Origin of the sequence: Dactylosporangium sucinum (genome assembly GCF_014647515.1) — a bacterium.
In the GTDB taxonomy this organism is placed as follows: Bacteria; Actinomycetota; Actinomycetes; order Mycobacteriales; family Micromonosporaceae; genus Dactylosporangium; species Dactylosporangium sucinum.
Genome location: NZ_BMPI01000027.1, coordinates 1 through 41,179 on the forward strand (window position 1 = coordinate 1; position 41,179 = coordinate 41,179).

43 protein-coding genes are annotated in these 41,179 nt (G+C 74.0%); 10 read left to right on the forward strand and 33 right to left on the reverse strand.

Annotation, left to right across the window (positions count from 1 at the left end; genetic code table 11):
• A partial coding sequence (locus tag IEZ31_RS26050; protein WP_190252606.1) for an acyl-CoA dehydrogenase family protein occupies nucleotides 1–119 on the forward strand: 119 nt, incomplete at its 5' end.
• A 161-nt stretch (nucleotides 120–280) separates the two neighbouring features.
• Here IEZ31_RS26050 and IEZ31_RS26055 read toward each other — a convergent pair.
• On the reverse strand, nucleotides 281–919 hold the full coding sequence (locus IEZ31_RS26055) for a TetR/AcrR family transcriptional regulator (protein ID WP_190252607.1): 639 nt from the start codon (nucleotides 917–919) through the stop codon (nucleotides 281–283).
• Nucleotides 920–1,172: 253 nt separating this feature from the next.
• Entirely contained in the window at nucleotides 1,173–1,688 is a 516-nt protein-coding gene (locus tag IEZ31_RS26060) for a PadR family transcriptional regulator (RefSeq protein WP_190252608.1), read from the reverse strand.
• 59 nt (nucleotides 1,689–1,747) lie between these two features.
• On the opposite strand from IEZ31_RS26060, the gene IEZ31_RS26065 reads away from it, so the two are divergent.
• Nucleotides 1,748–2,779 (forward strand): alpha/beta fold hydrolase, encoded by a 1,032-nt coding sequence (locus tag IEZ31_RS26065; RefSeq protein ID WP_190252609.1) that lies wholly within the window; start codon nucleotides 1,748–1,750, stop codon nucleotides 2,777–2,779.
• Nucleotides 2,780–2,783: 4 nt separating this feature from the next.
• On the opposite strand, the gene IEZ31_RS26070 is transcribed toward IEZ31_RS26065, so the two are convergent.
• The 18 genes from IEZ31_RS26070 to IEZ31_RS26150 form a co-directional block, all read right to left on the reverse strand.
• Nucleotides 2,784–5,252: an FtsX-like permease family protein gene (locus IEZ31_RS26070; protein WP_190252610.1), complete on the reverse strand. Its 2,469-nt coding sequence runs from the start codon at nucleotides 5,250–5,252 to the stop codon at nucleotides 2,784–2,786.
• Nucleotides 5,249–5,974: an ABC transporter ATP-binding protein gene (locus IEZ31_RS26075; RefSeq protein WP_190252611.1), complete on the reverse strand. Its 726-nt coding sequence runs from the start codon at nucleotides 5,972–5,974 to the stop codon at nucleotides 5,249–5,251. The genes IEZ31_RS26070 and IEZ31_RS26075 overlap by 4 nt, the downstream gene beginning before the upstream one ends.
• A complete protein-coding gene (locus IEZ31_RS26080; RefSeq protein WP_190252612.1) occupies nucleotides 5,971–6,555 on the reverse strand; it encodes a PadR family transcriptional regulator in 585 nt (194 codons plus the stop codon). Before IEZ31_RS26080 ends, IEZ31_RS26075 begins: the two co-directional genes overlap by 4 nt.
• Nucleotides 6,556–6,635: 80 nt before the next feature.
• Nucleotides 6,636–7,421 (reverse strand): FAD:protein FMN transferase, encoded by a 786-nt coding sequence (locus tag IEZ31_RS26085; RefSeq protein ID WP_190252613.1) that lies wholly within the window; start codon nucleotides 7,419–7,421, stop codon nucleotides 6,636–6,638.
• Nucleotides 7,418–7,837 carry an FMN-binding protein gene (locus IEZ31_RS26090; protein WP_190252614.1) on the reverse strand — a complete coding sequence of 140 codons (420 nt, stop codon included), beginning with the start codon at nucleotides 7,835–7,837 and terminating at the stop codon, nucleotides 7,418–7,420. The genes IEZ31_RS26085 and IEZ31_RS26090 overlap by 4 nt, the downstream gene beginning before the upstream one ends.
• A gap of 10 nt (nucleotides 7,838–7,847) precedes the next feature.
• Entirely contained in the window at nucleotides 7,848–9,242 is a 1,395-nt protein-coding gene (locus tag IEZ31_RS26095; protein ID WP_190252615.1) for a ferredoxin reductase family protein, read from the reverse strand.
• A gap of 140 nt (nucleotides 9,243–9,382) precedes the next feature.
• Entirely contained in the window at nucleotides 9,383–9,709 is a 327-nt protein-coding gene (locus IEZ31_RS56805; RefSeq protein ID WP_229835851.1) for a gas vesicle protein K, read from the reverse strand.
• Complete coding sequence (locus IEZ31_RS56810) at nucleotides 9,706–9,906, reverse strand: gas vesicle protein (RefSeq protein ID WP_229835852.1); 201 nt, start codon at nucleotides 9,904–9,906, stop codon at nucleotides 9,706–9,708. Before IEZ31_RS56810 ends, IEZ31_RS56805 begins: the two co-directional genes overlap by 4 nt.
• Nucleotides 9,903–10,679 (reverse strand): GvpL/GvpF family gas vesicle protein, encoded by a 777-nt coding sequence (locus IEZ31_RS26105; RefSeq protein ID WP_190252617.1) that lies wholly within the window; start codon nucleotides 10,677–10,679, stop codon nucleotides 9,903–9,905. Before IEZ31_RS26105 ends, IEZ31_RS56810 begins: the two co-directional genes overlap by 4 nt.
• The gene (locus IEZ31_RS60010; protein ID WP_190252618.1) at nucleotides 10,672–11,022 is read right to left on the reverse strand and encodes a gas vesicle protein; all 351 of its coding nucleotides are present in this window, start codon (nucleotides 11,020–11,022) and stop codon (nucleotides 10,672–10,674) included. Before IEZ31_RS60010 ends, IEZ31_RS26105 begins: the two co-directional genes overlap by 8 nt.
• 1 nt (nucleotide 11,023) lies before the next feature.
• Nucleotides 11,024–11,323, reverse strand: coding sequence for a gas vesicle protein GvpO (gvpO, locus tag IEZ31_RS26115; protein WP_190252619.1), 300 nt, complete (start codon nucleotides 11,321–11,323; stop codon nucleotides 11,024–11,026).
• 3 nt (nucleotides 11,324–11,326) lie between these two features.
• Nucleotides 11,327–11,575 (reverse strand): gas vesicle protein GvpG, encoded by a 249-nt coding sequence (locus IEZ31_RS26120; protein ID WP_190252620.1) that lies wholly within the window; start codon nucleotides 11,573–11,575, stop codon nucleotides 11,327–11,329.
• On the reverse strand, nucleotides 11,551–12,336 hold the full coding sequence (locus IEZ31_RS26125) for a GvpL/GvpF family gas vesicle protein (RefSeq protein WP_190252621.1): 786 nt from the start codon (nucleotides 12,334–12,336) through the stop codon (nucleotides 11,551–11,553). Before IEZ31_RS26125 ends, IEZ31_RS26120 begins: the two co-directional genes overlap by 25 nt.
• Nucleotide 12,337: 1 nt before the next feature.
• Nucleotides 12,338–12,739 carry a gas vesicle protein GvpJ gene (gvpJ, locus tag IEZ31_RS26130; protein ID WP_190252622.1) on the reverse strand — a complete coding sequence of 134 codons (402 nt, stop codon included), beginning with the start codon at nucleotides 12,737–12,739 and terminating at the stop codon, nucleotides 12,338–12,340.
• Nucleotides 12,736–13,848 (reverse strand): SRPBCC family protein, encoded by a 1,113-nt coding sequence (locus IEZ31_RS26135; RefSeq protein WP_190252623.1) that lies wholly within the window; start codon nucleotides 13,846–13,848, stop codon nucleotides 12,736–12,738. Before IEZ31_RS26135 ends, gvpJ begins: the two co-directional genes overlap by 4 nt.
• The gene (locus IEZ31_RS26140) at nucleotides 13,845–14,354 is read right to left on the reverse strand and encodes a hypothetical protein (RefSeq protein WP_190252624.1); all 510 of its coding nucleotides are present in this window, start codon (nucleotides 14,352–14,354) and stop codon (nucleotides 13,845–13,847) included. The genes IEZ31_RS26135 and IEZ31_RS26140 overlap by 4 nt, the downstream gene beginning before the upstream one ends.
• 179 nt (nucleotides 14,355–14,533) lie before the next feature.
• Nucleotides 14,534–14,812: a GlsB/YeaQ/YmgE family stress response membrane protein gene (locus IEZ31_RS26145; RefSeq protein ID WP_190252625.1), complete on the reverse strand. Its 279-nt coding sequence runs from the start codon at nucleotides 14,810–14,812 to the stop codon at nucleotides 14,534–14,536.
• A gap of 48 nt (nucleotides 14,813–14,860) precedes the next feature.
• A complete protein-coding gene (locus IEZ31_RS26150; RefSeq protein ID WP_190252626.1) occupies nucleotides 14,861–17,692 on the reverse strand; it encodes an FAD-binding and (Fe-S)-binding domain-containing protein in 2,832 nt (943 codons plus the stop codon).
• A gap of 7 nt (nucleotides 17,693–17,699) precedes the next feature.
• On the opposite strand from IEZ31_RS26150, the gene IEZ31_RS26155 reads away from it, so the two are divergent.
• A complete protein-coding gene (locus tag IEZ31_RS26155; RefSeq protein ID WP_190252627.1) occupies nucleotides 17,700–18,374 on the forward strand; it encodes a GntR family transcriptional regulator in 675 nt (224 codons plus the stop codon).
• A 97-nt stretch (nucleotides 18,375–18,471) separates the two neighbouring features.
• Here the strand turns inward: IEZ31_RS26155 and IEZ31_RS26160 are convergent, their stop codons facing one another.
• The 7 genes from IEZ31_RS26160 to eda form a co-directional block, all read right to left on the reverse strand.
• Nucleotides 18,472–19,347 carry a PfkB family carbohydrate kinase gene (locus tag IEZ31_RS26160; protein ID WP_190252628.1) on the reverse strand — a complete coding sequence of 292 codons (876 nt, stop codon included), beginning with the start codon at nucleotides 19,345–19,347 and terminating at the stop codon, nucleotides 18,472–18,474.
• Nucleotides 19,344–19,505, reverse strand: a complete 162-nt coding sequence (locus IEZ31_RS26165) for a hypothetical protein (protein WP_190252629.1) — start codon at nucleotides 19,503–19,505, stop codon at nucleotides 19,344–19,346. The genes IEZ31_RS26160 and IEZ31_RS26165 overlap by 4 nt, the downstream gene beginning before the upstream one ends.
• 34 nt (nucleotides 19,506–19,539) lie before the next feature.
• Nucleotides 19,540–20,223 (reverse strand): hypothetical protein, encoded by a 684-nt coding sequence (locus IEZ31_RS26170; RefSeq protein ID WP_190252630.1) that lies wholly within the window; start codon nucleotides 20,221–20,223, stop codon nucleotides 19,540–19,542.
• 56 nt (nucleotides 20,224–20,279) lie between these two features.
• Nucleotides 20,280–22,511: a catalase/peroxidase HPI gene (gene katG, locus IEZ31_RS26175; RefSeq protein WP_190252631.1), complete on the reverse strand. Its 2,232-nt coding sequence runs from the start codon at nucleotides 22,509–22,511 to the stop codon at nucleotides 20,280–20,282.
• On the reverse strand, nucleotides 22,508–22,945 hold the full coding sequence (locus IEZ31_RS26180; RefSeq protein WP_190252632.1) for a Fur family transcriptional regulator: 438 nt from the start codon (nucleotides 22,943–22,945) through the stop codon (nucleotides 22,508–22,510). The genes katG and IEZ31_RS26180 overlap by 4 nt, the downstream gene beginning before the upstream one ends.
• A 174-nt stretch (nucleotides 22,946–23,119) precedes the next feature.
• A complete protein-coding gene (locus IEZ31_RS26185) occupies nucleotides 23,120–24,214 on the reverse strand; it encodes a sugar kinase (protein ID WP_190252633.1) in 1,095 nt (364 codons plus the stop codon).
• Nucleotides 24,214–24,864 (reverse strand): bifunctional 4-hydroxy-2-oxoglutarate aldolase/2-dehydro-3-deoxy-phosphogluconate aldolase, encoded by a 651-nt coding sequence (eda, locus tag IEZ31_RS26190; protein ID WP_229835853.1) that lies wholly within the window; start codon nucleotides 24,862–24,864, stop codon nucleotides 24,214–24,216. Before eda ends, IEZ31_RS26185 begins: the two co-directional genes overlap by 1 nt.
• Nucleotides 24,865–24,883: 19 nt before the next feature.
• On the opposite strand from eda, the gene IEZ31_RS26195 reads away from it, so the two are divergent.
• The 3 genes from IEZ31_RS26195 to IEZ31_RS26205 all read left to right on the forward strand — a co-directional run bounded on the left by IEZ31_RS26195 (nucleotide 24,884) and on the right by IEZ31_RS26205 (nucleotide 28,328).
• Nucleotides 24,884–25,636: an IclR family transcriptional regulator gene (locus IEZ31_RS26195; protein WP_190252635.1), complete on the forward strand. Its 753-nt coding sequence runs from the start codon at nucleotides 24,884–24,886 to the stop codon at nucleotides 25,634–25,636.
• 51 nt (nucleotides 25,637–25,687) lie between these two features.
• Nucleotides 25,688–26,401 carry a DivIVA domain-containing protein gene (locus IEZ31_RS26200; RefSeq protein WP_190252636.1) on the forward strand — a complete coding sequence of 238 codons (714 nt, stop codon included), beginning with the start codon at nucleotides 25,688–25,690 and terminating at the stop codon, nucleotides 26,399–26,401.
• Nucleotides 26,402–26,546: 145 nt separating this feature from the next.
• Nucleotides 26,547–28,328, forward strand: coding sequence for a hypothetical protein (locus tag IEZ31_RS26205; protein ID WP_190252637.1), 1,782 nt, complete (start codon nucleotides 26,547–26,549; stop codon nucleotides 28,326–28,328).
• A gap of 15 nt (nucleotides 28,329–28,343) precedes the next feature.
• Here the strand turns inward: IEZ31_RS26205 and IEZ31_RS26210 are convergent, their stop codons facing one another.
• Both IEZ31_RS26210 and pdxR read right to left on the reverse strand, forming a co-directional pair.
• Nucleotides 28,344–29,633, reverse strand: a complete 1,290-nt coding sequence (locus tag IEZ31_RS26210) for a condensation domain-containing protein (protein WP_190252638.1) — start codon at nucleotides 29,631–29,633, stop codon at nucleotides 28,344–28,346.
• A 507-nt stretch (nucleotides 29,634–30,140) separates the two neighbouring features.
• Nucleotides 30,141–31,514 (reverse strand): MocR-like pyridoxine biosynthesis transcription factor PdxR, encoded by a 1,374-nt coding sequence (gene pdxR, locus IEZ31_RS26215; RefSeq protein ID WP_190252639.1) that lies wholly within the window; start codon nucleotides 31,512–31,514, stop codon nucleotides 30,141–30,143.
• A 47-nt stretch (nucleotides 31,515–31,561) separates the two neighbouring features.
• On the opposite strand from pdxR, the gene IEZ31_RS26220 reads away from it, so the two are divergent.
• Nucleotides 31,562–32,695: an MFS transporter gene (locus IEZ31_RS26220; protein WP_190252640.1), complete on the forward strand. Its 1,134-nt coding sequence runs from the start codon at nucleotides 31,562–31,564 to the stop codon at nucleotides 32,693–32,695.
• Between the two features lie 102 nt (nucleotides 32,696–32,797).
• Here the strand turns inward: IEZ31_RS26220 and IEZ31_RS26225 are convergent, their stop codons facing one another.
• From IEZ31_RS26225 to IEZ31_RS26240, 4 genes are read right to left on the reverse strand one after another with little or no spacing between them, the layout of a single operon-like run.
• Nucleotides 32,798–33,766, reverse strand: coding sequence for an ABC transporter substrate-binding protein (locus IEZ31_RS26225; RefSeq protein WP_190252641.1), 969 nt, complete (start codon nucleotides 33,764–33,766; stop codon nucleotides 32,798–32,800).
• Between the two features lie 39 nt (nucleotides 33,767–33,805).
• The gene (locus IEZ31_RS26230) at nucleotides 33,806–34,786 is read right to left on the reverse strand and encodes an ABC transporter permease (RefSeq protein WP_229835854.1); all 981 of its coding nucleotides are present in this window, start codon (nucleotides 34,784–34,786) and stop codon (nucleotides 33,806–33,808) included.
• The gene (locus IEZ31_RS26235; RefSeq protein WP_190252642.1) at nucleotides 34,783–36,306 is read right to left on the reverse strand and encodes a sugar ABC transporter ATP-binding protein; all 1,524 of its coding nucleotides are present in this window, start codon (nucleotides 36,304–36,306) and stop codon (nucleotides 34,783–34,785) included. The genes IEZ31_RS26230 and IEZ31_RS26235 overlap by 4 nt, the downstream gene beginning before the upstream one ends.
• A 1-nt stretch (nucleotide 36,307) precedes the next feature.
• Entirely contained in the window at nucleotides 36,308–37,627 is a 1,320-nt protein-coding gene (locus IEZ31_RS26240) for an L-fuconate dehydratase (RefSeq protein ID WP_190252643.1), read from the reverse strand.
• A gap of 283 nt (nucleotides 37,628–37,910) precedes the next feature.
• Here IEZ31_RS26240 and IEZ31_RS26245 point away from each other — a divergent pair, with 283 nt between their 5' ends.
• From IEZ31_RS26245 to IEZ31_RS26255, 3 genes are read left to right on the forward strand one after another with little or no spacing between them, the layout of a single operon-like run.
• Entirely contained in the window at nucleotides 37,911–39,236 is a 1,326-nt protein-coding gene (locus tag IEZ31_RS26245; protein WP_190252644.1) for an ABC transporter substrate-binding protein, read from the forward strand.
• 43 nt (nucleotides 39,237–39,279) lie between these two features.
• Nucleotides 39,280–40,293 (forward strand): carbohydrate ABC transporter permease, encoded by a 1,014-nt coding sequence (locus IEZ31_RS26250; RefSeq protein WP_190252645.1) that lies wholly within the window; start codon nucleotides 39,280–39,282, stop codon nucleotides 40,291–40,293.
• Nucleotides 40,294–40,298: 5 nt separating this feature from the next.
• Nucleotides 40,299–41,156: a carbohydrate ABC transporter permease gene (locus IEZ31_RS26255; protein ID WP_190252646.1), complete on the forward strand. Its 858-nt coding sequence runs from the start codon at nucleotides 40,299–40,301 to the stop codon at nucleotides 41,154–41,156.
• The last annotated feature ends 23 nt before the right edge of the window (nucleotides 41,157–41,179 follow it).

Consider the following 41,179-nt stretch of genomic DNA (forward strand, 5'->3'; position numbering starts at 1 on the left):
GCTACACGAAGGACTTCCCGCTGGAGCGCATGATGCGCGACGCGAAGATCACCCAGATCTACGAGGGCACCAACCAGATCCAGCGCATCGTGATGGCGAGGCAGCTCCTCGGCCGCTAAGGCCTGTTTCATAGCTGGGGCCGGGCTGCGGCGGGCCCAGATTCCGCCTGGCGCCACCCCGCGAAAGCCGGGTTACAACACCGGTAGCCAGACTTCCGCGGGGCGACGCCAGACGAAAATCTGGACTCCGCCTCGCTCCGACCCCAGCTATGAAACAGGCCTTAGGCGGACAGGCCCTCCAGGACCATCGCGCTGAACTGGCGGGCCACCTCCTCCACGCTCAGCGGGCCGGCGGCGTTGAGCCACTGATACGCCCAGGCGCACATCCCGACCAGGCCGAACGTGGCGATCCGCGCGTCGACGTCGGGCCGCAACGCGCCCCGCGCCACCCCGTCCTGGATCATGCCGGCGAAGGCCGCCTCGACCAGGTCGCGCTTGCGGGTCACCTCGGCGAACAGCTCGCCGGTGAGATACCGGCGCTCCTGGTAGAAGATCGTCACGTGCGCCCGGTATTCGGCGACGCTCCGGAGGCTGAACCGGATGAGCTCGGCGACGCGGACCTTCGGGTCGTCGCTGCCCGCCTCGATCTCCTTGATGGCCGCCAGCTGCGCCTCAAGGTACTCCTCCTGGATGTGGCGCAGGAGGTCGTCCTTGCTCTCGAAGTGGTGGTAGAACGCGCCCTTCGTCAGGTGCGCCTGGTCGGCGATCTCCTGCACCGAGGTCCGGTCGAAGCCGCTGCGCTCGAACAGCTCGAGCGCGCTGGTGATGAGCGAGCGGCGGGTGTTCTCCGGGTCGTAGCCGTCGGGCCAGCGCTGCCGGCGCCGGGTCGACTCGCCCCGGGCGGACGTCGCACGAGCCATCTGCGGCCTCCCTCTTGCATTCCTCGATTCGCCGACAGCCTACCGTCCGGTCGGAAGGATAGCTCCCGCGGTACCGCTTTCGGACAGATTACGGGGCGGGGCCACGGTTCGCTGCCCCGCCCGCGTTCGTCTCCGTCGATCGGTCCATCGACGCTCGTGGGCCGCCGCCTACTGCGGCAGCGAGTCGGTCCACTCGGCGGTCAGCGTGATGGCGCCGCCGTCGCGGGCCGAGTACAGCGCCCCGTGTGCCGAGCTACTCCGAGTCCAGGCGCTGCAGGGCCCAGCGCGCCCACTCGTGGAGGGTCAGGAAGTAGCGGGCGCCCAGCTCGGCCGCGAACAGCTCGACCGGCGGCCGGCCGCCCCGGTCGGCCTCGGTGATCGCGGCGCGGAGGCGCTCGTACTCCTGCAGGCTCCCCTCGGCCTGCTGCCGCAGCATCTTCCGGGCGTCCTCGACGTCCAACGTGGAGAGCAGGAAGAGCTTGAGCGTGTGCTCGTTGCGCACCACCGGGTCGTCGTCCGGGTCGAGCACCCAGCGGCGCAGCTCGTCCCGCCCGGCGTCGGTGATCGCGAAGGTGCGCCGGCCCCGCGGGCCCTCCTCCACGACCGCCGCGAGGCCGTCGGCGGCGAGCCGGTTCAGCTCCGGGTAGATCTGGCTGTGCTGGGCGTGCCAGGCATACCGGCGCAGGTTCCGCTCGAACTTGCGGGCCAGGTCGTACCCGCTCGCCGGAGCCTCGGCGAGCAGCCCGAGCAGGGCGTAGCGCAGCGACATGGGGACACCCTACACACCTAGATATTGACAGGTAGATTTTGTCATGTCAGTTTCTAACTATGACATGGATCCTGCTCACTGCGGCCGTCGTGATCGCCACCCCGCTCGGGTTCGTCGCGCTGCGCCGCCGGGCGGCCGCGCGCAAGCTCGCCCTGCCGTCATCAGGAATCGATGAACACGGGTTCGTGCGGATCGGCGGGGTGGACCAGTGGGTGCAGGTCCGCGGCGCCGACCGGGCCAACCCGGTGCTGCTGTGGCTGCACCCGCACGGCGCCTCGATGATCCCGCTCACGCCGCTGTACACCGCGCTGGAGCGGCACTTCACCGTGGTGCAGTGGGACCGCCGCTCGGTCGGGCGGACCCGCCGCGCGGCACGCGGCCGCGGCGACGCGGACTGGACGTTCGACCGCTTCGTCGCCGACGGCATCGAGCTCGTCGAGCACCTGCGGCAGCGGCTGGGCCAGGACCGCGTGGTGCTGGCGGCGCACTCCCAGGGCACGGTGATCGGCGTCGGCATGGCCCGCCGCCGGCCCGACCTCTTCCACGCCTACGTCGGGATGGGTCAGATGGTGGACATGGCGCGCAACGAGTCGCTGGCGTACGAGCGGCTGCTCGCCCGGACCCGGGCGGAGGGCCGGCACCGCGTGGTGGCGCGGCTCGTCAAGCTCGGCCCGCCGCCGTACGCCGACCGGACGGCCTGGATGCGCCGGCTGCAGTACGCCATGACCGTCGACCCCGAGGGGCGCGCCTGGCGCACCGTGGCGATCACCCGGGTGCTGCTCATGCCGGGGTACTCGCCGCGCGACATCCTCGGCTGGTTCGGCGACGTCATGGCCTTCCCGCAGCACCTGTACGAGGAGACGATGGCGGTCACGCCGCAGACCCTCGGCACCGACTTCGAGGTGCCGGTGCTGCTCCTGCACGGCGCGGACGAGACCTGGGCCCTGCCGGAACTGGCCCAGGAGTACGCCGAGGCGATCCGGGCGCCCGCCAAGGCGTACGTGCCACTGGCGGGCCTGGGTCACCTGGCGCCGTTCCTCGCCCCCGACCGGATCCTCGACGAACTCCGGGCCCGGATCCCCGCGCGCTAGCCGGTCAGTCGAGCGGCTGACGCGCGATCGCCCGGGCCTCCCGTCCCGCCAGTACCCAGCCGCCGAGGTACGCGACGACCGGCAGGCCGACGAGGATCGCCGCCAGGTTGGCGAGCGGCGGCCGGGCCATCCAGTGCAGCTCGCGGTGGTACCAGGCGAGCAGCGCCAGGTAGGCGCAGGCGGTGCCGATGACCGCTCCGCACGCGGCGAGCGCGGCCGCGGTCGCGGCGGTGAGCGAGCGGCGGGTGCCGCGGCGCGCGCCGGCCGCGGTCAGCGTGCGCAGGTCCCGCGCCGTCTCGCTGCGGATCAGCCCGACGGTCATGGCCAGCACGCCGAGCGCGACCGCGATGCCGGCGGCCGTGAACTGCGCGGCCAGCCGGGCCTGGTCGACCCCGGTCGGGCGGGACTCGACGTTGAGCCCGGCGGCGACCGCCGCCAGCTGGATCGTGTCGACCTGCGCCGCCGTCACCGCCGCGGGCGCGTCGATCAGCCAGCCGACGGGCATCGTGGTCAGGTGCAGCCCGTCCATGCCGTGCGGGGTGATCAGCACGTTGGGCAGCGAGCTGTAGGCGGGCAGCGTCGCGTGCTGCAGCTTCGGCTGCCAGTTGCGGTTCCGGCCCGGGATCAGGTCGTACTCGTCGACGCCGGCCCGGGGGGTGAGCAGGTCGGTGTCGGCGGCGACGGTCGCCGGGTCGATGCCGTAGTGCGCGAGCAGCTCGGGCGTGGCGACGAAGAGCGGGATCGAGTCGGTGCTGCTGTACATGACCGAGCCCGGTTCGCCGGGGCCGGCGGGGCGCGGCCGGCCGAGCACGGCGGGGGCCTTGCCGCCGCGTTCCATCGGCTGGTTCGGGTCGACCGCGCCGGTGAGCGCCAGGACCGACGTGGCGTGCAGGTCGGCGGCGATCGCGTCGACCTGCTTGCGCGCGACCTCGGCCTGGCCGGGCGTGAGCAGCGGCACCGGCCCGTTCGTCGCCTCCGGGGACAGCCAGAGGACGATCTGGTCGGCGGGCAGGTTGCCGCCGGTCGGGGCGGCCGCCTTCGCCGCGGTGACGGCGGTGCTCAGGGCGACGACGGCGGCGATGCCGATGGCCAGGCCGATCGCGGCGAGCGCGGCACTGGAGCGGGACCGGTGCCGGGCCAGGTCGCGCATGGCCAGCCGGGAGGCCAGCGGCGCGTGCCGCGCGAGCCGCCCGACGGCGGCGACCCCGGCCGGCGCGAGCAGCAGCAGCGCGACCGCGGTGGCGAGGACGCCGCCGAGGACATACGGGATCCTCGTCTGGTCGGCCAGGTACAGCGACACCACGCCCGCGGCGAGCAGCAGGCCGCCGAGGGCGGCGAACCGGTGCGCCGGGCGGGGCTGGGCCGGCCGGGCGGACAGGGCGGCGACGACCGGCATCCGGGCCACCGCGCGGGCCGGCCACCAGGCCGCGACGACGGACGTCACGGCGGCCAGCAGGACGGCGACGAGCAGCGGCGTCCACGGCAGGTGGAACCGGTCGATGCGGTGCCCGAGCGACGACTCCAGCCGCGGGCTGAGCCCGACCCACACGGCGACCCCGGCGACGGCGCCGCCGAACGCGCCGACCAGGCCGACGACGAGGCCGTTGGCCAGCATGACCAGCCGGACGTGGCGGTGGCTCGCGCCGATCGCGCCGAGCATGCCGAGCGCCCGCAGGCGGCGCTGGGCCATCACCGTGAACCCGGCGACCGCCATCAGGCCGACGAAGACCAGCCCGATCACGGCCAGCACCAGCACGACGACGCTGGTCGTGTCGCCCTCGTCGGACCGGATCTGGATCGACATGCCGTCGGGCCGGGGCTTCGACGTGACCTCGGCCCGGGACGCCTGGATGAGCACGTCGACGTGGTCGGGCGCGGCGATCTGGCCCGGCGCGACGAGCGCGAACGCGTCGTGCAGGTTGAGCGGGTTCTCCACCAGCCCGACCACGGTGCGTCGCTGACCGCCCTGTTCCCAGGTGCCGCCGAGGCTCAGGTGGAAGAGCGTCGCCACGCGCCCGGTGACGGCGACCTCGTCCGGGCCCTGCGGCCAGCGCCCCTGGTTGAGGCGCAGCAGCGCCCGCCCGTAGGGCCCGGCGGGGTCCTGGGCCCGCAGGTCGACGCCGTTCGCCGACCCCGACACCGGGATCTTCTTGCCGTGCGCGATCACGTCGACGGTGCCGAAGGAGCCGCGCAACTCCGCGAGGTCGGCGTCGAGCTGGGTGCCGGTGCTGGCGAGCGTCGCCAGGTGGTTGGCGGTGCCGAACACCGCCGCATCCGACGGGGCGTTGACGCCGATCCCGAGCCCGACGGTGGTGCCCACCATGGCGAGCAGCAGCAGCGCCGGCACGATCACCTGCTGGCGCCACTCGCGCCGGAACATCCGCCAGGCCCAGCGGATCACGGCCCGCCGCGCCGGCATCCCGCCGTGGCCGGTGCCGAGCTCCAGCGGCGGGTCCTGCACGGCGACGCTCACCGGCTCGCCTCCTCGGCCAGCAGCGACTCCGGGCCGGACCGCGGGGCCGTGCGGTCGACCAGGCTGCCGTCGCGGATGAACACCACCCGGTCGGCCCAGGAGGCGAGCTGCGCGTCGTGGGTCACCACCACCGCGCCGACGCCGCTGCGGCAGGCGCTCAGGATGAGCCGCATCACCGCCTCGCCGTTGACCGAGTCGAGCGCGCCGGTCGGCTCGTCGGCCAGGACCAGCCGCCGGGTGCCGACGACGGCCCGGGCGATCGCGACCCGTTGCCGCTCGCCGCCGGAGAGCTGGTCCGGGAACCGCTCCGCGCGCTCGGCCAGCCCCAGCTCCTCCAGCGCCCGCAGCCCGGCCGTGCGCGCCTTGCGGGCCGGCAGCCCGTCGAGCTCCAGCGGCAGCGCCACGTTCTCGGCCGCGGTCAGCCCGGGCAGCAGGTTGTAGTCCTGGAAGACGTAGCCGATGGCCCGCCGCCGCAGCCGGGCCCGGTCGGCGCGGGACATCTCCGACAGCGGCTGCCCGGCGACGAGCACCTCGCCGGCGGTCGGCGTCTCCAGCGCCCCGGCGATGGTGAGCAGCGTGCTCTTGCCCGAGCCGCTCGGCCCCATGACCGCGACCATCATCCCCGCCTCGACGGTCAGGTCGACCTCCCGCAGCGCGTGGACCTCGTCGGCGCCGTCCAGGTAGGTCTTCGACACCCCGCGCAGTTGCAGCACCCCGCTCATCGGCGCACCCCCGCCCTGCGCCGCAGCTGCGGTGCCGCGGCCGGTGCCGGGCGCGGCGGCGGTTCGAGCGCCGCCCGGCGCAGCCGGCCGTCGGCGGTGTCGAGCCACCGCACGACCGAGTCCAGCCGGTAGAGCTCGGCGTCGACGACCAGGGCCAGGCCGAGGTCGGTGTCGCCCTCCTCCTCCTTGAGCCGGGTCCACTGCTGCATGAGCTCGATGAGATACCGCCGGTGCGACTGGATGACCTCGTGCACGTCGACGCCGGGCAGCCGCACCGCGACCAGGATCTTGATGACCAGCTCGTCGCGCGGCGGCGAGGCCAGGTCGGGCGGGGTCCGCAGCCAGCCGGCCAGCTCCTCGGCGCCGTCGGTGGTGATCCGGAACCCCTTCTGCGGGCCGGGCTCGGCGTCGTCGTCGGACTCGACGAGGCCGTCGCGCTCCAGCCGCTGCAGGGTCGTATACACCTGGCCGACGTTCAGCGGCCACACCTCGCCGGTGCGCGCCTCGAACTCCTCGCGCAGCTGCAGGCCGTACTTCGGGCCCTCCTTGAGCAGCGCCAGCAGCGCGTGCCGGATGCTCATCGTGTCACCACACTCGATATCATGCCGAGTAGCATACTGAGTATATCAAGCCGCTGTCCAGGCCCGGCCGGCGCCGGCGGTCACGCCGTGGGCCAGGCCGTGGTGACCTGCCGCAGGCCGGAGGCGGAGACGAGCAGCGCGGCGTAGCCGTCGAGCGTGTCCAGCCAGTGCAGCCCGCGGGGCCCGCGGGCGGCCGCGGCGGTGGCGTAGACGTCGGCCCACAGCAGGTCCGGCCCGGTCACGGTGACCGAGCGGACCGCGCCGGCCGGCCGGCGGGTGTACGGGTCGAGGATGTGCCCGCCGCGGTGGGCGGTGCCGGAGGTGGCGACGGCGCCGTCGCGGCGCTCGAGCACGTGGAGCAGGAGCGCCGGGTGGGTGGGATCCTCGATGCCGACGCGCCAGGCGGGGTGGTGGTCCTCGGCGTGGACGAGGACGTCCCCGCCGGCGTTGATGCACCAGGAGTACCGCTGGAGCCGCCGCAGCGGTCCGGCCGCACGCTCGACGGCCCAGCCCTTCACCAGGCCGGACGGGTCGAAGCGGGGTGCGCCGGTGCGCGGGTCGGGCAGGCCGCGCGGGTCGAACCAGCCGCCGGTGCGCTCGCGGGCCTCGTCACACAGGGCCAGGACCTCGGCGAACGTGGGGTCGGCGGCGCCGGCGGCGAGGTCGCCGCGCTCCCAGCGGGTCAGGTCGCTGTCGTCGCGGTACGGGCTGAAGACGGCGTCGGCGTGGCGCAGGCCGGCGAACGCGGCCTCGACGCCGCGCCGGACGCCGGGGCTGTCCGGGTCGTCGCCGCGCACGTGGATGCTCACCGGCAGGCCCATGACCTGCTCGACCCAGGCCCGCCGCGGCACGGTGGCGGTGGTCATGACAGGTGCGCCTTGTCGAGGGCGGCCTGCAGCGACTCCTTGTAGCCGTCGCTGGTGACCGTGGCGCCGGAGACGGCGTCGATGTCGGCGCTCTGGGCCGCGATGGTCTCCTGGACGAGCACGGGCAGGGCACGCGCGTTGATCTGGCGGTCCTTGCCGTTGTTGTCGGGGTAGACCGGGACGTTCACGGCGGTGATCCGGCCGTCGACCACGGTGATGGTGACCTGGACGTCGCCCCAGCGGGTCGGCGCGACCGAGCCCGCGTAGGTGGTGCCGGCGGTGCCGGCACCACCGGTGCCGCCACCGGCTGCGGTGGTGGTCGTCGGCGCCGCGGCGGCGCCGAGGCTGGTGCGGTAGCTGAACAGCAGGACCAGGGCCGCGAGGGTGGACAGCAGCCAGAGGGTGATGCGTCGCAAGGGTTTGCTCCTACCAGGCGAACTGTTCGGTGTGGATGCGGTCCGGGGACACCCCGGCGGCGCGGGCCGCGTCCCGGGCGGCCGCGGTCCAGGCGTCGGGGCCGCAGAGGTACACCTCGGCGGCGGCGATGTGCGGGGCGAGGCGGTGCAGGGCCTCGGCGTCGGTGCGCCCGGCGGCGGGGGCCGGCAGCCAGGAGTCCTCGCGGGCGCGGGGGCCGAGCAGGTACACCACCCGGACGCCACGCTGCCGGGCCAGCCAGTCCAGCTCGGCGCGGAACGCCAGGTCGGCCTCGCTGCGGGCCCGGTAGACCAGGGTCGCCTGGCCGGGCGGGTACGGCAGCTCGCCGAGCAGGGCGAGCAGCGGGGTGACGCCGATGCCGCAGGCCAGCATGACGACCGGGCCGCCGGTGTAGTGCTCGCCGGTCAGCCGGCCGTACGGGCCCTCGACGAGCGCCCGGGTGCCCGGTCGCAGCCCGCCGACGCGGGAGCTGCCGTCGCCGAGGTCCTTGACCGTGATGCGCAGCACGCCGGTGTGCGGGGTCGCGGACAGGGAGTACGGGTGGGCCCGGGACCAGCCGGGGCCGTCGAGGAACCGCCACTGGAAGAACTGCCCGGCGCGGACCGGGAGCCGGTCCAGGTCGCGGCCGCGCAGGTAGACCGTGGTCAGGCCGGGGCCCTCGGCGACGACCCGGTCGACGACGAGCCGGTGGCGCCAGTTGCGCCAGGCCGGCAGGCCGACGCGGTAGAGCACGACGGCGCCGGCCGAGACCGCGTACAGCGTCCACCAGTAGGCGGTCGACCACGGCGAGCCGGTGAAGTCGGTGCCGGTCCAGAGCTGGTGCGGCAGGGCGAGGCCGACGCCGAGGTAGGCGTAGAGGTGCAGCAGGTGCCAGGACTCGTACCGCAGCCGCCGCCGGGCCGCCCGCAGCGACGTCACGACGACGAGGACGAGCAGCAGGGTGCCGGCGGTGGCCAGCAGCATCCCGGGATAGTCGACGACCAGGTCCCACAGCTCGCCGACCACGTTCGCGCCGGCGGCACCGGCGTAGCCCACCGTGATGAGCACGACGTGCGCCAGCATGAGATGGAACGACGTGAAGCCGGTCCAGCGGTGCCAACGGGCCAGGCGATCCTGGCCGAACGCGCGCTCCACCGGCGGTACCCGCGCCATCAGCAGCACCTGCAGCAACAGCAGGTCGGAGGCGAGCAGGCCGGTGAGCCGGCCGAGCGAGGACACCGAGTCCGGCCAGGCGCCGGCGAGGTCCTGCACGCCGCGGTTGCCCACCCACAGCGCGGTCACCACGAGCAGGCTCAGCCAGGCGGTCGAGGCACCGGCGTCGGCCCACCACCGTGGCGTGGCGCGCGGCGGCGCCGGGGCGGGAGCGCGAAGCGCGGTCGTCGTCACGCCGCGGGCTCAGAACATCGCTGCATGCGTCATGGATAGGCGGCCAACGTCCGGGCGGCCTGTGCCGTACCTGTGACCCGGCTGTGAGCCTGACGGCGCGCGTCCGGCGGCGGCGCGGCCGGGCCCGGCGCAGGGCCCGGCTACGGCGCGGGCCTGGTCGAGGTGTTCCTGGCCGGGCTGCGGGTGTCGCCGGGATCGGTGAGGTAAGGGCCGAACGGCCCCAGGTCGATGTTCAGGTCCTCGGCGGACAGCCCGAAGTGCTCGCGGAGCTCGGTCATCCGCTCGTCCAGGGCCATCAGGGTCGCGCCGATCTCCTCGACCTGCTCGTCGGTGAGGTCCCCGACGTCGATGCGCCGCAGCGCCTGCCGCTCCATCAGCTGGCGCAGCAGCTCGATCACGGTGAGCACCAGGCCGGCGAAGCCGCGCTCGACGTTGTCGCGGTCGACCTCGAGTCGCTCCCCGTTCACGGCGGTGGCCCCTCGCCGGGCTGGGTGAGCGTCCCGACGGAGGCGACGAGGGCGCGCAGCGAGACGTACACCAGGTCGACGCCGGCGATCGACAGCGTCACCTCGCCGGTGATGACGACGCCGGTGGCGAGGAGGCGGTCGAGGAGGTCGGCGAGCCCGGCCCGCTCGGGCACCACCACGATGTCGGACGAGGTCATGACCGCGCCCCCTCCGCGGCGGCGTCCCCATCGGCGTCCGGGGCGGTGAACGAGTACGGCGGCCACGGCCCGGTCAGCTCCACGTCCAGGTCGGCGTGCCCGGCGGCCTGCGCGGCCACGGCCGCCGCGAAGCCGTCCGCGTGGCCCTCGTCGACCAGGTACGCGGCGTTGAGGACCATCGGCTCCGGGCGGCCGGTGAGGCGCCGATCCTGCGGCGGGTGGCGCCGGGCGGCCTCGGCGCGGCCGGCGAGCGCCGCGTGGACCTCCTCGGCACCGTCGACGGCCCGCTGCCGCCGGTCGTCGACGGCCGACAGCTGCGCACGCCGCCGGCGCAGGTAGTCGGTCCCCGAGCCGCCGGCCGGGGCCGCGGCGGGCTCGGGAGCCGGGGTGGCGTAGATCTTCACGCCCAGCTCGGTGCGGCCGTCCAGCCGCGACAGCGCGGCGTCGAGGTCGGCGTGCCGGTCGGCGAGCATCGTCCGGACACCCGCCGCGTCCGCGTAGACGGTGGCCAGGCGGGCCGGGACCACCGTGCGGGACGCGCCGAGCGCGGCCACCACGGCGTGATGGCTCCGCGCCACGCCCTCCAGCCAGGTCAGGTCCTCGAGGTTGCGCTGCAGCGCCTCCTCCCCGAAGCGGTCGAGGTCCACCGGGCTGACCGCCGCCGCCAGCCCCGCGGTCTCGACGACGCGCACCGGGGCGCCGTCGACGCCGGTGAGGCCGCCCGGCGGCGGGCCCGCGCGGGTCACGGCGTGCAGCCAGAGGCCCTCACCCATGGCGCTCCTTCCGTGGCGGGGAGAGGGGCTCCGCCGCGGGCTCCCTCCGCGGCGCGGGAAGGGGCTGCGCCGCGGGCTCGCCCGGCGGCAGCGCCTCGCGGGCCTGCGAGCTGAGCCAGGGGTCGTGCTCCCACCAGTCGATGCCCATCTGGCGGGCGGTGTCGACCGACGCGACGACCAGCCGCAGCTTCACCGTCAGCAGTTCGATGTCGAGCAGGCTGACCCGGATGTCGCCGACGATGACGATGCCGCGGTCGAGGACGCGCTCCAGGATGTCGCCGAGGTTCGCCGGCTCGTGGCCGGGGGCGACCGATCGCGTGGTGCCGTGGGACAGCTGGCTCATGTCAGGCCACCTTGTCGTCGCCCTTGCCCCTGGGGTACCGCCGGATCCGCCGCAGTCCGAGCAGCGATCCGTCGTCGGCGACCTCCGCGCGGTACGTGGCGAGGATGTCGCTGGACGACGGGATGCGCTCGTCCTCGACCACCTCGACCTCGACCACCCAGCCGTCGTCGACCTGCTCCAGGGCGGTGATGCCCGAGGGTGGTTTGCCGGTCAGTTCGGCGACGTCGCGCAGCGCGGCCCGGGCGACCGCGCCCGGCCCGCGGGCGGGGCGCCGTCGTTCGTCCTCGTCGTAGCGGGGCATGCGTCATCCCTCCTCAGGGCCGCTCGGGGTCGGCCGGACGAGGCGGCCGACGAGCTCCCGCTCCAACCGGTCCGCGTCCGCCGGGTCGATCCGGCCTTCGGCGCGGGCGCTGTCGACCGCCTGCAGCTCCCGCCGGATCACCGCCGGGTCGAACATCTGCCGCTCGACCTCCTCGCGCAGCACGTCACCGACCCAGACCACCGCCCGGACGGGGGCGATCGGAAGCGTCAGGATTGCGCTGACGAGTCCCACAGCTCCGCCTCCGGTCCGCGATCCACGAAGTCGTACGGTGCCAGCGGTCCCAGCAGCCGCACCTCCACCCGGCCGGCCCACCGCCGGGCCAGCTCCTGCACCGCCCGCACGAGCTTCTCCTCCCGGCGGGTCTCGGCGAGCACGGCGACGTTCGCCGCGTCGAACTCGCCGGCCGGGTCGCGCGGGACGGTGGCGACCGTCACGGGCGCGAGGGCGTCGACGACCGCCTGGCTGTCGGCGCCGCGGCGGACCTCGATCGCCTCGCCGACGGCCTGCCCGAGCTCGATGCGCTCGGAGCGGGTGACCTCCTCGGGGCGGTCGCGCACGGCGGCGCGCAGCTGCTCCAGCCGCGGGTTCTCCGCCATCACCTCCCGCAGCACGGCGTCCTCGACGTACCGGGCGGTCACCACGTACTCCGCCTTGCCGTCGAGCCGGCGCAGGGCCGCGTCGAACTCGTCGTGGTGCGGCGCGAGGAAGTCGTCCACGATGGACCGGCGATCCGTCAGTACCGCGCCGAAGCGCACGGGCACCACCGGTACCACTCCCGCCGTGGCGTCCAGGAGCTGCTCGTGGGCGAGCAGGTCCTCCGGCGTCCCCAGTGGACGGTCGAGCTCCACGTCGGACACCAGGGCCGCGACCCGGCCGTGCCGCACCACGGTCACCGGCGCCGTCTCGCCGCCCACGCCGCGGGCGTCGGGCTCGGTCTCGACGTCGGCGGGGACGATGCCGTAGACGTAGGTGCCGGTGGTCGCCGTCACCATGTCAGTCCCCCTCCCGGCGCCGGCGGCGCGGCACCCGCTCCGGCTCCTCGTCGGGCTCGAGCACCTCCCGCACCTTCTCGCCGGCCGCCTCCAGCATGCCCTTCGTCTTGTGCTTGGCGCCGCCCTGGGCCATGTCGCCCACGAGCTCCGGCAGCCCGGCCTTGTCCTGCGCGATGTCCAGGCGGTTGACCGCCTCGGCGAAGCGCAGGTAGGTGTCGACGCTGGCCACGACGATGCGCGCGTCGATCGTCAGCAGTTCGATGCCGACGAGCGAGACGCGCACGTAGGCGTCGATGACCAGGCCCTTGTCAAGAATCGTGTCGAGCACGTCGGCGAGCGACGCGGACGAGGGCCGGTCGACCACGCCACCGCCACCGCCGCGCGGTTGCAGGGCGGTACTCATCGCTTGCTCCCCACTCGTTCACCGTCGCCGGACCGGCGGCGCGGCCGCGGCTGCTCGTCGGTCTCCCGGACGTTGCGGCGTCCCTGTTGCTTCTGCGGTGCCCGCCGCCGCGGCGCCGGCTTGCGCTCCTCGGCCTCCGGCGGCGCGGCCTCGCCTTCCTCGGCCTCCTCGCCCTCCTCGGGTTCCTCGCTTTCCTCGGGCTCCTCGCGGGCCTCGGCCTCCCTGCCTTCCTCGCCTTCCTCGGGCTCCTCGGCCTCCGGGCCTTCCCGCTCCTCCTCGGCCGCTTCGCTCTCCTCGCGCAGCGCGGTCTCGTGGTCCTTCACCACCTCGCCGTCGCGGATCTCGCCGCGCCAGCCCTCCACGCCGTCGGGGTCGAGGATCGTCTGGGTCATGACGTGCCGCCGGAAGTGCTTGAACTCCAGCCGGGCCCGCCGCCCCTGCGCCCGCCACAGGTTCCCGGTGTGCTCGAAGAAGCCCTGCGGGTGGTACTCCAGCGCGAGCAGGATCCGGGTCATGTTCGGCAGCAGCTCGTGGAACGTGACCGAGCCGTCGACGTGCCCCTTGGGCCCCTTGGAGCGCCACACGATGTTGTAGTCCGGGATCTGCTGGACGATCGTGGCCTCCCACGTGCGGTGCGACCAGAAGACCTGGGCCTTCCAGTTGTTCTTCTCGTCCGACGCCTGCTCGACGCTCTCGACCTTCTTCATGAAGCTCGGGAAGTCGGCGAACTGGGTCCACTGGTTGTACGCGACCCGCACCGGCACACCGACGTCGAGCGTCTCCTCGATGTTGGTGACCTTCAGCTTCCGGCCCTTCGCGCCCTTGCCCTTGCCGCCGCCGAAGACGCCCTTGACCTTCTCCTTGAGGCCGGCCCACCCGCCGGAGAGCATGGCCCCGGCCGGCGACTTGCCCTCAGTGATCTTCTCCACGCCGGTCACCGCCGCTTTCAGGCCGGCGCCGCCCTCGCCGCCGGCGTACTCGGTCAGGCGCTCCGTCAGCCCGCTCACCCTTCGCCCGGCCGCCTTGATCGCCTTGCGACCGGCGACCGCGGCCAGCTCCTTCGCGTCGCGGGCGAGCACCTCGCTGAAACTGGTCGGCTTCGAGGTCATGAGCCGCTCCCCCTCCGGCGCACCGGCGGACGGCCACGTGACCGGGCGCCGGCCGTCACGGGTGCCCGCTCCTCTTCTTCCTCTTCCGGTTCCTCGTACTCGTCTTCCTCTTCGTCCCGCTCGTACTCGTCGGCCGGCTCCGGCTCCGGGCGGCGGCGCCGGGCCCGGCGCGGCTCTTCCTCTTCCTCGGGCTCTTCGCCTTCGCCCGAGCGGAGCGCGTCGGTCCGCTCACGCAGCCGGTCGCTCACCGAGCCGATCCGGCTCGTCACCGCGGTCCGGGCGGCGTCCTTGGTGGCGCTGACGAGCGGCGCGCCCAGCTCGCCCAGCTTGCGCAGCTCCGGCGCGGAGCTGAGCGCCCGGACGCCGTGCTGCAGCAGGCCACCCGGACGGCTGAGCCGGCCGGAGGCCGCCGCCGCGGCCAGCAACAGGCCCCAGCGCAACTTGTGCTGCCGCCCGAGCAGATACCCGATGCCGGCGGCCAGCAACACCTGCGTCCTGCAGTTCACAAGGCTCTCCCTTCGCCTGGCGGCCGGCCGGAGGGTGGCCGTGATACGCACGACTGGGGTTGGTGGCCGGCGGCTGCTGTTGCGGAGATCAATTCGGCTACCCCCACCCGCGGGAGTGAAACCTGTGGCGCGGCACCCGCCGGGGGTGCCGCGCCACAGGTCCTTGGTTGCGGTGTGCCCTACGGGCTGTGATGGTGTTGTCGTCCCCACAGCCCGGCGACCACCCACACGCCGATGGCCGCGAGGACGACCTGCGTGATGAGTTCGAGCCAGTCGATGCCCGGGGTGTTGGCGTAGCCGAGTGCCCGGGCGATGGCCGTGCCGATCAGGGCCGCCACGATACCGATCACCACGGTCAGCCAGATCGGGATCGCCTGCTTGCCCGGAACCGCCAGCCGTCCGAGCACACCGATGATGGCGCCGATGATGAGCGCCGAAATGATGCCGCTGATGGTCATCCCTAGCCTCCAACCCGCGGTTGCTGCGCTCGCCGGAGGCCTGCCCCGTCATCCGCCCGGCAAACCCTGTCCGAGCTTCTGGCCGAGCTTCCGGTCGAGCAACTGGGCGAGGTGCACGGCGGGACGGTCGCGCAGGTCGGCGACCTGGGTGCGGCACGAGAAGCCGTCGGCGAGGACGACCGCGTCCGGAGCCGCGTCGAGGGCCGGCAGGAGGTGCTGCCCCGCGACCGCCACCGACACGTCGTAGTGGCCGATCTCGACGCCGAAGTTGCCGGCCAGGCCGCAGCAGCCGGCCAGCCGGCGCACGTCGGCGCCGGCCGTCCTGAGCAGGTCGGCATCGGCCTTCCAGCCGAGGACGGCGTGGTGGTGGCAGTGCGGCTGGGCGACGACCTCGACGCCGGACAGGTCGGGCGGGGTCCAGCCGGGCGTCTGGGCGAGCAGCTCGGCGAGGGTGCGCACCTGACCGGCGACCGCCGCCGCGTCCTCGTCGCCGGGGAGCAGCTCGTGGATGTCGGAGCGCAGCACCGCGGTGCACGACGGCTCGATGCCGACGATGGGCACCCCGGCGCGCGCGTCCGGCGCGAGGGCCGCCACGGTGCGGGCGAGGATCTGCTTCGCCGCGTCGAGCTGGCCGGTGGTGATCCAGGTCAGGCCGCAGCACACCGACCCGGAGGGCAGCCGCGGCTCGTAGCCGGCGGCGCGCAGCACGCGGACCGTGGCCTCGGCGACCTCCGGGGAGAAGGCGTCGGAGAACGAGTCGGCGAAGAGGACGACCGGCGTGCCGCCCTCCGCGGGGCGGAAGGTGCGCCGGAACGGGCGGCGGGCGAACGCGGGCACGGATCGGCGCTTGTCGACGCCGGCCAGCCACAGGAGAAAGCCGCCGAGCACCGGCAGCCGGACACCGAGGTTCGCCAGGCGCGGCATCCGGCCGGCGAGGCGGGCCCACCTCGGCAGCCGGCCGAGCGTGTAGTGCGAGCGGGGGCGGCGGCGTCCACGGTACGTCTGGTGCAGCACCTCGGACTTGTAGGTGGCCATGTCGATGCCGGTCGGGCAGTCGGACGCGCAGCCCTTGCACGACAGGCAGAGGTCCAGCGCGTCGTGGACCGACGGGTCGGACCAGGCGAGCTCGCCGCGCACGACCTCCTGCAGCGCCCGCGCCCGGCCCCGGGTGGAGTCCTTCTCCTCGCGGGTCGCGAGGTAAGACGGGCACATCACGCCGCCGGCCGCCGAGTTGTCGGCGCGGCACTTGCCGACGCCGGTGCACCGGTGCACGGCCTGGGCGAGGTCGCCACCGTCGTGCGGATACGCCATCGCGAGGCCCGTGAGCGGGAAGCGGCCGGCGGGCCGCACGTCGGCGTCGACCGGGTCGGGGTCGACGAGCACGCCGGGGTTGAGCAGGTTGCCCGGGTCGAAGGCGTGCTTGACCCCGGCGAACAGGGCGATCGCATCGGCCGAGTACATGTGCGGCAGCAGCTCGGAGCGGGCGCGGCCGTCGCCGTGCTCGCCCGACAGCGAGCCGCCGAACTCGCCCACGAGCCGGGCCGCGTCGGTGAGGAAGGCGCGCAGCACCTTGGTGCCGTCGGGCTCGCCGAGCGGGAAGTCGAGGCGGACGTGCATGCAGCCGTCGCCGAAGTGCCCGAACGGGGCGGACGTCATCTTGTACGCGGTGACGAGCTCGTCGAAGCGGGCCAGGTAGGCGCCGAGCCGCTCCGGCGGCACCGCGGCGTCCTCCCAGCCGGGCCAGGCCGGCCGGTCGGACGGGGCCCGCCCGGCCAGGCCGGCGCCGTCCTCGCGGATGCGCCACAGCTGGGCCTGGGTGGCCGGGTCGGTGACGACCCGCGCGTCGTCGCCGATGCCGTCGGCCGCGAGCCGGCGGGCCCGCGACTCGACCTCGCCGGCGTCGTCGCCGGCCAGCTCGACGAAGAGCCAGGCCCCGCCGCGCGGCAGCGCCGGGACGGCGTCCGGGCCGCGCCGGGCGCGCAGCACGTCGAGCAGCCGCGAGTCGAGCCCCTCGCAGGACGTCGGGCCGTGCGCGACGACGGCCGGGGCGGCCTCGCCGGCGGCGACGATGTCGGGGAAGCCGAGGACCACGACGACCCGGACCGGGGCGTCGACGACCAGCTTCACGGTCGCCTGCGTGATGACGGCCAGGGTGCCCTCGGAGCCGACGAGGGCCTGCGTGAGGTCGAAGCGCTCGGGCAGCAGGTGCTGCACCGCGTAGCCGGAGACCTGGCGGCCGAACCGGTCGAACTCGGTGCGGGCCGTGGCCAGGTGCCGGTCGAGGACCGCTCGCACGGCGTCGACGACCGGCTCGGCACCGCGCGCGAACGGCTTGCCGCCGTCGTCGTAGCCGGTGACCAGCCGCTCCCCCGCCGCGGTCAGCAGCTCCAGGCCGGCCACGTTGTCCGACGTCCGGCCATAGGCCAGGGAGCGCGAGCCGCAGGCGTTGTTGCCGATCATGCCGCCGATCGTGCAGCGTGGGTGGGTCGACGGGTCGGGCCCGAAGCGCACGCCGTGCGGCGTCACCGCCCGCTGCAGCACGGCGTGCACGGTGCCGGGCTCGACGACCGCGGTGCGGGCCTCGGGGTCGACGGCGAGCACCCGGTTGAGGTGGCGGGAGAAGTCGAGCACGATGCCCCGGCCGACCGCGTTGCCGGCCACGGACGTGCCGGCGCCGCGCGACGTGAGCGGCACCCCGGCCTCCCGGGCGACGGCGAGCGCCGCGGCCACCTCGCCGGCGTCGCGCGGGCGGACCACCGCGAGGGGCGGGATCCGGTACAGCGAGGCGTCCGACGCATACATGCCGCGCGTGCCGGCGTCGGCCCGGACCTCGAGCCCGGCCCGCTCCAGCGCCGCCACCACGTCGTTCACGAGTAACATGTTACTCGTGCCGTCGCTGCGCCTCCCGACCGGGGCTCCCTCGCTCGCCGACGCCGTCGCCCAGGCGGTGCGCGACGGCGTCGCGTCCGGCGAGCTCGTGCCCGACCGGACGTACTCCGTCTACCAGCTCGCGGAGCTGCTCGGGGTCTCCCGCAGCCCGGTCCGGGAGGGGCTGCTCCGCCTGGCCGAGGCGGGGCTGGTGGCGATCCGGCGCAACCGCGGCTTCAGCGTCCTGCCGCCGCGGGCGCACGACGTCGAGGAGATCGTCGAGATCCGCCTGGCGCTCGAGCCGGCGGCGGCGCGGAAGGCGGCGACCGGCGGTACGGACGGGGAGCATGCGGCCATCCGCGTGGCGCTGGACGCGATGGCGGCCGCGGCGGCCCGCGGCGACGAGGCGTCGTTCTGGCCGGCCGACCGCGCGCTGCACGACCTGCTGCTGCGGGCGGCCGGCAACGGCCGGGCGGCGGCGATCGTCGCCCAGCTGCGGGCCACCACGGCGCTGCTCGGGCCGCCGACCACCGCCAGCGGCCGCACGCTGGCCGAGATCCACGCCGAGCACGAGCCGGTGGTGGCGGCGGTGCTGGCCCGCGACGGCGCCGCCGCCGAGGCCGCGATGCGCACCCACCTGGAGGCGACCGGCGCCCTGCTGGTGTCCCACCTCCGCGCCCGGCCGCCCCACTGACTGCGCGTCGATCTTGCAGTTGTGGTGCCTGACAAACCGGGACATTCACGGAGTGTCCCGGCACCACAAGTGCAAGATCGACGCGGGTGGGACCCCGTCACGCGGCCCGGGCGTCGACGGCCGGGGCCGTGGGCAGGCTGCCGCGGGCGCCGAACGCCTCGGTCGCCAGGGCGCCCGCCGCGGCGGCCCAGCGGACGGCGTCCGGCAGCGGGCGGGCGGTCGCGAGGGCGACGGCGAGGGCGGCCGTGAAGATGTCGCCCGCGCCCGTCGTGTCCACGACCGTGGCCGGCGCGGGCGGCACCGGCACCGGCGAACCGGCACCGGTGTGGATCTCGCAGCCGGCGCCGCCGCGGGTCACGACGACCGCCCCCGCGCCCGCGGCGAGGAGCGTCGCCGCGCCGCCGAGGGCGGTCAGTTCGCGCTCGTTCGGGGTGACGGCGGTACAGCGGGAAACCAGCGACGCCGGCAGCGGGCGGGCCGGTGCCGGGTTCAGGATCATCGGCCAGCCCCGGCGGTGCGCCTCCGCGGCTGCCGCCTCGACCGCGGGCAGCGGCACCTCCAGGGAGGCCACGACCGCGGCCGGGCCGGCGATCGCGTCCAGGGCGGCGGACACCTGCGCCGGGGTCAGCGCGGCGTTCGCGCCCGCGACGACGGCGATCGAGTTCTCGCCGTCGTCGTCGACCAGGATGACGGCCACGCCGGTGGGCGCCGGCACGGTCGCCAGGCCGCCCAGGTGGACGCCGCGGGCGGCCAGGTCGGCCCGGGCGGAGCGGCCCCGGTCGTCGTCGCCGACGGCGCCGACGAGGTGGGTGGTGGCGCCCAGCGCGGCCGCGGCGGCGGCCTGGTTGCCGCCCTTGCCGCCGTGGATCTCGGCGAAGCGCTCCATCATCACCGTCTCGCCGGGCCGCGGCATCCGGCCGCCCGCGGCGACGAGGTCGATGTTCACCGAGCCGACCACGACGACGGTGCTCACGAGCTCATCCCGGTGCGCGGCTCCCCCGCGCGGTCCATCCGGGCCGCCTGCGCCAGCTCGCGGGCCGGCGTGAACACGAGGGCCCGCAGCAACAGATTGGCGAACGGTGAGAAGAGCGCGATGCAGATGATGATGAGGCCGAGGAGCGTGTCGTACAACCCCGCGCGGCCGTCAACGCCGCGCCGGCCGCGCTCAGCCCCGGCTGAGGCGCTTCCTCCGCCGATTCGTGTGCTTCGCGTTCTTCGGGCCGGGGCCACGGTCGGGGCGGGGGCCGGCCGCGACGCGCGGGGGCGGGGGACGGCCCAGGAACATGCAGACGACGACGAGCGCGAGGTACAGCACCGGCACCACGGCCCAGAAGACGCGCGCGTCGGCGACCTCCCCCGGCAGGCGCGGGCCCACCAGACCGTCCGGGTCGCGCACGACGACGACCCGGTCGCCGACCGCGCCCTCGCCGGCCGACGGCCACTGCTCCAGCAGCCCCTCGATCGGCCGGCCGGACTCGTCGACCAGCCCGTAGTACACGTGCCGGACCTTCTGCTGCGGGCCCACCTGGACCTCGACGACGGTGGCCGGGGTCCGCTCGCCGCGGGCGGCGAGCACCGCCGACCACAGCACCGCCGGGACGGTGAACTGCAGGGCGGCGGCGAGCAGGAAGCCGAGGAAGCGCAGGCCGTACCGGTCGCCGAGCGACGGCAGCAGCACGGAGGCCAGGATGAAGGTGACCACCCACAGGACCGCGCCGACGGCGACGGCGTGGCCGGTGGCGACCCCGGCGACGCGGGTCACGACCGCCAGGGCGGCGGAGGCGGTGAACAGCCCGAGGAACAGCGCACCGGCGCGACTCACCAGGCCGTGGCGCCGCAGGAATCCCACAGCGCAACGGTACGGCCGGCCGTCAACGGGCCGGCCGCACCGGGTTGCGCGAGGGATCAGCGCAGGTCGAACCGGTCGAGTTCCATGACCTTGGTCCAGGCCGCGACGAAGTCCTCGACGAACTGCTCGCGGGCGTCCTCGCTGGCGTAGACCTCGGCCAGGGCCCGCAGCTGCGAGTTGGAGCCGAAGATGAGGTCGACCGCGGTGGCCGTCCACCTGACGTCGCCGGTGGCGACGTCGCGGATCTCGTAGACGTTCTCGTCGGACTCCGACGCCTTCCACCGGGTGCCCGGGGAGAGCAGGTTGGCGAAGAAGTCGTTGGTGAGCACGCCCGGCCGGTCGGTGAGCACGCCGTGGGACGTGCCGCCGGCGTTGGCGCCGAGGGCGCGCAGGCCGCCGAGCAGGACGGTCATCTCCGGCGCCGTGAGGTTGAGCATGTAGGCGCGGTCGACCAGCAGCACCTCCGGCTGCAGTTTCTCACCGGCGCTCAGGTAGTTGCGGAACCCGTCGGCACGCGGCTGCAGGACCGCGGCGGACTCGACGTCGGTCTGCTCCTGGGTGGCGTCGGTGCGGCCCGGGTGGAACGGCACGGTCACCGCGAACCCGGCGTCCCGCGCGGCCTGCTCGACCGCGGCCGAGCCGGCCAGCACGATGAGGTCGGCGAGCGAGACCCGCGCGCCGCCGGCCGCGTTGAACTCCCGCTGGATGCCCTCGAGGGTGTCCAGCACCGTGGCGAGCTGCTCCGGCTGGTTGACCGCCCAGCCGCGCTGCGGCTCGAGCCGGATCCGGGCGCCGTTGGCGCCGCCGCGCTTGTCGGTGTACCGGAAGCTGGCCGCGGAGGCCCAGGCGGTGCCGACCAGCTGGGCGGTCGTCAGGCCGGACTCCAGCACCTTGGCCTTGAGGGCGGCGACGTCGGCGTCACCCACGAGCGGGTGGTCGACCGCCGGCACCGGGTCCTGCCACAGCTGCGCCTCCGGGACCCACGGGCCCAGGAACCGGCTGACCGGGCCCATGTCGCGGTGCAGCAGCTTGTACCAGGCCTTGGCGAACGCGAGGGCGAACGCGTCGGGGTCGGCCATGAAGCGGCGGGAGATCTGCTCGTACACCGGGTCGACGCGCAGCGACAGGTCGGTCGTGAGCATCGTCGGCTTGCGCTTCCTGGCCGGGTCGAAGGGGTCGGGGATGATCGCCTCGGCGTCCTTGGCGACCCACTGCTTGGCGCCGCCCGGGCTGGTGGTGAGCTCCCACTCGTAGCCGAAGAGGATCTCGAAGAACCGGTTGCTCCACTGGGTCGGCCGGTCGGTCCAGGTCACCTCGAGCCCGCTGGTGATCGCGTCGGCGCCCGCGCCGCTGCCGTGGCTGCTCAGCCAGCCGAGGCCCTGCGCCTCCAGCGGGGCGGCCTCGGGCTCCGGGCCCACGTGGTCGTCGGCGACGCCGGCGCCGTGGGTCTTGCCGAAGGTGTGGCCGCCGGCGATGAGGGCGACGGTCTCCTCGTCGTTCATCGCCATCCGGGCGAAGGTCTCGCGGATGAAGTGCGCGGCCTGGACCGGGTCGGCGTTGCCGCGGGGACCCTCCGGGTTGACGTAGATGAGGCCCATCTCGGTGGCGCCGACGCCGGACACCATCTCCTTCTCGGAGACATACCGCTCGTCACCCAGCCAGGCGTCCTCCGGGCCCCAGAAGATCTCCTCCGGCTCCCACACGTCCTCGCGGCCGAACCCGAAGCCGAAGGTCTTGAAGCCCATCGACTCCAGGGCGACGTTCCCGGCGAGCACGAGCAGGTCGGCCCACGAGATCTTCTGCCCGTACTTCTGCTTCACCGGCCACAGCAGCCGGCGCGCCTTGTCGAGGTTGGCGTTGTCGGGCCAGCTGTTCAGCGGGGCGAACCGCTGCCCGCCGTCGCCGGCGCCGCCGCGCCCGTCGCTGATGCGGTAGGTGCCCGCGGCGTGCCAGCTCATCCGGATCATCAGCCCGCCGTAGTGCCCGAAGTCGGCCGGCCACCAGTCCTGCGAGGTGGTGAGCACCTGGACGATGTCCCGCTTGAGCGCCTCGACGTCGAGCCTGCGGAACTCCTCGGCGTAGCTGAACCCCGGCCGCAGCGGGTTGCTCTTGGACGAGTGGGCGTGCAGCACGGAGAGGTCGAGCTGGTTGGGCCACCAGTCCCGGTTGGTGCGCGGCCGGATGCCGGTCTTCGGGGTCGGCGAGTCGATCGCCGGGTTCTCGCTGTCGCTGCCGTGCGCGGTCACGGAGTCGTGCGCGACCGGGCAGCGGTCTTGGGTGTCGCTCATCGGCTTCCTTCCGAAGTTGGCGAATGCATGCAGTCGGGGCAGCGGCCCCAATAGACGACTTCCGCCTCGTCGGCCACGAAGCCGTGGCCGTCCGAGGCGGTGAGACAGGGAGCGTGGCCGGCGGCGCAGTCGACGTCCGCGATCGCGCCACAGGAACGGCACACGACATGGTGATGGTTGTCCCCGACCCGGGACTCGTAACGGGCGGTCGTCCCGGCCGGCTCGATGCGCCGCACCAGCCCGGCGCTCGTGAGCGCCCGCAGCACATCGTAGACCGCCTGGTGGGACACCGCGGGATGATCCGCGCGGACGAGGCCGATGACCGTGTCGGTGTCGACGTGCGGATGCGCCCGCACGGCCGCGAGCACGGCCACGCGCGGCCGGGTCACCCGCAGGGAGACCGCCCGCAGCTGGGCCGCGCAGTCGAACGCCACTCCCCCAACATAGGCCGCATTCTGGAACGGTTCAAGTTTTGGAAGGCCGTGTCCGCATACATATTCCCCCGAATCGGACAGGCGGGCCCGGAGCACACGCCGGCCACGGGGTCCGTCCGCGGGGCCCGACACCGGCGGAGCGGGCGGGGCTGCCCGCCCGCTCCGCCGGCGACGTCAGCGCTGGACGCGGGCGCCCGCGCCGCGCACCAGGGACTCCACCTCGCGCAGCGACGCCATCGACGTGTCGCCCGGGGTGGTCATGGCCAGGGCGCCGTGCGCGGCGCCGTACTCCACCGCCGTCTGGACGTCGCCGGTCGTCAGCAGGCCGTAGATCAGGCCCGAGGCGAAGCTGTCGCCGCCGCCCACCCGGTCCAGGATCTCCAGGGCCGGGCGGTGGGTGGCCTGGACGAACTTGCCGTCCGCATACGCCACCGCGCCCCAGTCGTTCACCGTCGCGCTGCGGACCGTGCGCAGCGTCGTGGCCACCACGGCGAAGTTCGGATACGTCTGGACGGCCTTGGCGATCATCTGCTCGAAGCCGCGCACGTCCAGGTCGGTCAGGGACTCGTCGACGCCCGGGACCTCCAGGCCCAGGCAGGCCGTGAAGTCCTCCTCGTTGCCGATCATCACGTTGACGTAGCGGGCCAGGCGGCGGTTGACCTCCTGGGCGCGCTCCTTGCCGCCGATGCTCTTCCACAGGCTCGGGCGGTAGTTCAGGTCGTAGGAGACGATCGTGCCGTGGCGGTGGGCGGCCTCCATCGCCGCCTCGACGACGTCCGGGGTGGTGTCGGACAGCGCCGCGTAGATGCCGCCCGTGTGCAGCCAGCGCACGCCGAGCGTGCCGAAGAGGTGGTCCCAGTCGACCGAGTCGGGGCGCAGCTGGCTGGCGGCGCTCAGGCCGCGGTCGGAGACGCCGACGGCGCCCCGCACGCCGAAGCCGCGCTCGGTGAAGTTGAGGCCGTTGCGGACGGTGCGGCCGACGCCGTCGTCCTTCGCCCACTGGACGAACGACGTGTCGACGCCGCCCTGCAGCACAAGGTCCTCCAGCAGGCGGCCCACCTCGTTGTCCACGAAGGCGGTGACCACCGCGGTGCGCAGGCCGAAGCAGCGGCGCAGGCCGCGGGCCACGTTGTACTCGCCGCCGCCCTCCCAGGCGCGAAACTGCCGGGCCGTGCGGATGCGGCCCTCGCCCGGGTCGAGGCGGAGCATGATCTCGCCGAGGGAGACGGCGTCGAACCGGCACTCCCCGGCCGGGCGGATCTGCAGCATCAGCGCTCCTTGCGCGAGTCGGCGGCGACCGCCACGGCGGCGGCGGTCCGGCGGGTGACCTCGGCCCAGTCGCGGGCGGCGAGCAGGTCGGGCGCGACCATCCAGGTGCCGCCGACGGCGAGCACGGACGGCAGCGCGAGGTAGGCGGGCAGCTGCGCGCTGGTGATCCCGCCGGTCGGGATGAACCGCATGTCGCGGAACGGCGCGGCGAGTGCCTGCACCATCGGCGCGCCGCCCAGCGGCTCGGCCGGGAAGAACTTGACGGTGCGCAGCCCGGCGTCGACCGCCATCTGGATCTCGGTGGCGGTGGCGGCGCCCGGATACACGGGCACGCCCGCGCCGGCGCACTGCCGCACGACGGCGGGGCCGAAGCCGGGCGAGACCACGAACCGGGCCCCGGCGTCGAGGGCGCGGCCGGCCTGCTCGACGGTCAGCACCGTGCCGGCGCCGACGAGCAGCTCCGGATATCGGGCCATGGCGGCGATCGCCGCGGCGGCGGCGTCCGTGCGGAAGGTCACCTCGACGCAGCGCAGCCCGCCCGCGAGCAGGGCCTCGGCGAGCGGGGCGGCGTCGGCGGCGTCCTGCAGCACCACAACGGGGACGAGGCCGCCGGCGGCGATGGCTTGTTCAGTGTCGTGAACGTCGGTCACGTATGTGAACATAGGAGCCATGACACAGCCGGTCAAGTCAGCCGACCGAACCCTGGAGATCCTCGAGGTGCTCGCCGCGAACGGCCCGCGCACACTCGGCGACCTCGCGCGCGACCTCGGCATCCCGAAGAGCAGCCTGCACGGCATCCTGCGCACCATTGCCCAGCGCGGCTGGATCGAAACCGACCCGACCGGCACCCGCTTCGGACTCGGCCTGACCGCGCTGCGGGTCGGCGCCGCCTACCTCGACACCGACGACGTCGTCGCCCTGCTCGGCACGGCCCTCGACGAGCTGTCGGCCGCGTTCGGCGAGACCGTCCACCTGGGCCGGCTCGACGGCGCCGACGTCGTCTACGTCGCCAAGCGGGAGTCGAAGCACCCGCTGCGGCTGTACTCGGCGATCGGGCGGCACCTGCCCGCCCATGCGACGGCGCTGGGCAAGGCGCTGCTGGCCGGCCTGCCGCCGGCCGTGGTCGACGCCGCCCTGCCCGGGCCGCTGCCCCGCCTGACCGCGCGCACGATCACCGACCGCGGCGCGCTGCACGCCGAGCTGGACGCGGTCCGCGAGCGCGGCTACGCGGTCGACAACGGCGAGAACACCGACGGGATCGTGTGCGTCGCCCGGGCGCTGCCGCTGAGCGACCCGCCGGCCGACGCGATCAGCGTCTCCGTCCCGCAGAGCCGGGTCGGCCCGGACACCGTGGCGGCGGTCGCGGCCGCCCTCGGCACGGCCGTCGACCGCCTCACCGCCGCGAGCGGCCTGCTGCGGTGACCCCCAGCCGTCGCAGGCCGTCGGGCGTGCGGCGGGCGTTATGGTGCGGCGATGGAGCTGCACCGCCGGCGGGCCGGCCGGCTCGTCCTCGGCGTGGCGATCCTGGTCGTCGGCGTGCTCGGCCTCGGCCTGCTCGCCGCGTCCGCGCAGGCCGGGGACACGCTCTACATCGTGCTCTTCGGGCTCGCCGCCGCGCTGTACCTCGGCGCCGGCGTCGCCGTGCTCCGGTGGGCCCGGGCGCCGTTCCGCTGCCACATCGGCGCCGAGGGGCTCACGCTGCGCGACGGCGGCGCCGACCGGCTCGTGCCGTGGTCCGAGGTCGAGGCCGTCGTCATCGACCAGCGGCCGCCGAGCCGGCAGGAGCAGACCGAGCCCCAGCTGTCGCTCGTCCTGCGGGATCGGCCGGATCCGGTGGTACTGCTGCATCTCCTGGACGTGCGGGAACCGCGCGCCGCCATCGCGGCGGCCCTGCGCGCGCACGCCGGGGACCGGTTCCAGGACCGGCTCGCGATGCTCCAGGAGCACATCGCCGGCCTGCGGTTCGACACGGTGTCGCGCGGCTACGACCCCCAGCAGGTCGACGCGCTGCTGGCCGAGGCGCAGCGGATGGTGGACGTCGTGCTGCGGGTCCCCCGGCTCATGGCGCGGCGCTTCCTCGAGGACGCCGACCTGCGCACCACCGAGCCCGGCTACGACCCCGGCCAGGTCGACGCCGCCTTCCGGGCCCTCGCCCCGCGGCTGGCCCGCACCGCCCGCGAGGAGTGACGGGCCGGGCGGGACCCGCCGTCACCCCGCGCGGGTACGCCGGGCCCGACTGGGTGAACTCGTCGCCGTTGTGCCGCGCCGCCGACGAACGCGTCGATACGTTGCGCTCACAAGCACGCGCCGCGTCCCCGGGGGTGTCGCCGCCATGCCCGCTGGGCTCTCCTCGCCGTTCCTGCTGCTGGTCCAGGCCGTCTGGCTGCTGGCGCCCGGCCTCGTCGCCGGCGCCGAGCTCGCCCGGCGCGACCTGATCGCGCGCTACCTCGTGGTGCCCGTCGCCGGGGTCTTCGGCGCCGTGCTGAGCTACGCCGCCGTGTGGATCTACCTGGCGAGCCGGACGGCCGGCGAGGTCTACAGCTACCTCACCGCCGGGCTCGCCGCGGCCGCCGCGGCCGGGCTCGCGCTGCGCCCCGCCTACCGGCGCCTGCTCGCCACCGTCGACGTCGCCGCGCCGCTGGTCCTGCTGTACCTCCTGACGCTCTTCCTCGTCACGGCCACGTTCGGCTGCACGGTCCGCCCGGTGCTCGGCGCCCTCAACGACGCGTGCCACCTGACCGGCCTGACCGGCGACAACATCCTGCCCCAGCTGTTCGCCGACAACGTGCTGAACGGCCACCCGCGCACCCCGGCCTGGGACTGGCAGCCCAGCGCCCGTCCCCCGCTGCAGTCCGGCGCGGTCCTCATGCAGACCCCGGTCACCGGCCCCGGCCAGTTCCACTTCCTCGGCTACCAGACCCTCGCCGTCCTGCTCCAGGTGCTGTGCCTGCCGGCCGTGTGGGCGCTGCTGCGGATCCTGCGGCTGAGCGGGTACCGGCTCGTCGCCGTGCTCACGATGTTCGTGTTCACCGGCTTCTTCGTGTACAACAGCGTCTTCGTCTGGCCCAAGCTCCTCGCCGCGGGCCTGACCCTGACCGCGTACGCGCTGCTGTTCCACGGCCGTCCGGGCCGCTCGACCTGGGCCCTCGCGGGCGTCGCGGCCGGCGCCGGCCTGGTGGCCCACGCGGGCGTGGCGTTCACCCTGCTGCCGATGGCGTTCCTGCTGCTGCGCCGCCGGCCGGCCGGGCGCCACGCCGGCCTGGCGCTGGCCGGCGCCGTGGCGATGCAGGCGCCGTGGACGGCGTACCAGCGGGTCGTCGACCCGCCCGGCGACCAGTTGCTGAAGTGGCACTTCGCCGGCGTCTGGCAGCCGGCGTACGGCCCGGACCGCCGGTCGCTGACCGAGGTGCTCGCCGACTCGTACGGCAGCCTGAGCGTGGCCGAGATCCTGCACCACAAGTGGACGAACTTCCTGGCCCTGTTCGGCGAGCGGCTGCACGGCCCGCACCTGGCCGGCCCGGGCCCGCTGGGCATCCTGCGCGCGGAGGAGATGTTCTTCGTCCTCTTCGCTCTGGGCGTGTTCAACCTCGCGCTGGTGCCGCTGCTCGCCGCGCCACTGCGCCGGCGGCTGGCCCTGGTCCTCGACCTCCCGGCCCTGAAGCCGATGGCGGCGGTGGCCGGCCTGACCCTGGTGATCTGGCCGCTGCTGCTGTTCGGCCCGGGCGATCCGGGGACCAGCCCGACTGTCTTCCAGGGCTCGTACGCGACGATGGCCCTGCTCTTCGTCGTGCTGGGCGCGGTCCTGACCGTCCTGCCGCGCTGGGCCACCACCGCCCTCGTGGCGGTCAACGTGACCTGGACGACCGCCCTGTGGATCGTGCTCGTGTGGATCCACCACCACGCCCACTGGTCCTACCTGGCGCTGAGCGGCGCGAGCTGGCTGGCGCTGCTGGCCTTCCTCGGGTGGACCGCACGCTGGCTCGACGTGCGCGTCAGGGTCCCGGCCCAGACCCGCCCGGGCATGGTCAGCGTCGCCCCGGCCACGCACCACGCGACCCGCCGCCGCATCGTCCGGGCCCGCCAGCGCGACCCCCACCGCCGCGTCCGCCGCTGACGGCGCGGCCCCGTCCTACGGCCCGCCTATGGCAGCGGCGACGGTGATGGTCTCCATGTCGCGGACGCACGCCTCGATCGCCGCCGGAGGGACGTGGTGGGTGTCGCCGCAGAGATCCAGCAGTACCGTCGAGGGATCGTCCTCGATCGTGAGGAAGAGCCGCTCGTTGGGCCGGTCCTGCCTGGCCATCCAGAAGAACTCGGACTCGGCGCGGGCGGCGCGGATCTGCTCCGCGGTCGGCGGCGGGGCGTCGCCGGGGCCGGGCGGGCGGCGGTCGTTGAAGTAGCAGGCGACGTCGACCTGCGTCTGCTCGAGGAGCGCGTCGAGGTCGTTCGGGTCGTAGTAGGCATGCTTGTACGCGGTGAGCACCCGCCGCGCGGTACGCGCCACGGCCTCGTCGAACGGCAGTCCCGCGACGTCGACGACGCACAGGGCGGGCTGGCTCACCGGGCTGACGGTGCCGGCGAGGGCGCTGCGGAACCGGTTGCTGACCACCACCCGCACCACGACCGGGTGGATGCCGGTGGCGTTGGCGAGGGCCTTGGCGAACGCGGTGAGCAGCACGGTCGTGCGGTCGATGCCGGTGCGCCGGGCGACCGCCCGCGCCGCGAGGAGCAGCGCGCGGGAGGCGAACCCGGCCTGCCAGTGCCGGGGCCGCCGCGGGTCGAGCGCCCCGGGGAATCGCTTCGGCTCGATGTCGCGCAGGATCCGCTCCCAGTGCCGCAGCGCGGCGGCGGACTGCTTCCGCCCGGCGGGCGACCGCTGCCAGGCGGCCTGCTCCAGCGGCGGCATGGCCCCCGGCTCGGGCCGCTCCGGCCGCCCGTCCCGGTGCCACCGCGCGAGCTCGCCGGCGAGCACGAGCCCGCCGTGCCCGTCGTTGACGAGGTGACAGACGACGGTGACCTGATGGGTCGGCACGCCGCCCCGCCGGACGACCGCGGTGCGCACCGGCCAGTCATGCTCGAAGTCGTACGGCGTCTCGTGCAGCCGCCGGCTGACCTGCTCGGGCGACTCGTCGTCGACGATCTCGAGCGGCACCTCCCCGTGATCCGCGAGGACCTGCAGCGGCGGCGCCTGGTCGCGCAGCCGCAGCCGCGTCCGCATGGAGGGGAACCGCTCCAGGATGAACCGCAGCTCCCGGGCGACGTCGCCGACGGTGGTGCCGTGGGCCAGCGGCAGCACGATGCCCATGGGCATCCAGGTCTGCTGGCGGACCATCCCGCCCCACAGCTCCCGCTGCCCCCAGCTGAGCTCGTCGACCCCGCTGCCACGCCCCCGGAACGCCACCATCACGGTCTCCGCCACGCCACTCCCCCGGCCGCCGGACGCATCGACGCCCGGCAGTGTATGGCGCTCCCGGCGTGACCGAACGCGCGCGCCTGCGCGACGCCCGGTCACGCCCGCGTCGGTGGTGAAACTTCCAAGGATTGGGGCGATTCCCGAGGTCCGGGCCGGCGACGGACGGGTCTCTTCACCGGGGTCCGCAGGGCCCCTCCAAGGAGTAGCCGTCGCCTTCGCACCGGGAAGCGCCGCCACAAGCTACGTGCGCCGCGCATTGCGCCGCAAGGCCAATTTGGTCAGTACTCCCGGAGCTCCCACGGCAGGACGAGGCCGGTGTCCGGCGGGTCCGTCCGGGTCAGCTCGCTGCCGTACGACAGGCCGCGGCGGGCAGGCCCGCACGGGCACGGGGGGCGCCGGACCGGCGCTCGGCGCGGATCGGGTAGGGGTCGGTGCGCAGGCTACGGCTCAGCAGCACGCACCGAACCTGTGTAGCAGCCCGGCCGGGCCCGTACCACCGGGTTTCCCGCGGCCCTACAGCAGGTCGGCGACGGCGGCGACGCCGGCCTCGATGGCGCGCTGGGAGGTGTTGCCGAAGCCCAGCACGAGGCACGGCTCCGGGCCGCCCATGCCGTACAGGCCGACGCCGCGCTCGCGGGCCAGCTCGATCACGCGCGCCTCGGATGCGCCGGGCCGCAGGTGCACGACGGCGTGGAAGCCGGCGGCCAGGCCGGTCACCCGCGCGTGCGGGGCGTGGGCGGCCAGGGCGGCGAGGAGGACCTCGCGGCGGGCCGCGTACTCGGCGCGGACCCGGCGCAGGTGCCGGTCGTAGCGGCCCGACTCCAAGAGCGTCGCCAGGGCGAGCTGGTCGACGCCGGGGCTGCCGCGGTCGGCGAGCCGCTTGCCGTGCGCGAGCGCCGGGAGGAGCCGGCCGGGTGCCACGATCCAGCCGAGGCGCAGGGCCGGGGCGAGGGATTTGCTCACGGTACCGAGGGATATGACGCAGTCGGGGGCGAGGCCCTGCAGGGACCCTACCGGTTCCCGGTCGTAGCGGAACTCGGCGTCGTAGTCGTCCTCGACGATGACGCCGCCGCGGGCGCGGGCCCAGGCGATGAGCTCCTGCCGGCGGGGCCCGGACAGCACGACGCCGGTGGGCCACTGGTGGGCCGGGGTGACCAGGACGGCCTTCGCAGCGGTGCGACCGAGAGCGGCGACGTCGAGGCCGTCGCCGTCGACCGGGACCGGCACGGTCGACATCCCGGCGGCCGCGGCCTGCTCGAGGACGGTGGTGCCGGGGCCCGGACGCTCCACGGCGAGGGCGTCGAGGGACAGCGCCCGCAGCACCACGGCCAGCGCCTGCGCCATGCCGGCACAGACGATGACGTGGTCGGGGGTCGCCGTGACCGCCCGCACGCGGGTCAGGTAGGCGACGAGGACCTCGCGGAGGCGGCGCTGGCCGGCCGGGTCGCCGTAGTCGAAGGCGGCGTTCGGCATGGTGCGGCAGGCCTCGCGCACGGCCCAGGCCCAGTCCTCGCGGGGAACGAGGCCGAGGTCGGGAACGCCGGTGCGGAAGTCGGCGATGCCGGGGCGCCGCGGCGGCGACGCAGCCGGGCGCGGCACCGGGACGACGCCGACCGCACCCGCCGCGACCCGGGTGGCGGAGCCGGCGCGGCTGGTGAGGTACCCCTCGGCCTGCAGCTGCGCGTAGCAGTCCTGGACCAGGCCGCGGGACAGGCCCAGCGCCCGGGCCAGCTCGCGGGACGACGGCAGCCGCTCCCCGCCGGCCAGCCGCCCCGCGCGGATGGCCGCCCGCAGCTGCTCCTCCAGCTGCGTCCGCAGCCCGGTCCCGCCGCTGCGGTCGATCGTGACGAGCAGCTCCGGACCCGAACCGGCCCACTCCACAGCCATAAAACTGGACCTTATCAGTGACCCGGTTCGCCCCTAGCGTCATCGGCATGCGCCTCGACACCGCACCCCGCCTGGTCACACCGCCGCTGCTGCTGCGGCTCGTCTCCGTCGTCGCCGCGTCGATCGGCTTCTACCTCCCGCTGTCCGTGGTCCCGCTGCTCGCCGGGCCGGTCGCCGGCCTCGCCACGGTGTCCCTGCTGGTCGCCACCGTCGCCGTCGAGCTGGTCACGCCGCGGCTGGTGGCCCGGGCCGGCTACCGCTGGTCGCTCGCCGCCGGGCTGGTGCTGCTCGGCGCGCCGACCGTCGTGCTGGCCGTGGACGCGTCGCCGGTCGTGATCGTCGCCGTCAGCGTCCTGCGCGGCGCCGGATTCGCGGTGTGCACCGTGGCCGGCGGCGCGCTCACCGCGACGCTCATCCCGGCCAGCCGGCGCGGCGAGGGGCTCGCCCTGGTCGGGCTGGCCAGCGGGGCGACCAGCCTGCTCGCCCTGCCGGCCGGCGTGTGGGCGGCGGCCCGCTGGGGCTACCCGCCGGTGTTCGTGGCGACCGCCGCGTGCACCCTGCTCGCGCTGCTGTCGGTGCCCGGCCTGCCGCGCCGCACCCCGGCCGCCGGCCACCGCGAGGTGCGGGTCGCCGCGGGCCTGCGCAGCGCGGCGCTGACCCGGCCGGCGCTGATCTTCGCGGCGTCCACGACGGCGATCGGCGTCATCGTGACGTACCTCCCGCTCGCCGCCGCCGGCCTGCCCGCCTGGGTGGCCCCGGCCGCGCTGCTCGCCCAGCCGGCCGCCGCGACCGCCGCCCGCTGGTTCGCCGGCCGGCTCGGCGACCGCCGCGGCCCCGGCCGCCTGCTCACGCCCGGCCTGCTCCTGGCGGCCGCCGGCACGGCCGGCCTGGCCGGTGGCCCGCTGCTGATGGTCGGCGGCGCGCTGCTGCTCGGCGCCGGCTTCGGCGTCCTGCAGAACGCCACGCTGACCCTGATGTACAACCGCGCGCCCGCCGGCGGCGAGAACACGGTCAGCGCCATCTGGAACACCGCCTACGATCTTGGCATGGCCGCGGGGGCGCTGGTTGCCGGGCTGGTCGTCGCCTCGGCCGGCTACCCGGCCACGTTCCTGCTGACCGCCGCCGCGATGCTGCCGGCCCTCGCCCTGATCCGCCGCGACCGTCACCCCTCCGCGGCGTAGCTCATGCCATGCCCGGACCGGCCGATCGCCGCATCCGTCCACGCCCGCGCCGCGTACGCCGGCGCCGCCGGCCGGACAGGCGCCCGGCCGGCGGTGGCGGTACTACTGGTACAGCACGGCGGAGATCTTCGGGTCGTCGATGTTGGCCTTGTCGTACCAGTAGAAGCCGGTGTCGACCGTCTTCGGCAGCGTCTCGCCCTTGATCGCGGCCACCGCCGCCTTCACCGTCTCGTAGCCGATGCCGACCGGGTTCTGGGTGATCGCGCCGGCCATCGTGCCGGCCTTGATCGCGTCGATCTGGTCCTTGCCCGAGTCGAAGCCGACGACCGTCATCTTCCCGGTGAGGCCGCGCTCCTGGACCGCGTGCAGCACGCCGATCGCCGCGCCCTCGTTCGAGCCGTAGATGCCCTTGAGGTCGGGGTTGGCGGTGATGATGGCCTTGGCGAGGTCGGTGGCCTTGAGCGGGTCGCCGCTGTACTGGGTGTCGACGATCTGGATCTTCGGCTCGTTCTTCTTCATGTAGTCCACGAAGCCGTCGCGGCGCTGCACGCCGGTGACGCTGGTCTGGTCGTGGACGACCATGGCGATCTTGCCCTCGTGGCCGATCTTCTCGGCCATGTGCTTGGCGGCCTCGGCCGCGGCGGCGAGGTTGTTCGTGGCGGCGGTCGTGATCGGCACGTCGCTGTCCACGCCGGAGTCGAAGGCGATCACCGGGATCTTGTCGTTCTTCGCCTGCTGCATGAGCGGCCCGGCGGCCTGGCTGTCGATGGCGGCGAAGCCGATCGCGTCGGGCTTCTTGTCGATGACGGTCTGCAGCAGCTGGATCTGCTGCTCGACGTTGCCCTCCTCCTGCGCGCCCTCGAACGTGACGGTCACGTTGAACTCCTTGGCCGCCTGCTCCGCGCCGGCCTTCACGGCCTGCCAGAACTGGTGGCGGAAGCCCTTCGAGATGAGCGCGATGTACGGCTTCTCGTCGCCCCCGCCGGGCTTGTCGGCGGCGTCCGAGCAGGCGCCGAGGGCCACCGTGATCGCGGTCGCGCCGAGCAGCGCGATGAATGCCTTCCTGTGCATCGATCCGACTCCTTCATACGGGGTGTGGGAGGGCCGCGGTCAGGCCCGTTTTCTGCGCAGCATGTCGACGTAGACGGCGACGAGGATCACGCAGCCGACGACGACCGACTGCCATTCCTGCGGTACAGCGGTGACGCGGAGGCCGTTGGTGAGCACGGCGACGATGAGGGCGCCGACGACCGTGCCGGCGATCGAGCCGCGGCCACCCTGCAGCGACGTGCCGCCGATGACGACCGCGGCGATGGCCTCGAGCTCCAGGCCCATCCCGCCGACCGGCTGGGCGGAGCTGAGCCGGCTCGCGGCGAGGACGCCCGCGATGCCGACGAACAGGCCGGCGATCGTGTAGATGGTGAGCTTCCAGCGCACCACGTTGACGCCGGACAGCGCGGTGGCGGCCTCGTTGCTGCCGATCGAGAACGCGTACCGCCCGACGATCGTCTTGCCCAGCACGACCCCCGCCACGACGGTGAGGGTGAGGAAGATGAGCACCCCGAGCGGGAACCGGGCGCCGGGGATCACCGAGAAGTTCATGAGGAGCTGGAAGTCGGGGTGCTCCTTGAAGTAGATCGGCTTCGTACCCGAGATGACGAGCGACAGGCCGGACGCGACGAGCATCATGCCGAGCGTCGCGATGAACGGCGGCAGGCCGAGGACGGACACGTTGAACCCGTTGACGAAGCCGATCAGGCCGCCGAAGAGGATCGCGCCGGTGACCCCGGCCCAGACGGGCCAGCCCCAGTACGTCAGGAACACGCCCGTCATGACGCCGCACAGGATCATGCCGGTGCCGATCGACAGGTCGATGCCGCCGGCCACGATGACGAACGTCGTGCCCAGCGCCAGGATGCCGGTGACGGTCGCCGCCATGAGGATGCCGACGAGGTTGCTCGGCGTGAAGAAGTACGGGCTGGCGAACGAGAAGAACACCAGGATGGCGATCAGGCTGGCGAGTGCGAGCACCTGCTGCACGGAGCCGCGCATCCGGGCGGCGATCGGGCGCTTGACCGGGATCGAGGTCACGTGGTCACCGTTCCTTCGGCTGCCTCGGCGTTGAACCGCGTGGCGTAGTCCATGATGTTTTCCTGGGTTGCGTCGGTGTTGTCGAGGATTGCGGTGATCCGTCCCTGGCACATGACGGCGATGCGGTGCGACATCCGCAGCACCTCGGGCAGCTCGGACGAGATCATGACGATCGCCTTGCCGGCCGCGGCGAGCTCGTCGAGCAGCGCGTAGATCTCGTCCTTCGCGCCGACGTCGATGCCCCGGGTCGGCTCGTCGAAGATGAGCACGTCGCAGTCGCGCACGAGCCACTTCGCGACGACGGTCTTCTGCTGGTTGCCGCCGGACAGGTGCTGCACCAGCTGGCCGGTCGACGGGGTGCGGATGCGCAGCCGGTCGACGTACTCGGTCGCGGTCCGCCCGATCAGCCGGTCGGCGACCAGCCCGAGCGGCGAGGTGAACCGCGGCATCGAGGCGAGCACGACGTTGTCCCGAACGCTGCGGCCGAGCAGCACCCCGTAGCGTTTGCGGTCCTCGGACAGGTACCCGATCCCGGCCCGGGCGGCGTCCGCCGGGCCGGCGATGGCGACCTCACGGCCGTGGACCGCGACCGTGCCGCCCTCCTTGCGGTCGGCGCCGACGATCGCCCGGGCGACCTCGGTGCGCCCGGCGCCCATGAGGCCGGCGAAGCCCAGGATCTCCCCGCGGCGCACCTCGAAGCTGACGTCGCGCAGCAGCGCCCGGGTGCGCAGGCCCCGCACGGACAGCACCGGATCGCCGGTCGCCGCGGCCGCGCGGGGCCGCTGCTCACCGGTGATCGCCCGGCCGACCATCAGCGAGATGACCTCCGGCACCGTGCTCGTGGCGGTGTCGAGCGTGCCGACGTGCCGCCCGTCCCGCAGGACCGTGATCCGGTCGGTGATCTGGGCCAGCTCGTGCATCCGGTGCGAGATGTAGATGACCCCGGTCGCCGGCGTGACGAACCGCCGGATGAGCCCGAACAGGGTGTCGACCTCGGTCTCGTTCAGCGCGGCGGTGGGCTCGTCCATGACCAGCACCCGCGCGTTGAAGCTCAGCGCCTTGGCGATCTCGACCATCTGCTGGCGGGCGACGGTGAGGTCGCCGATCAGGTCGGTGGGTTCCAGCGGCAGCCCGAGCCGGGCGAGCAGCTCCCGGGTGCGCCGGTTGAGCGCCCGCTCGGACAGCACGAACCCGCCGACGCGCGGCTCGCGGCCGATGAAGATGTTCTGCGCGACCGTGAGGTCCGGCATCAGGTTGAGCTCCTGATGGATGATCGAGATGCCGAGCTCCTGCGCGTGACGGGGGTTTCCCGGCGTGTACTGCGAGCCGTCGAGGAAGAACTCGCCCTCGTCGGGCCGGTCGATGCCCGAGAGCAGCTTCATCAGCGTCGACTTGCCGGCGCCGTTCTCACCGACGAGCGCGAGCACCTCGCCGTGGCGCAGCTCCAGGTCGACGCCGTCGAGCGCCTGGACCCCGGGGAAGCGCTTGCTCGCGCCGCTGACCCGCAGCAGGGCCGCCATGTCAGGCACCGCCCCGCGGAGCGCGCGACTGCCAGTAGCCGCCGCCCGGATAGCCGAACTCGAGCAGCGACCGCTCGTGCATCCGCGCGCTGTAGCCGGGCGCCTCGGGCAGCACGTAGTGGCCGTCGAGGACCAGGCAGGGGTCGACGAAGTGCTCGTGCAGGTGGTCGACGTACTCGGTCACGCGGCCGTCGAGCGACCCGGACACGGCGACGAAGTCGAAGATCGACAGGTGCTGGACGAGCTCGCACAGCCCGACACCGCCGGCGTGCGGGCAGACCGGCACGCCGAACTTGTTCGCCATCAGGTAGACGGCGAGGATCTCGTTGACGCCCGCGAGCCGCGCCGAGTCGAGCTGGCAGTAGTCGATCGCGGACGCCTGGAACAGCTGCTTGAACAGCACCCGGTTCATCCCGTGCTCGCCGGTCGCGACCCCGACGGGCGCCACCGCCCGGCGGATGGCGGCGTGGCCGAGGACGTCGTCCGGGCTGGTCGGCTCCTCGATCCACAGTGGACGGAACTCGGCCAGCCGGCCCACCCACTCGATCGCCTGCGGCACGTCCCAGACCTGGTTGGCGTCGATCATCAGGTTCGCGTCCCAGCCGATGACCTCGCGGGCGATCCGCAGCCGCCGCACGTCCTCGGCGAGGTCGCGGCCGACCTTGAGCTTGACGTGCCGGTACCCCGCGTCGACCGCCTCCTTGAGCAGCCGGCGCAGCTTGTCGTCGTCGTAGCCGAGCCAGCCCGCGCTCGTCGTGTAGCACGGGTAGCCGCCCCGCTCGCGCAGCTGCGCGACGCGCGCCGCCCGGGTCGGCTCCATCTCGCGCAGCATGGCGAGCGCCTCGTCGGGCGTCAGGGCGTCGGTGACGTAGCGGAAGTCGGTGGCGGCCACCAGCTCCTCGGGTGACATCTCGGCGAGCAGCCGCCACAGCGGCTTGCCGGCCAGGCGCGCGGCGAGGTCCCACAGCGCGTTCATCACCGCCGCGAGGGCCAGGTGGACGACCCCCTTCTCCGGCCCCAGCCAGCGCAGCTGCGAGTCGGCGCCCAACTCGCGGTACACGGCGCCGAGGTCGCGGCACAGCTCGCCGACGTCCCGCCCGACCAGCGGCAGGGCGCGCTGGCGGACCGCCTCGGCGACCAGGTCGGTGCCGCGGCCGATGGTGAAGGTGAAGCCGTGCCCGGCGAGCCGCGGGTCCTCGGTCTCCAGCACGACGTAGGCCGCCGAGTAGTCGGCGTCGTGGTTCATCGCGTCCGACCCGTCGAGCCGGAGCGACGTCGGGAACCGCACGTCGTGGGTCCGGACTCCGGTGATCGTCGTCATGCGCACACTCCGTCCGCGGCACGGACCGGTTCGATTGATCCGATCTATTGGCGCGGACACTAGCACTGCGATTCCGGAGTCATCTCCCCCGAAAGGCCGGATTCATAGGATGTATTTTGTCGAAGCGCATCGACAAGTCGCGGCTTCTTGCGGCCTTATCGCGCTTTTACGGCAATCGCCGGATACGCGGTGTCACGAAGCGCGGAGTTGACGTTTGTAGACCTCCCATGTCTAATCCGACGATGCGCGGCTAGACATCCGATGGCTCGGGCAGGGAGGCTCGATGATCCGCCATGGGGCACGCGCCGGCACCGCGATCGTGCTGCTCGCGCTCGTCGGCCTCACCGCCTGCAAGGGTCCGGAGGGCACCGGCACCGCCGACGACGCGACCGACTCCGGCGGGCGCATCACGGTCTGGGTCGACCCGCCGCGCCTGCCCGCGGTGGGCGCCTTCCAGCGGGCCCACCCGGAGATCCCGGTCGACGTGATGACGATCAACGGCAACGTCGGCAGCACCGAGCTGCAGCAGAAGTTCGTGCTGTTCAACCAGGCCGGCGAGGGCTGGCCGGACGCCATCTTCTTCCCGTCGAACGACGACATCGCCTGGGCCGCCAACTCGAAGATCAACTACGTCCGGGACCTCACGACCGAGCTGGCCGACGTCATCGACCAGTACGCGCCGGGGTCCATCTCGCAGTGCCGCATCGACGGGCAGTACCGCTGCCTGCGCAACGACGCCGCACCCGACGTGCTGTGGTACGACAAGCAGCTGCTCGCCGAGTGGGGATACCAGCCGCCGGCCACCTGGGAGGACTACGAGCGGCTCAGCCTGCGCGTCGCCGCCGAGCACCCCGGCTACGTCACCGGCTTCCTCGGCGACGCCTACGCTCCCGACCGCTACCTGTGGGCGAGCGGCTGCCCCACCAACGACCGTCTCAGCGAGCGGCAGGTCCACATCAACCTCGCCGACCCGCGCTGCACCCGCGTCCGCGACCTGCTCGACCGGCTCGTCACCGCCGGGGCGGTCGCGTCGACCGGCATCTTCTCGCCCGACTCGACCGACCTCGGCCGCCGGCTCGTGATGAGCCCGGGCGCCGTGTGGTGGGGCAACTTCCTGTTCCGCGACACCTGGAAGGTCCCCGCCGGGCGGATCACCGCCGCCCCGCCGCTGCGCTGGGCCGCCGATCCGAAGCCGTACACCAGCTCGGAGGGCGGCGGGCTGTGGGGCTTCTCCCGCCACATCAAGGGCACCCAGCTGCACAACACGCTGACGTTCGCCCGGTTCGTGGCGTCCGACCCGCGCTGGCAGGTCGAGCTCAGCGTCGGCCTGCCCGGCGTCGTCCCGCTGCAGCAGCGGTGGCTGGACAAGCAGCGCCAGGCCGGGTACCTCGCCGACTTCGACACCGCCGCCGCCGCGTTCGTCCTGGCCAGCACGATCGTGCGGCCGGAGCGCGAGTACACGCGGTACAACACCGGCACCGTGTGGACGCACACCGTGACCCCCGCGCTCACCTCGGGCCGGTCGTTCGCCCGCGCCTGGACGGACTTCGGCGAGCGCCTCGCCGGGGAGGCGCGGGCGTTCGGCTACACCGTCCACGACAGCGCCTGAACCGCTTCCCCGCAGCACGCCCGCGACGAATCGAGACCCGCCAGTGTCGACGTACCGGAGCAGCCAGACCGGCCGATTAGCCCCCAGCCACCCGGTCGGCACCTCAATGCGGCCCGCGCCGCCGCCGTACACGCCCGTGCACGCGGCCGCCCCACCGCCGATGCCCAAGTCCCGCCGGGTCGGCCGGGCGGGACGGGTCGGGCGGCGCGCCGCCGCGCTCCTCGTCCTGCCGTACGTGGTGCTGCTGTTCGTCGGCGGGCTGGTGCCGGTCGGCTACGCGGTCGTCAAGAGCCTGCAGAACGAGTCGGAGACCGGGTTCGGCGGGCTGAGCAGCTACCAGCGGGTGGTGGCCGACCTGCGCTTCGCCGAGACCTTCGGCAACGTGGCGCTGACCCTCGCCATCTGGCTGCCGCTCATGCTGGTCGGCGTCGTCGGGCTGGCGCTGCTCGTCGACGCGAGCTCGGGCCGGTTCGGCGCCGCCATGCGGTTCGTGTACTACCTGCCGGGCGCCCTGGCCGGGGTCGCCAACTTCATGCTGTGGCTGTTCCTGCTCGATCCTGGGCAGAGCCCGATCAAGTTCCTGTGGGACGGTTTCGGGTACCGCACCCTCAACGAGGTGGCGCAGCCGGGCAACCTGCCGTACATCCTGGCCGCCATGCTGTTCTTCCAGGGCGCCGGCACGTGGGTCGTGGTGCTCGGCGGCGGGCTGAACAGCATCCCCGACGAGCTGCTGGAGGCGGCCCGGCTGGACGGTGCGGGCGCGTGGGGCGTCGCGTGGCGGGTCAAGCTGCCGATGATCCGGCCGTGGCTGGGCTACCTGACGCTGCTCAACCTGGCCTACGGCTTCCAGCTGTTCCTGGAGCCGCAGGTGCTCAGCCAGGTCACCCACGGGCTGATCGCGCCGCAGTGGACGCCCAACCAGCTCAGCTTCTCCTACGCGTACCAGATCCTCGACACCCCCATGGCCGCCGCCATGTCGGTGATCCTGCTGGCCATCACGCTCGGCGTCGGCCTGCTGGTCGTGCGCCGCAGCGGCCTCTTCGACGACGAACGGTGACGACGATGCGTCCTTCCCTCGGCCGCGCCGGCCGGATCGTGACCCTGCTGGTCGTCGCGGCCACCTTCGCGTACCCCGTCGCCGCGTTCGCGCTCGTCGCGCTGCGCCGCGACGACGGCACCGGCCCGGCCGGCCTGGGACTGGGCAACGCGCGGGACAGCTGGCAGACGGTGCTGCGGTTCAACGACGGGGTCCTGCTCAGCTGGCTCGGCAACTCGCTCATCGTGGCCACGGGCGGCGCGGTCGTGGCGGTCGTCGCCGGGCTGCCGGCCGGCTATGCCCTCGCCCGGCTGAGCTTCCCCGGCCGGCGGCTGCTGCGGTTCTGCACGCTCCTGACGATGGTCGTGCCGAACACCGTGCTGGTGATCCCGCTGTACCTCGAGGTGAGCGCGGCCGGCGCGGTGAACAACATCTGGATCGTGGCCCTGCTCATGGGCTTCTACCCGTTCGGCGTCTACCTGACGTACATCCACTACAAGACCACCCTGCCCGTACCCGTCCTCGAAGCGGCCCGCATCGACGGCCTGTCGGAGGCGGACATCTTCCGCCGCATCGCCCTGCCGGCGGCGAAGCCGGCGGTGGCCCTGGTCGGGTTCTTCAGCTTCGTGGCCAACTGGACCAACTTCTTCCTGCCGCTCGTCCTGCTGCCGCTGTCGTCCAGCACGACGATCTCGGTGGGGCTGCCGCAGCTGGTGTCGTCCAGCCCGCTGTTCGACCCGACCAACACGGCCGGGCTGGACGTGCGCCTGTACGCCCCGCAGCTGGCCGTGGCCACGTTCGTCACGGCCGCGCCGGTGATCGCCGTGTTCGTGATCGCGCAGCGCGCCCTGACCCGCGGCCAGATGCTCGGCGCCGGCCGCTGACGCGGGTCAGACACCCGCCACCC

Bases quoted from the DNA above. Each gene is read 5' to 3' on its own strand.
- IEZ31_RS26055 (WP_190252607.1), bottom strand. From the start codon at position 919: ATGGCTCGTGCGACGTCCGCCCGGGGCGAGTCGACCCGGCGCCGGCAG.
- IEZ31_RS26060 (WP_190252608.1), bottom strand. From the start codon at position 1,688: ATGTCGCTGCGCTACGCCCTGCTCGGGCTGCTCGCCGAGGCTCCGGCG.
- IEZ31_RS26065 (WP_190252609.1), top strand. From the start codon at position 1,748: ATGACATGGATCCTGCTCACTGCGGCCGTCGTGATCGCCACCCCGCTC.
- IEZ31_RS26075 (WP_190252611.1), bottom strand. From the start codon at position 5,974: ATGAGCGGGGTGCTGCAACTGCGCGGGGTGTCGAAGACCTACCTGGAC.
- IEZ31_RS26080 (WP_190252612.1), bottom strand. From the start codon at position 6,555: ATGAGCATCCGGCACGCGCTGCTGGCGCTGCTCAAGGAGGGCCCGAAG.
- IEZ31_RS26085 (WP_190252613.1), bottom strand. From the start codon at position 7,421: ATGACCACCGCCACCGTGCCGCGGCGGGCCTGGGTCGAGCAGGTCATG.
- IEZ31_RS56810 (WP_229835852.1), bottom strand. From the start codon at position 9,906: ATGACCTCGTCCGACATCGTGGTGGTGCCCGAGCGGGCCGGGCTCGCC.
- IEZ31_RS26105 (WP_190252617.1), bottom strand. From the start codon at position 10,679: ATGGGTGAGGGCCTCTGGCTGCACGCCGTGACCCGCGCGGGCCCGCCG.
- IEZ31_RS60010 (WP_190252618.1), bottom strand. From the start codon at position 11,022: ATGAGCCAGCTGTCCCACGGCACCACGCGATCGGTCGCCCCCGGCCAC.
- gvpO (WP_190252619.1), bottom strand. From the start codon at position 11,323: ATGCCCCGCTACGACGAGGACGAACGACGGCGCCCCGCCCGCGGGCCG.
- IEZ31_RS26125 (WP_190252621.1), bottom strand. From the start codon at position 12,336: ATGGTGACGGCGACCACCGGCACCTACGTCTACGGCATCGTCCCCGCC.
- gvpJ (WP_190252622.1), bottom strand. From the start codon at position 12,739: ATGAGTACCGCCCTGCAACCGCGCGGCGGTGGCGGTGGCGTGGTCGAC.
- IEZ31_RS26135 (WP_190252623.1), bottom strand. From the start codon at position 13,848: ATGACCTCGAAGCCGACCAGTTTCAGCGAGGTGCTCGCCCGCGACGCG.
- IEZ31_RS26145 (WP_190252625.1), bottom strand. From the start codon at position 14,812: ATGACCATCAGCGGCATCATTTCGGCGCTCATCATCGGCGCCATCATC.
- IEZ31_RS26150 (WP_190252626.1), bottom strand. From the start codon at position 17,692: ATGTTACTCGTGAACGACGTGGTGGCGGCGCTGGAGCGGGCCGGGCTC.
- katG (WP_190252631.1), bottom strand. From the start codon at position 22,511: ATGAGCGACACCCAAGACCGCTGCCCGGTCGCGCACGACTCCGTGACC.
- IEZ31_RS26185 (WP_190252633.1), bottom strand. From the start codon at position 24,214: ATGCTGCAGATCCGCCCGGCCGGGGAGTGCCGGTTCGACGCCGTCTCC.
- IEZ31_RS26195 (WP_190252635.1), top strand. From the start codon at position 24,884: ATGACACAGCCGGTCAAGTCAGCCGACCGAACCCTGGAGATCCTCGAG.
- IEZ31_RS26200 (WP_190252636.1), top strand. From the start codon at position 25,688: ATGGAGCTGCACCGCCGGCGGGCCGGCCGGCTCGTCCTCGGCGTGGCG.
- IEZ31_RS26205 (WP_190252637.1), top strand. From the start codon at position 26,547: ATGCCCGCTGGGCTCTCCTCGCCGTTCCTGCTGCTGGTCCAGGCCGTC.
- pdxR (WP_190252639.1), bottom strand. From the start codon at position 31,514: ATGGCTGTGGAGTGGGCCGGTTCGGGTCCGGAGCTGCTCGTCACGATC.
- IEZ31_RS26220 (WP_190252640.1), top strand. From the start codon at position 31,562: ATGCGCCTCGACACCGCACCCCGCCTGGTCACACCGCCGCTGCTGCTG.
- IEZ31_RS26225 (WP_190252641.1), bottom strand. From the start codon at position 33,766: ATGCACAGGAAGGCATTCATCGCGCTGCTCGGCGCGACCGCGATCACG.
- IEZ31_RS26235 (WP_190252642.1), bottom strand. From the start codon at position 36,306: ATGGCGGCCCTGCTGCGGGTCAGCGGCGCGAGCAAGCGCTTCCCCGGG.
- IEZ31_RS26240 (WP_190252643.1), bottom strand. From the start codon at position 37,627: ATGACGACGATCACCGGAGTCCGGACCCACGACGTGCGGTTCCCGACG.
- IEZ31_RS26245 (WP_190252644.1), top strand. From the start codon at position 37,911: ATGATCCGCCATGGGGCACGCGCCGGCACCGCGATCGTGCTGCTCGCG.
- IEZ31_RS26255 (WP_190252646.1), top strand. From the start codon at position 40,299: ATGCGTCCTTCCCTCGGCCGCGCCGGCCGGATCGTGACCCTGCTGGTC.